This window comes from Nonomuraea recticatena (assembly GCF_039533245.1).
Taxonomy (GTDB): domain Bacteria; phylum Actinomycetota; class Actinomycetes; order Streptosporangiales; family Streptosporangiaceae; genus Nonomuraea; species Nonomuraea roseola.
Genome location: NZ_BAAATE010000012.1, coordinates 166,415 through 221,554 on the forward strand (window position 1 = coordinate 166,415; position 55,140 = coordinate 221,554).

Sequence of the window (55,140 nt, forward strand, 5' to 3'; positions counted from 1 at the left end):
GCTCCGCAAGTACGGCTACAAGGCACTGCCCGTGCATTTCCTCGGCAAGGCCGCCATGGCCAATCTGATGTACGCCTTCCCCCTCCTCTTCCTGGCCTCGCACACCGGAGCCTGGTATGCCGATATTGCAAGGATTATCGGATGGGCGTTCGCCATCTGGGGAACGGGCCTGTACTGGTGGGCAGGACTGCTGTATGTGGTACAGGTGCGCCAACTCGTAACCGCTGCGAAGAAGGAGTGATCGAGTGAAGGCGGTCGTCATGGCAGGCGGGGAGGGGACTCGGCTGCGGCCGATGACCGCGAACCAGCCCAAACCCCTGCTCCCCGTGGTCAACCGCCCGATCATGGAACACGTCCTCCGCCTGCTGAAACGCCACGGGTTGACCGAGACCGTCGTCACCGTCCAGTTCCTCGCCGCGCTGGTGCGCAGCTACTTCGGCGACGGCGACGAACTGGGCATGCGCCTGCACTACGCCACCGAAGACCTTCCCCTCGGCACGGCGGGCAGCGTCAAGAACGCGGCCGACAAACTCCGCGATGATCGTTTTCTCGTTATTTCCGGTGACGCCCTGACCGATATCGACTTATCGGACATGATCAGGTTTCACCGCGAGAATTCCGCCCTCGTCACGATCGGGCTGACCCGCGTCCCCAACCCACTCGAGTTCGGCATCATCATCGTTGACGACCAGGGCAGGGTGCAGCGCTTCCTGGAGAAGCCCACCTGGGGCCAGGTCTTCTCCGACACCGTCAACACCGGCATCTACGTGATGGAGCCCGAGGTCCTCGACGAGGTCGCCGCCGGCGAGGCCGTCGACTGGTCCTCCGACATCTTCCCCCGCCTGCTCAAGCGCGGCGCGCCCATCTACGGCTACGTCTCCGACTGCTACTGGGAGGACGTCGGCACCCACGAGAGCTACATGAAGGCCCAGGCCGACGCGCTGTCCGGACGCGTCGACCTCGACATCGGCGGCTTCGAGATGTCGCCGGGCATCTGGGTCGGCGAGGGCGCGGCGGTCGACCCCGACGCCGTGCTCAAGGGCCCCCTGCTGATCGGCGACTACGTCAAGATCGAGGCGGGCGCCGAGCTTCGTGAGTACACCGTGCTCGGCAGCAACGCCGTGGTGCGTGAGGGCGCCTTCCTGCACCGCGCCGTCGTCCACGACAACGTCTACATCGGCCCGGGGGTGAACCTGCGCGGCTGCGTCATCGGCAAGAACACCGACCTGATGACCGGCGCCAGGATCGAGGAGAACGCCGTCGTCGGCGACGAGTGCGTCATCGAGGCCGAGGCCTACGTCTCCAGCGGCGTCAAGGTCTACCCCTTCAAGACCGTCGAGGCGGGCGCGGTCGTCAACACCAGCGTCATCTGGGAGTCGCGCGGCCAGCGCAGCCTGTTCGGCCCGCGCGGCGTCAGCGGCCTGGTCAACGTCGAGATCACCCCGGAGCTGTGCGTACGGCTGGCCAGCGCCTACGCCACCACCCTGAAGAAGGGCGACACGGTCATCACCTCGCGCGACTCCTCCCGCGCGGCCAGAGCGCTCAAGCGCGCCGTCATCAGCGCGCTGACGGCGGGCGCCATCGACGTGCTCGACCTGGAGGCCATGCCGCTGCCCGTGGCCCGCTTCCACACCTCCCGAAGGCCCGCCAGCGGCGGCATCGCCCTGCGCACCACCTCGGGGGACCCGCAGAGCGTCGACATCGTCTTCATGGACTCCAGGGGCGCCGACCTGTCCCCGGCCAGCCAGCGCAAGCTGGAGCGCGTCTTCTCCCGTCAGGAGTTCCGCAGGGCCTTCCCCGGCGAGATCGGCGAGCTGAGCTTCCCCGCGAGGGCGGTCGAGGACTACGCCCAGGAACTTCTGCGATACGTGGACATGACCGGCGTCAACGACATGAAGGTGGTCGTCGACTGCGCGGGCGGCACCTCCTCGCTGGTCCTGCCCACCCTGCTGGGCCGCCTCGGCGTGGAGGTGCTGACCGTCAACGCCCGCCTCGACTCCGCCTCGCCCACCGAGACGCTCGCCGAGCGCCGCCGCGACCTGCAGCGCCTGTCCGAGCTCGTCGGCTCCTCGCGCGCCTCCTTCGGCGTGCGCTTCGACCCTGTGGGCGAGCGCATCGCCCTGGTCGACGAGATGGGCCAGCTCATCAGCGAGGAGCGGGCGCTGCTGGTGGTGCTCGACCTGGTCGCCGCCGAGCGACGCAGGGGCAGGGTGGCGCTGCCCGTCACGACCACCAGGGTGGCCGAACAGGTCTGCCGCTTCCACGGGGTCCAGGTGGAGTGGACCTCCACCTCCCTCGACGCGCTCACCACCGCCGCCGCCAGGCCGTACATGATCTTCGCGGGCGACGGCAGGGGCGGCTTCATCGTGCCGGAGTTCGGGCCCACGGTCGACGGCCTGGCCGTCTTCCTGCGCCTGCTCGGCCTCGTGGCCCGCACGCGGCTGACGCTCAGCCAGATCGACGCGAGGATCCCCGAGGCCAAGCTGCTCAAGCGGACGGTCCCGACGCCGTGGGCGACCAAGGGGGCGGTGATGCGCTCGGTGATCGAGGCCGCGGAGGGCTTCCGCCTCGACACCACCGACGGCGTGCGCGTGGTCGGCGAGGACGGGCGCTGGGCGCTGATCCTGCCGGCTGCCTCCGAGCCCGCCACCGACCTGTGGGCCGAGGCCCACGACTTCGACACCGCCCAGGCCTTTTTGGACAGGTGGGCGCGGATCGTGGAGAGGGCGGCGGGAACGTGACAACTCAGATGGCGCGGCGGCATGGACCTTGAGGGCGGCTCGGCGGTAACTTTGTCACCGTCCGAACCTGTCGTGCAGCCTCTCGCCTTGACCTTTGCCGCTGATCAGCGTAAGTTGCGGCATTCGCAAACGTGAACGAGCGAAGAGGCGAGGGGCGCCCTGATCAACCGTCGCCGCGTCTTCGCGGTAGGAGGCCGAGCCGATCGATGCCGAGCGTCTACTGTACGCAGTGCGGTCATGCCAACCCCGAGGATGCCCGTTTCTGCTCCCGGTGTGGGTCGCCGCTGACCAGACATGAGGTCGCCGGAGACACCACCTCGACGATCTCCGTCGCGGGAATCGAGGCGTATGAGGCGGAGACGGCAGACGCTCTCCTCGCCGAGCGGGCCGCGGTCGAGCAGCTGCCCCCTGGCGCGGCGCTGCTCGTCGTCACGAGGGGGCCCAACGCGGGCAGCCGCTTCCGCCTCGACCGTGACCTGACCACCACGGGCCGCCATCCCGAGAGCGACATCTTCCTCGACGACATCACCGTCTCCAGGCGGCACGTGGAGTTCTACCGCCACCCCGGCGGCGCCTTCACCGTCCGCGACGTCGGCAGCCTCAACGGCACCTACGTCAACAGGGAGCGCATCGAGGAGGTTCCCCTCCACAGCGGCGACGAGGTGCAGATCGGCAAGTTCCGCCTCGTCTTCCTCACGCGGGGCGCATGAGTCCCCAGGCGGCGCGCTCGCACATGAGCATCGGGGAGGTGCTCGCCCTGCTGCAGGGCGAGTTCCCCGACGTCACCGTCTCCAAGATCCGCTTCTTGGAGAGCGAGGGGCTGATCGAGCCCGAACGCAGCCCCTCGGGGTTTCGCAAGTTCACCTACATGCACGTCGAGCAGCTGCGCTTCATCCTCACCGAGCAGCGCGACCACTACCTGCCGCTGCGCGTCATCAAGGACAAGATGGCCGAGGAGCTCGGCCGTCCGCGCGCGGTGCCGGAGGTCAAGGAGGTGCGGCTCAGCCGCGCCGAGCTGCTCGAGGCCAGCGGCCTCGACGAGGAGGCGCTCACCGAGCTCGAGGACTACGGCCTGCTCGCGCCCGTCGCGCGTCGCTACGACGAGGACGCGCTGAAGATCGCGCGCAGCGTCGGCGCCCTGGCCAAGTACGGCCTGCACGCCAGGCACCTGCGCGCGGTCAAGGCCGCGGCCGAGCGCGAGGCCGGCCTGGTCGAGCAGAGCGTGGCCCCCATCCTCAAGCGCCGCGCCCCCGGCGCCATCGGCGAGGCCGACGAGGTGGCGCGCGAGCTCTCCGGCCGGCTGCTCGAGCTGCACGCGGCCCTGCTGCGCGGCTCGGTCCGCTCCGTCCTGGGCGGCTGACCTCCGCGCTTCCCGCCGGCCGGCCTGGGCGCCGCCTGGGGCCGGACCTCAGCGCTCGCCCGCTCGCCCTCGCCCCCTCGCACCGGCCGGGTGCCGGACGGAGCCCCCGATCCCGTGGAGCGGGCTGACCTGGCGAGGAAGGCGAGGTAGGTTGTCGGCGACGCCATGGGGCAGGGGACATTCCACGCCCTCCGGGTGTTACGTTGAATTGCGGAAGAGCGGCCAAACTATTGCGGAGCCCCCTGGGGTCACCGGTCAGTGAATTCGGAGCAGCCCGTGTTGCAGATGGAGGTAGTGGGCGTTCGTGTAGAAATGCCCACAAATCAGCCGATCGTTCTGCTCAAGGAGGCGCAAGGGGAGAGGTTTCTCCCGATCTGGATTGGTATGACCGAAGCCACGGCCATCGCGCTCGCGCAGGCGGAGGAGCCGCCGCCGAGGCCGTTGACGCACGACCTGTTCCGCGACGTGCTGAGCGCGCTCGGGGTCGGCCTGCGCGCGGTCAACATCGTCGCTCTGCGTGACGGCATCTTCTTCGCCGACCTGGTCTTCTCCAACGGCGTGGAGGTCTCGGCGCGTCCTTCCGACTCCATCGCCCTGGCGCTGCGCACGGGTGCGCGGATCTTCGCCAGCGAGGAGGTCGTCCAGGAGGCCGGGGTGATCATCCCTGATGACCAGGAGGATGAGGTGGAGAAGTTCAGGGAGTTCCTTGACACCATCACGCCCGAGGACTTCGGGCGGGCTGGGTAGGACTCCCTTTGTGAGCGCCCGAACCCTTGGCCAACACCTGGGGTCGGCATTTCACTGCATTTACGCTTCACGACGCGCCGAGCCGGATCGTTGACTGCGGATGGTCACGGTCCTACGGTGCAAGTGAAACCTGTGGTTGTTATTGACGAACCCCCAGATCAGACCACGGGATGAGAGAAAGCCGGAGGTCCGCGTGGCGGTCAGCAGCGGCGAGGGAAAGACGGCCGGCCAGGAAGACCCGGTGCGGCGCGAGAGTGCGCGCCAGCGTGCCGGGGAGCAGGGCCTGCTCTTCGACGAGCAGCCCGCGACTCTGCCTGGCGACATCGGCTATCGCGGCCCCACGGCCTGCGCGGCGGCCGGCATCACCTACAGGCAGTTGGACTATTGGGCCCGCACCGGACTGGTGGAGCCCACGATAAGAGCCGCGCAGGGCTCGGGCTCCCAACGCCTCTACAGTTTCCGCGACATCCTGGTGCTCAAGGTGGTCAAACGCCTCCTCGACACCGGTGTGTCGCTGCAGCAGATCCGCACCGCCGTCCAGCACCTGCGCGACAGGGGCGTCGGCGACCTGAGCAGGATCACGCTGATGAGCGATGGAGTGAGCGTCTACGAGTGCACGTCGCCCGACGAGGTCATCGACCTGCTGCAGGGCGGTCAGGGAGTGTTCGGGATCGCGCTCGGCAGGGTCTGGCGCGAGGTCGAGGGATCGCTCGCGGAGCTGCCGGGGGAACGGGCGGCGGTCGAGGACAACGTCCCGGCCGACCACCCCGCTGACGAGCTGGCCCAGCGCAGGAGGGCCCGGAGACTGGGCTGATGCGCCATCGCTGGTAGCCTGGAGATGCTGACGACCCCGTGCGGGAGAGTCCCCGGGAAAGCCGGGGCGCCGAAGGAGCAAACCTCCCCGGAATCTCTCAGGCACCCTGTACCGCTCGGGTGAGGCAACTCTGGAAAGCAGCGCGCCAGCCAGGCGTGTCTCACCGACGGTGCAAGTCCGCGTCCGCGCGGGCGAACCTCTCAGGTTGATGACAGAGGGGGAGATCCGGCATACGCCCGTGCTCTCCACCAGCCTTGGGAGGCAGTTCCATGACCGAGCCCCTCAGCGACCTCGCTGCGCCGCCTTTCGCGACCCGTCACATCGGGCCCTCCGACGCCGAGCAGGCCAGGATGCTGGAGGCGGTCGGCTTCGAATCGGTCGCCGACCTGGTGGCGGTGGCGGTGCCCGAGGCCATCAGGGCCAAGGATCAGCTCAGGTTGCCCGCCGCGGCGAGCGAGACCGAGGTGATCACCGAGCTGCGCGCGCTCGCCGACCGCAACCGGGTGCTGACCTCGATGATCGGCCTTGGCTACTACGACACGATCACGCCCGCCGTGATCCGCCGCAACCTGCTGGAGAACCCGGGCTGGTACACCGCCTACACGCCCTACCAGCCCGAGATCTCGCAGGGCCGCCTCGAGGCGCTGCTCAACTTCCAGACCGTCGTCTCCGACCTGACGGGCCTCGACGTGGCCGGCGCCTCCCTGCTGGACGAGGCCACCGCCGCCGCCGAGGCGATGACGCTGGCGCGTAGGGCCGGCAGGTCCAAGAGCGACGTCTTCGTCGTCGACGCCGACGCGCTGCCGCAGACCAAGGCGGTGCTGGCCACCCGCGCCGAGCCGCTGGGCATCTCGCTCGTCGAGAGCGACCTGGAGGGCGAGCTGCCCGAGTGCTTCGGTGTGCTGGTGCAGTACCCCGGCGCGTCTGGCCGCCTGCGCGACTTCCGCGCCGTGGCCGAGCGGGCGCACGCCGGCGGAGCCCTGGTGGTCGCCGCCGCCGACCTGCTGTCGCTGACCCTCGTCACCGCCCCTGGAGAGCTGGGCGCCGACATCGCGATCGGCTCCTCGCAGCGCTTCGGCGTGCCGTTCGGCTTCGGCGGGCCGCACGCCGCCTACATGTCGGTCCGCGAGGGCCTGCAGCGGCAGATGCCCGGCCGCCTGGTGGGCGTCTCTGTCGACGCCGACGGCGACCCCGCCTACCGGCTGGCCCTGCAGACCCGCGAGCAGCACATCCGCCGCGAGAAGGCCACCAGCAACATCTGCACCGCCCAGGTGCTGCTCGCGGTCATCGCGGGCATGTACGCCGTCTACCACGGCCCCGAGGGGCTGCGCCGCATCGCCAGGCGCACCCACCGCATGGCCGTCACGCTCGCGCAGACGCTGCGCGCCGGCCGGGTCGAGGTCGTCCACGACGACTTCTTCGACACCGTGCTCGCCCGCGTGCCCGGCAGGGCCGCCCAGGTCGTGGCCGCCGCCGCCGAGCGCGGCGTCAACCTCTGGCAGGCCGACGCCGACCACGTCTCGATCGCCTGCGACGAGAAGACCACGCTGGCCCACCTGGAGCAGGTCGCCGCCGCCTTCGGCGTGAGCGTCTCGCTGACCGACCTGGCCGCCGAGGACGGCCTGCCCGAGGCGCTGACGCGCGAGAGCGACTACCTCACCCACCCGGTCTTCCACACCCACCACTCCGAGACCTCGATGCTGCGCTACCTGCGCAGGCTCCAGGACAAGGACATCGCGCTCGACAGGTCGATGATCCCGCTCGGCTCCTGCACGATGAAGCTCAACGCCACCACCGAGATGGAGCCCATCACCTGGCCCGAGTTCGCGGGCATCCACCCCTACGCCCCGATCGAGCAGGCGGGCGGCTACGTCGAGCTGGTCGAGACCCTCGAGGGCTGGCTGGCCGAGGTGACCGGTTACGACGCCGTCTCCATCCAGCCCAACGCGGGCTCGCAGGGCGAGTTCGCCGGGCTGCTGGCCATCCGCGCCTACCACAGGGCCAACGGCGACACCCACCGCGACGTCTGCCTCATCCCCTCCTCCGCGCACGGCACCAACGCCGCCAGCGCCGTCATGGCGGGCATGCGGGTCGTGGTCGTGGCCTGCGACGACAACGGCAACGTCGACATGGACGACCTCGACGCCAAGATCGCCAAGCACGCCGAGCAGCTCGCCGCGATCATGGTGACCTACCCGTCCACGCACGGCGTGTACGAGGAGACGATCACCGAGGTCTGCGCCAAGGTCCACGCGGCGGGCGGCCAGGTCTACGTCGACGGCGCCAACCTCAACGCGCTGGTCGGCCTCGCCAAGCCGGGCGAGTTCGGCGCCGACGTCTCGCACCTCAACCTGCACAAGACCTTCTGCATCCCGCACGGCGGCGGCGGCCCCGGCGTGGGCCCCGTGGCGGTCCGCGGCCACCTGGCCGCCTTCCTGCCCGGTCACCCGCTGGCGCAGGGCTCGCCCGTGGGCCCCGTCTCGGCGGCGCCGTACGGCTCGGCGGGCATCCTGCCGATCTCCTGGGCCTACGTCAGGATGATGGGGGGCGAGGGCCTCAAGGCCGCCACCGAGCAGGCCATCCTGTCGGCCAACTACCTCGCGCGCCGCCTGGCCCCGCACTACCCGGTCCTCTACACCGGCCGCGGCGGCCTGGTCGCCCACGAGTGCATCATCGACCTGCGCCAGATCACCAAGGAGACCGGGGTCAGCGTCGACGACGTCGCCAAGCGGCTCATCGACTACGGCTTCCACGCGCCGACCATGTCCTTCCCCGTGGCGGGCACGCTCATGATCGAACCGACCGAGAGCGAGGACCTGGCCGAGCTCGACCGGTTCGTCGAGGCGATGGTCGCCATCCGCGGCGAGATCGCCAAGGTGGCCGACGGCTCGTACGACAAGAGCGACAACCCGCTGCGCAACGCCCCGCACACCGCGGAGTCGCTGGTGGCCGACGAGTGGGCGCACCCCTACACCAGGACCGAGGCGGCCTACCCCGTGCAGGACCTGAGGGATGGCAAGTACTTCTCGCCGGTGCGGCGGATCGACCAGGCCTACGGGGACCGCAACCTCGTGTGCTCCTGCCCGCCCCTGTCGGCCTACGAGGACTGACCACCCCTTCGGACGTGCGGTTTCCCCTACGGGAGGCCGCACGTTCGGCTTCGCAGGGTCGGGCGGTGGCCAACAGCCGCACTCAGGATGGTCATGTCAGGCGACGCGGCGGCGCGAAATCGTTAGGCTCGGCGTTGATCGCCGTCGAAGGAGCCTTCTTGACGTCCCCCGAACTCGACACCGAGCTGCACACCGGCCCGCTCGAACAGGCCCGTCGTCTCGCCGAGAGCGGCGATCTCGAGGCCGCCGCCGAGATCTTCGCCCAACTGGCCGCCGACCCCGAGGGGCACGACAGGGCGCAGGCGGCCGTGGGTCTCGCCGTGGTCCTGGAGGAGCGAGGCGATCTCGAGGGCGCCAGGTCGGCGGCGCGTACGGCCCTGGCCACCGGCCATCCCGAGTACGCCGCGCAGGCCGCCTGCCACCTGGCCAGAGGCTTCGAGCGCGACGGCCAGGACGAGCAGGCCCGAGGAGCCTGGCAGGCCGTCCTGGGCGTGGGCACGGCCGCCTACCTGCCGCTGGCGCACCTGGCGCTGGCCCGCCTCGCCGACGGCGAGGAGGAGGCCGAGCGGGAGCTGCGGGCGGCGATCTCGGTCGGCGACCCGGAGCTGAGCTGCACGGCGGCGCAGGAGCTGGCCGAGCTGCTGCTGGATCGCGGCGAGCCGGGGGAGGCGGCCGCGGTGCTCGTCGAGACGCTGCCGCTGGCCCAGGGCGCCCACGCGGGGCGGCTGCGGGTGCTGCTGGGCATCGCGCATCTGGAGCTGGCGTGCGCGGAGTTCGCGGGGGTGGTCGAGGACGCCGCCAGGGGCGAGCGCGCCGAGGCCGAGTCCACCTCGCTGGCCATCGAGCTGCTGGCCCGTACGCTGCCGCTGAGGGGCAGGGCCGACGACGCCGAGCGGGTCTGGGCCTACGGCCTCTCGCACGCCGACCAGGAGCTGGCCGAGCAGGTCAGGTTGCGCCTCGACAGGGACGAGCTCAGCTCCGGCGCATGACCGAGCCGGCCGCGGCGATGTTGATGATGACGATGCTGACCCACACCATGGCCAGGCCGATGAGGCCCGCCTGGCTTCCTGCGATCGCCGACAGGGGGATCGCCAGGACCAGTGAGCCGACGGTGATCGGCACCATCGCCCCGCTGCCGATGTCGTCGCTCTTGCCCTTCTTCTTGGCCTTGGCCGGCCGCTGGGCATCCACCTCGGCTTTGACGCGTTCGGCGATGGTGGCGTCCAGCCTGGCCACGAACGACTCGACGAGCGCGGCCTCATAGTCTGGTCCCAGGTGTTTGCGGGTCTCGAGGGTCGCCTGCAGATCGTCGTGGATGTCAGACATGCCGCCAATGTCCCACGCGCTGGGGTCTGCCGCCATCCTTCCTCGGGACGAGACCGGCCTTTCCCCGCATCGGGGTTTTCCCGGGGTAGGGGAAGGGAGATGCGAGGGTCGCTCCCGAGGCGTCGGCCGCGAGGCGGCGGATGCGGCGGGTAGCGGCCCCGCTACCGTGGACGGATGGAGATCATGACGCCGCGGGGGGCGGCGCTGGCCGAGGTCGACGAGGCCGAGCGGCCGAGGCTGTTGCTGGTGCTCACCCATGGCTCGGCCGGCGGGGTGGACGCGCCCGATCTGCTGGCCGTGCGCGAGGCGGCGCTCGCGATGGGCGCCACGGTGGCCAGGGTGACCCAGCCGTTCAGGAGGGCGGGGGCCAGGGCTCCAGGCTCGCCGGCGCGGCAGGACGAGGCATGGATCGCGGTGCTGCGGGAGCTGGTCGCGCGCCATCCGGGGCTCCCGATCGTCCAGGGAGGGCGGAGCAACGGGGCCAGGGTGGCCTGCCGTACCGCTGGGGCGGTGGGCGCCGACGCGGTGGTGGCGCTGGCCTTCCCGCTGCATCCGCCGGGCAGGCCCGACAAGTCACGGGCCGACGAGCTGCGGGCCGCGGGGGTGGACGTGCTGGTGGTGAACGGGGACAGGGATCCCTTCGGCGTGCCCGACGCCGCTGACGCCGCACGCCTGGTTGTGCTGCGGGGCGAGGGGCACGATCTCAAGAAGGACCCCGCGAAGGTCGGCGAGGTGGTCGCCGACTGGCTCGCGGGGCGTTACTGAGGGCTCAGGCTGCGCCGACCAGCGGGTGGGGCCGGTGCGGGGCGATCGCGTCACCGCTGGGCAGCAGCTCCCCGGTGTCCTCGAACAGGACCACACCGTTGCACAGAAGGCTCCACCCCTGCTCGGGGTGGGAGGCGAGGGTACGCGCCGCCTCGCGGTCGGGAGCCTCAGCAGCCGGACAGGCCGGGTCGTGCGGGCACATCGGCGTGCCTCCGATATCTCTTGGGTGGCTCCCCGCACTGGGCAAGCGGCGGGGGAGCAGCTCGGGCTGTTTCGTATTCTGCGCCAAGTGTGCGGCGTGCGTCACAGTTTCCGACATAGCCCGTTCGGACGATTCAAGGAGGATCCCCGGGTGGTCCAGATCGTGTGACCCACGACACAGGGTGCCTTACGCGAGATAACGGTCCAACGTCGACACGCTGACGTTGTGGTAAACCCTCGACTACCCGCCCAGCCCGCGCAGCATCGCGTCCATGCCGCGCTCGAAGTCGGCGTCGGCTCTGGCGTCGCGACGCGTCCAGGTGTCGCGCTCGGGATCGGCCCATCCCGACTGCTGCACCTCCACCGCGACACTGCCGAAGACGAAGGCCCGCAGCGTGCGCACCGCCTCGGCGGCGTCGCTGAGCCCCGCGTCGGTCAGTTGCTCGGTCTGCTCCATGATGGCGATGGCCGTGGCGCCCTTCGGGGGCTTGGTCAGCGCCAGCGCGAGCACCCCGGGATGCTCCCTGAGCGCCTCGCGCTGCGCCCTGCACCACTGCCTGGCGGTCTCCTGCCAGGTGGGGGCAGGGTCGACCTGGATCGCGGTGACGTGCTCGGCCAGGGCGTCCATGAGCGCCTCCTTGCCCCTCGGCAGGTGGTGGTAGATCGCCATGGCCTCCACCTGCAGCGCGTCACCGAGCCTGCGCATGGTGAGCCTGCGCAGGCCCTGACCGTCGGCGATGTGGAGTGCGGCGTCGATGATGCGCTCACGAGACAGCGGGACGGGTGGTCGCTTGGCGGGCATGGAGATCATCCTGCCATACTTTGTAAAGGCGGTCACTCGTTTCGCCCGGCGTGTACGTGGCCGGCCTCCTGGCGCGCGGGGGAGCGGGCCCCGAGTGGGTGTTCGGGCCGGGGACGGCGTACGCTACCGCTGGCAACGAGTGAAAGGGAGCTGTCCGATGGCGTTTTTCCGTCCGCGTGTGAGCCGTGAGGCCGAGGTGCGCTTCCACGCAGACCAGGAGATCTCCAAGAGCTTCCCCGAGCTGCTCGCCAAGGCCAGGCAGGCCGAGGCGGTGCTGCGCGAGCTGCGCGCCGCCGGCGCTCCCGAGCTCGAGCTGCGCGCCGCCGGCCTCCACTTCGACAAGGCGCTCACCGACGCGCTGCGCGCCGCCGAGGCGGGGCAGCGGGCGACGTTCGGCGTGAAGTCCTACGACGACAGGCTCGCCCGCCGCAAGGCCAAGGCCACGCCCAAGGGCGCCATGTGGACCGCCGAGGTCGACAGGCTGCGCACGCTGCGCGAGGCCAACCGCCTCACCGGGATCCCGCGCCTGCCCCGTCCTGTGCCAGCAGCTCGATGAGCCTGCCGATCGGCAGGGCGGGCGAGCGGTGCCCGTTCCTGCCGATCATCTCCTCCGCGCCCGTGAGGGCGTTGAGCACGGCCTCCTCCACCGCCTGCACCACGGCGGTGTAGAAGGGGTCCATCCGGCCCCACGGCACGAAACGCAGGCTCTGGTAGTCGTCGTCGACGGTGAACCCGCTGGTCAGGGCGCCCTCGTTGGCCGTGGAGAAGGCCAGGAAGATGTCACCCGAGAAGTGGCTGCCCGTGGTGCCCGTCCTGCCCAGGCCCAACGGCACCCTGCGCGCCAGCGCCTTGCACTGGCCAGGCAGCAGCGGCGCGTCCGTGGCCACGACCACGATCACTGAGCCCGCGCCCGAGGGGGCGAACCAGTCGGTGGTGGCCATCGGGTCGTCGTCGAGCAGCGAGGGGCCGACCCTGTGCCCGGCGACGGTCAGCTCGTGGCGGCTGCCGAAGTTGGCCTGCGCGAACACTCCCACGGTGTAGGTGTCGGGGCCGTGGCCGACCAGCCGTGAGGCCGTGCCCGAGCCGCCCTTGAAGGAGTAGCAGTTCATGCCGGTGCCGCCGCCGACGTTGCCCTCGGCGACGGGGCCCGTCGCCGCCGCCTCGATGGCCTGGGCGGCGTGCTCGGGCCGTACGTGGGGGCCGTTGATGTCGTTGAGGTAGCCGTCCCAGGTCTCGGCGACCACGGGCAGCAGCCACTGCGCGGCCAGCCCCGGGTGGCGGGCGGCCACCCAGTCGATGACGCCCCGGTGGACGGTGCCGACGGCGTGCGTGTTGGTGATCATGACAGGCAGGCTCAGCGCGCCGCTCTCCTCGATCCAGGTGACGCCGGTCATCTCGCCGTTGCCGTTCAGCGAGTGGGTGCCCGCGGCGCACGGCAGGCCGACCTTCCGCCTTCCCCTCGGCAGGATCGCGGTCACGCCGGTGCGCGCGTCCGCCTCGGTCAGCGTCACGTAGCCGACCTCGACGCCGGGCACGTCGGTGATGGCGTTGTGGCGGCCGTGGCGACCATCAAGGGTGAGCGGCAGGTCGCGGGCTCTCATGCTGATCTCCTCAGGTCGTCGCACCGGGTGGCGAGGCGGCTCGAGGGCGCTGCCGCAGCCGAGGGGGTGCGGCCGACGAAGGGTTCGCCCGCCTGCCGCTGGACGCCGCATGTCGCGCCGTCCGGTGTCTCGGCAGGACCACCTCATTGTTCGGCACTCAGGCCGGCGACGGCAAGGTGCCCGGCGGGCGTCACCCGCACCGCCTCGCTCGCCTCCCGTGATTCGCGCCGCTGAGCTGCTCAGGCCTGGTGGACGTCAGCCGGGGTCGGCCTCCGCGGGCCGGCCCGTGCGAGCGACGCGGCGCGGCGGGAACGACTGATCGTCAGCCGGCCTGGCTGGAGCGGGTTTTCAGGTGTCGTGCGATGGGGAGGTGCCTGCGTACGGCCGTCGGGGGTTGGGGTGTGCGGCGCCGCGCCGTCACAGGCGCGCCGGAAGGAGCGAGCATGGGGTTCGAAGAGCTCAAGAAGCGGCAGAGCGTCATCTGGGGTACCGGCCCTTACGAACGGCTGCCGGAGCACTACCAGCCGCTGCTCGACCACGTGGCGCGAGCGCTCGACGTTCGCCCCGGAGAGCGAGTGCTCGACGTCGCGACGGGGACCGGGGCGCTGGCGACGCTGCTGGCGCGCGCCGGGGGCCAGGTCACCGGGGTCGATCTCGCGCCCGCGCTGATCACGACCGCGAAGCGGCTGGCCGCCGACGACGGCCTCGACATCAGCTACGAGGTCGGCGACGCGGAGAGCCTGCCGTACCCGGAGGCGAGCTTCGACGCCGTCGGGTCCAGCGTCGGTTCGATGTTCGCGCCCGACCACGAGGCCGTCGCCCGGGAGCTGGCGCGGGTCTGCAGGCCGGGAGGCCGGCTGGCGCTCGGGCACTGGAGCGACGAGCGCGGTGTCGTGGACATGTTCAAGGTGATGAAGCCCTTCATGCCTCCACCGCCGCAGGGGGCCGGCTCGCCCTTCCAGTGGGGGAATCGCGAGTACGTCGAGCAACGCCTGGGCGAGGACTTCGAGCTCCGGTTCGAGGAGGGTGACGCGCCCCAGGTCAGCGAGTCGGGCGAGGAGGTCTGGGAGCTCTTCTCCACGGTCTACGGGCCGACGAGGACGCTCGCCGAGTCGCTCGACCCCGACCGGCGCGAGGAGCTGCACCGCGCGTTCGCCGAGTTCTTCGAGGGCTACAGGGACGAGCGGGGCGTTCGCCAGCCCCGGCCGTTCCTCGTCGTCATCGGGACCAGACGCGGTTGAACGGGGTAGGACGGCCCCGCCTGGACCGCCCGGTGACGGAGAGGCTCAGCCGTTGATCCGGTTCAGCGGCCGGCCTCGCCAGGCGGACGTGGTGGCGGGGCCTGTTCACCAGCGCGGGCAGCAGGCCCCGCCTTCGCCTCCGTGCGCCAGGCGGCCGGCGACGCCTACACCCGCGCGGGTGTAGACGTCGGCGACCTGGACGTGATCGGGCGGCTACACCGTCCCGCTCCCGCCCTGAGCGACGGGAAGGACGACGAAGGCGAAGTTCGTGGTCGTGGTGCGGTTGAGGCGGACCTCGGGCTTGATCCGGCGTTCGATCTCGCTCCGGCTGATGCCGAGGCCGTGGGCGATCAGCCGCTCAGGGCGGATGGGCACGGGGTCGAGGAACTCGACCTCCACCCGGATCGGCCAGCTCGGGTCGGCCGGCTGATGCGGTGGCGGCGTGTCCAGACGCCATGCGTCCTTCCAGTCGAGGCTGAACCGGTTGCGCCGGGCGATCAACGGGTCCAGGAGCGTCTGGATGACCAGCGCAGGATCGTTGGTCTCGAACGCGTGGAGCTGGACGGGATCCATGGAGCGAACCGGGACTCGCTCGCGTACGGTGATCTTCGAGGTCTGGTCGCAGGAGACGCAGTGGACGAGCAGCCACACGTCGAGCAGCTTGCCGTTGGCGTTCACCCGGAACTTGCCCTCCGCGGCGGTGGCCACCTCTGATCGGCATTCCAGGCAGTGGAAGCGCAGCAGGGGCAGGCGGGTCCGCCGTACGGTCCAGGACAGCACGGAATGATCTCTATGGGGTTGTGAAGACATGCTCTCTCTCGGGCCTGACAAAGGCCGTCGTCACACGGCCTGAAAACGCTGAAGAGCCGAGCCGTCCCGGCGGAGCCGCCAGCTGCGGCACATGGGAACAGGACAGCCCGGTAGTGCCGACGGGGTCGGCGACGAAGCGCTGGGGAAAGGTGTCAGGCGGAGAGAGCGGGCGGGGTCACGCGGTGTCCTCACGACGGATTCGACGATGCCGACGGCAAGTTATGGGATCACCCGCCGAGCCCGCAATCGATTTATCCACCCGACGACAGGCCCACGGGCAGCAGGTCAGCAGGTCAGCAGGGGCGGAGCGGCCAGGCGGAGGGAACGGCGGGGAGCGGTCGGGGTGGGGCCGCTGGCGTCGGGGGTGGGAGCGGAAAGCGAAGAGCCCCGGCCGGTGGCCGGGGCTCTTCTCAGCTCGCCCAGTCGAGCAGCGGGCGGGTGTTGCTCGGGTGGCGGAGCTTGGAGAGTGACTCCTTCTCCAGCTGGCGGATCCGCTCGCGGGTGAGACCGAGGTGCTTGCCGATCTCGTCGAGGGTGTGTGGCTTGCCGTCCACCAGGCCGAAGCGCAGCGCCATGATCCGCGCCTCGCGCGGCGACAGGTTGTCGAGCACGCCTCGCAGCTGGTCGCCCAGCAGCTGCCTGTCGACGATCTCCGACGCCTCGGGGGAGTCGACGTCCTCGATCAGGTCGCCGATCGTGGTCTCGCCGTCCTCGCCGATGGTGGCGTTGAGCGAGATGGGCTGCCTGCTGGTGCGCAGCAGCTCCTCGATCTGGTCGGGCGTCTTGTCGAGCTCGACGGCCAGCTCCTCAGGCGTGGGCTCACGGCCGAGGCGCTGGTGCATGTCGCGCTCGATGCGCGACAGCTTCGACAGCATCTCCAGCACGTGGACGGGCAGCCTGATCGTGCGGGCGGAGTCGGCGAAGCCGCGCTGGATGGCCTGCCTGATCCACCACATGGCGTACGTCGAGAACTTGAAGCCCTTGGTGTAGTCGAACTTCTCCACCGCGCGGATGAGACCGAGGTTGCCCTCCTGCACGACGTCGAGCAGGGCCATGCCGCGGTCGGTGTACTTCTTGGCCACCGAGACGACCAGGCGCAGGTTGGCCTCGAGCATGTGGTCCTTGGCCCGCCTGCCGTCCTCGACCACCATCTCCAGATCGGCGCGCCTGGCAGGGGTGAGATCCTGCTCGCTGTCGAGCTTGTACTCCGCGTACAGGCCGGCCTCGATCCGCCTGGCCAGGTCGACCTCCTGAGCGGCCGTCAGCAGCGTGCGGCGGCCGATCGACTTCAGGTAGGTGTGGACGGAGTCGCCCATGACCGACTGGTTGTCGTCGAGGTCGAGCTGCTCCTGCTCCTGCTCGGGCTCGAGCTCGACGTCCTCGGCGCTCAGCTGGAGGTCGTCGGGGGCCTCGACCTCGTCGACGGCCAGCGGGTCGGCGGCCTGCTCCACGAGCTCGGGCTGCTTGACGGGAGACTCGGCCGTCGCCTTGGCGGCGCTCTTGGCGGCACCCGTCTTGGGGGTGCCGGTCTTCGTGGCGCCGGTCTTGTCCGTGGCGCTCTTGGTGGTGGCGGTCTTCTTGCGCGTGGTGGTCGCCTTCTTCGGTGCGGGAACCTTCTTGCCGAGCGAGGGCTCGTTCTCGGCGGCCAGGCTCACCCCGGCCTCGGTGAGTTCGCGCAGTATCGAACGTCCCTCGGTGGGGCTGATCCCCGCTAGGGCGAAAGCCTCCCGGAGCTCCGCGAGGGAAAGGTGACCCTGAGCTCGTCCTCGGTCAAGGAGCTGGTCGAGGGTGGCAGGCGAGGTCGCCACGGCGGTTCGGGGCATGAGGACACCTCCTCCAAACGGAGTCGCAGTCAGTCAAAAGTTTGTGGTGGGGCGGATCCGGCCGCTCGGCGCACCAGTATCAATAACGTCATCTGCCGCATTTTGTTCCCGCGCCGGATGAAAAAGGGGCGGTCCGCCGGACCCGGCGGCCGCCCCTGAGAGTGGACGCCCTAGTTGTCCACGTCGTTGAGCTGGCCGTTCACCTCCGGCATGGGCATCGGTTCGGCCTCCTCCATGCGCTGGTCGGTCCAGTAGTCGACCGCGTCCTGCGGGTCCTGGTTGACCTCATGGGAGACGACCTCGCCCGGATCCTGCCCTTCGGCGGGGGGATCCTGGCTTTCGGCGGGCTGGCTGGACGGTGTCGGGGCGATCACGACCTTCGTCTCCTGACTCACCTTCTCGAGCCTGCCCGCCGAGGCGGCCGCCGCGACAGAGACGCCGCCGACGACGATGACGCCGACAGCCGCCGCGGACACCCACATCTTGCGGGTTGGGTTCATGAAGGGCTCCTATCTTCCAGCTGCTCCTATAAGACGCATCCGGCGGGCCTCAGGTTCCGGTCCGAAGGGCGGCGAGATCGGTTTTACCATTCGGCAGCAGCGGAAGTGCGGACATCAGCCGCAGTTCGCGCGGGGCGGCGTAGGCGGGCAGCCGGTCGCGGCAGTAGGCCCTGAGCTGGCCGAGCGTGGGGGTGGCCGCGGGGTCCTTGGGGACGACCACGGCGACGACAGCCTGGCCCCATTCGGGGTCGGGGCGGCCGACGACGGCCACGTCGGCGATCTCGGGATGCCGGGCGAGCACCTCGGTGACCGAGGCGGCGACGACCTTCTCGCCGCCCGTGTTGATGACGTCGTCGGCACGGCCGAGCACCCTCAGCCTGCCGTTCTCGATCGAGCCCAGGTCGGAGGTGGCGAACCAGCCGTCCTCCAGGACGGCTCCCGCCTCGCCCGAGCGGTAACCGGAGAACAGCACGGGCCCTGAGACGAGGATCCTGCCGTCGTCGCGGATCTTGAGATCCACCTGGTCGAGGGGGCTGCCGTCGTAGACGCAGCCGCCGCTGGTCTCGCTGCTGCCGTAGGTGGTGACGATCCTGGCCCCCGCCTGCCTCGCGGCCTCCAGCAGCCCCGGTCTTGGGGCGGCGCCGCCGAGCAGGATGGTGCGGAAGGCGCTCAGGTCGGCGCCCGACTCCATGAGGCGGTGCAACTGGGTGGGGACCAGGGAGACGTGCTCGGCGCCTGAGCCCGCGACCGCCGCGGGGTCGAAGCGCTCGTGGATGATCGGCTCGGCGCGGCTGAGGAGCGACCTGACCAGCACCTGCAGGCCGGAGACGTGGGAGGGCGGCAGGCAGCACAGCCAGCGTTCGCCTGGGGCGGCGCCCAGGCGGCGCAGGGAGGAGGCGGCCGAGGCGCTGAGCGCGGAGGCGGTCAGCATGACGCCCTTGGGCGCCCCCGTGCTGCCCGAGGTGGCGATGACGACGGCGATGTCGGCGCCGACGCCGGCGCCGCCTGCCTGCCGTACGCCCTCGGTGGTCTCGATCTCCGTCGGGCGCAGCGTCGCCAGCGCCGCCTCGGGGCGGTCGGGGGACAGGGGGAGGACGGCGGGACCCTCGCCGGACAGCGCCGCCTCGATCGCCTCGAACAGCCGCGGCCCCGGGGGCAGGACGAGCGCCCGCAACGGACGGTCCGGATGCGACGGGTTCCTCCACATGCTCGTAAGGTTAGTGGCGACAGCGGGTGGTCATGGGAAAGGTGCGTTGATGGGTTCTGGGCCGCGGGTCTTCCGGATCCCGATGCGCACCCGTTTCCGCGGCCAGACGGCTCGCGAGGGCGTGCTGATCGAGGGGCCCGCCGGGTGGGGTGAGTTCTCCCCCTTTCCCGAGTACGGCCCGCGCGAGAGCGCCCGCTGGCTGGCCTGCGCCCGCGAGGCCGCCTTCGACGGCTGGCCCGAGCCGGTGCGCTCGCGCGTGCCCGTCAACGCGACGGTTCCCGCGGTCGGGCCCGAGCAGGCCCACGAGATCGTCAGGCGATCGGGCTGCGGCACCGCGAAGGTCAAGGTCGCCGAGCGGGGCCAGAGTTTCGCCGACGACCTGGCCAGGGTCGAGGCGGTCCGCGACGCGCTCGGCCCCTCGGGGAGGCTGCGCGTGGACGCCAACGGCGCGTGGGAGGTCTCCGCGGCCGTACGGCACCTGAAGGAGCTCGACGCCTTCGACCTGGAGTACGCCGAGCAGCCGTGCGCCACGCTCGAGGAGCTGGCCGCGGTGCGGCGGGCGGTCGAGGTGCCGATCGCGGCCGACGAGTCGATCAGGCGCGCCGAGGATCCGCTGAAGGTCAGGGCGGCCGAGGCGGCCGACATCGCGGTGGTGAAGGTGCAGCCGCTCGGCGGGGTGCGGGCCGCGCTGCGGGTGGTGGAGGCCTGCGGGCTGCCCGCGGTGGTCTCCAGCGCCGTGGAGACGTCGGTGGGTCTGGCCGCGGGGGTGGCGCTGGCGGCGTGCCTGCCGTCGCTGCCCTACGCCTGCGGTCTGGGGACCATGTCGCTGCTGTCAGGCGATGTCGCGAGTCCCTCGCTGGCCCCCGTGGATGGTTTCTTGCCAGTATTGCGTCCTGCAGTGGATTTTTCGCTTTTGTCGGAGTTTGAGATCGAGTCGCCGTCGTGGCTGCGGCGGATGCGGGAGGCGGACCTGTGAACCCGGCTACGGCGCTCGCCACGGTTCTGGTCGACGAGCTGGTCCGGTGCGGCCTGACCGACGTGGTGATGGCGCCGGGCTCCCGCTCGGCCCCGCTGGCGCTCGCCCTGCACGCCGAGTCCAGGGTGCGGCTGCACGTGCGCATCGACGAGCGCTCGGCCTCCTATCTGGCGCTCGGCCTGGCCCGCCGCTCCGAGCGTCCCGTGGCGCTGATCTGCTCCTCCGGCACGGCCGTGGCCAACTTCCACCCCGCCGTGATCGAGGCGAGCGAGTCGGGGGTGCCGCTGCTGGTGCTGACCGCCGACCGCCCGCCCGAGCTACGCGGCACCGGTGCCAACCAGACCATCGACCAGCTGAAGGTCTTCGGCTCTTCGGCCAGGTGGTTCGCCGAGGTCGGAGTGCCTGAGGAGCGGCCTGGGCAGGTCGCCTACTGGCGGTCGCTGGCCTGCCGCGCCTACCAGCGGGCCGTCGGGCCCTCCGACCCCGGGCCCGTCCATCTCAACCTGGCCTTCCGCGAGCCGCTCATCCCCGACGGCGACAGCTCGTGGGTGGAGTCGCTCGACGGCGACGCCTCGGGGCCGTGGGTGCGCACCCGCGTCGCCCCTCCGCCCGTCGCCCTGCACCTGCCGCCGACCAGGCGAGGGGTGCTGGTGGTCGGCGACGGCGCGGCGAACGTGCGCCGTTACGTCGCCGCGGCGGGCATGGCGGGCTGGCCGGTGCTGTCGGAGCCCAACGGCGGCGGCAGGTACGGCGACCACGCCATCTCCACCTACCACTTCCTGCTCGGCACGCCCTCCTTCGCCGAGGCCCACCAGCCCGACGTCGTCGTCACGCTCGGCCGTCCGGGGCTGTCGCGCTCGCTGCTGTCGTGGCTGCGCGGGGCGCAGGAGCACATCGTGGTCGCCACCGACCTGTCGCGCTGGCCCGACCCGACGCGCTCGGCCACCCAGGTGGCGCAGGCGGTGGAGATCCCCGTCGCGGCGGGCGACGACGCCTGGCTGCACTCGTGGCGGCGCGCCGACGCGGCGGCGAGGGCGGCGATCGACGAGCTGCTCGACTCCAGCGGGATGAGCGAGCCGCGCATCGCCCGCGACCTGGCCGACTCGCTGCCCAACGGGGCGCTGCTGTTCTGCGGGTCCTCGATGCCGATCAGGGACCTCGACCAGGCGATGCGGCCAAGGCGAGGGCTGCGGCTGCTGGCCAACAGGGGTGTGTCGGGCATCGACGGGCTGGTCTCGACCGCGATGGGGGCGGCGCTGGCGCACAACGGCCCCTCCTACGCGCTGCTGGGCGACCTCACCTTCCTGCACGACCAGAACGGGCTGATCCTCGGGCCGAGAGAGCCTCGGCCCGACCTGTGCCTCGTGGTGGTCAACAACGACGGCGGCGGGATCTTCTCGCTGCTGCCGCAGGCGGCGATCCGTGATCCGTTCGAACGGGTCTTCGGCACGCCGCACGGGGTGGACCTCGGCTACGTGGCGGCCGCGACGGGCACGCCGTACCGGCTGGTGGAGGACATCTCCGACCTGCCCAAGGCGGTCAGGGGGGAGGGGCTGCGGATCGTGGAGGTCAGGACCGACAGGGAGCCGAACGCGGCCCTGCACGGCCAGCTGAGGGACGCCGCCCAGGCGGCGATCAGGGAGCTCTAGCCGCCGGACGGCCGCCTGTGCAGCAGGCCGAACTTCGACCACATGCCCTCGGCCGCCTCGATGGAGGCGCTCGTGCGCGCGGGGTCGACGGCGGCCAGCTGAGTGACGAGCGCCTGCGCGACGGCCATGCCCGCGGCCAGCGAGGGGAAGATGCGCTCGGTCGAGCACGGCAACCTCATCGACGACAGCAGCGTGGAGCTGTTCCTGCGCAAGGACGCCTTCCTCGTGCCGACCCTGGTGACGTACTGGGCGCTCAAGGAGGAGGGCATGGCCTTCGGGCTGCCCGAGGCGAGCTGGTAGGCATGGCGGGAAGCATCGGGACGCTGGCGGTGGGAGCGCACGCCGACCTGCTGGTGCTGGAGGGCGACCCGACGCGTGACATCGGCGCGCTCGCCGAGCCGAAGAACCTGAGGTACGTGGTGCAGGGCGACGAGGTGGTCTCGACCTCGGCGTAGGCGGCCGTCGCCGGATGAGCACCCACTACGTATGTACCTACGTGTAGCTAATAGGTACGTATACGGGGGTTTATCCCGTCTCGCTCGTACCGTCCGCGGGGCAGGCTGAGTGCTTAGACATGAGCTCAGCAGAACCACGGACAAACAGAAGGGTACGAGCCATGTGCCAGCATCAACCACAGTGCCCGTCGGCGGACGCCTCGGACCACGATTCGGCCCGGATGCTCGCCTTCCACCCAGAACAGGGGTGGGGGCTGCTCTGCAACGGTGTCGTCATCTTCGATGACGCCGGTGAACTACTGCCGGACGGCCGGAGCATCTTCGTCGGACTGGTGCGCACTGGGAATGCGGCATGAAACTCATGACGCCCAATCGGCTCCTGGCCTTCGCCGACGGCCTGCTCGCTCGCGTCTGGCCGGCCGGCGGCGACCGGACGGCCTGCTGGGTGCTCTCGTGCGAGCCCTCCGCCGAGCCCAGCGCGCGGCGCATCACCCGCAACCGCCTGGTGCAGTGGGGACTTCAGCACCAGGCCGCGGTCGCGGACCTTCTTGTCAGCGAGCTGATGACCAACGCCCTGCGTCACAGCGGCGACAAGATCCGGTTCATGCTCGCCGCCGAGGACGGGTTGCTGCGCTGCGAGGTCGAGCACGCCGATTCCTCGCGGACCAGGGACCGGGTGGGCCGTGAGCACCTGCTGCTCGCCGACCTGGCCTGCTGCTGGGGGACCGCCCATACCTGCGAAGGGAAGGTCGTCTGGTTCGAGCTTCCCGCCCCCGGACTCGTCTGAAGGGAGGTGGTGACGTGCGAAGGATCCGGACCCGCAAGGGCGGCAGACCGACCGTCCGCCCGGCCCAGGACCTGCGGACGCCGTCCGGGCGGCTGTTGCCCTACTGAACGCCGGTGTCAGGCGGGGACCCGTCGTCGGCCGTGCGGGCCTGCTCGCCGACCCAGACGGCGATCTGGGCGCGTGAGTGGTAGCCGAGCTTGCTCAAGATGTGTTCGATGTGCCCCTCGGCGGTTCTCTGAGAGATCACCAGGGAGGCGGCGATCTCCCTGTTGGACAGGCCCTGGGCGACGAGAGCGGCGATCTCCGTCTCCCGCGGGGTCAGCCGCGCCCCCTTCGTCTCGGCGGGCTGCTCCTCAACGCGTTTGTCCTCACCGAGCGCGTAGGCGAGCGCCTGGTCATAGGTGAGCCGGGCGCCCCGCTTGAACGCGAGGTCGAAGGCCGAATCGCCGAGCGCCTGGCGAGTGTGTTGCCCACATTCGTGGTGATAGTGCGAAAGATGGCCAAATCCCGACAGCGGCGCTCCGATCCTCTGCCAGACCGTTTCCACGATGCCCAGCAGCTGGGCCGCTCGCCGGTACTGCTTCTCGGTGGCGGCGATCCAGGCCAGCACCTCCAGATTGACCCCGGCTCCCAGCGGGTCGTCGAGCGCGCGGTTGAAGGTCAGGCTCTTCGTCTCGAGCTCGGTCGCGCGCGCGGCGTCGCCCTGCCGCCAGACCTCCACACCGAGCGCCATCATCATGTACGCCCTGTGCCAGCCTTCTCCGTGGGCGTCGGACAGGGCAAGGCAGTCATCGCCGAGCGAGATGGCCCGCGCCGAGTCGCCGCAGAAGGAGTACGCGAGGGACAGCCGGATGAGGGCCAGAGCCGTGCCCACGGGGTCGTCGCCGGCCCGGTGCCGGGCCAGCGCCTCCTGGTAGAGCGCGATGGCGGGCTCGGCATCGCCCTCACACATGGCGATCATCCCGGAGTAGAGCGCGACGTAGGCGAGGACCGGCTCCAGCTCCAGCCGCTCGCCGATGGACCGGCTCTCCTTCAGCATCGCCGTGGCGGAGGCGAGGTCGGCCTGGATGATGGCCAGCCAGCTGTCGGCCCACAGCGCCCGGGCGCGTATCTCGTCCGGTTCGGTGTAAGCGGCGAGTCCCCGGTCCAGCCAGTGGCGGCCCTCCCCCAGGTAGTAGCAGCTGATCCAGTGGTAGAGCAGGTCGGCGGCCATGTCGAGGCCGCCGGCGACCTCTGACGAATCACCGAAGCAGTGCTCCAGCGCGGTGTGCAGGTTGGCGTGCTCGAGTCGCAGCCTGGCGAACCAGGCGATCTGCGACGGCCCGAACAGCTGCGCTCGTGCCCGCGCCGACAGCGCGCGGTAGTAGTCACGGTGCCGCCGTCGCAGAGTGGCCTCCTCACCCGCGGCGACGAGCTTCTCCATGCCGTACTGGCGGATGATCTCCAGCAACCGGTAGCGCGCCTGTGACCCGTGCTCCTCCCGGATCAGGATCGACTTGTCCACCAGGCCGGACACCAGGTCGAGGATCTCCTCACGGGCGATTCCGTTGCCGGAGCAGACAGCCTCGGCCGCCTCCAGATCCAGGCTGCCGGCGAACACCGACACGCGTGCCCACAGCGCCTGCTCCTTCTCGGAGCAGAGGGCATGGCTCCAGTCGATCAGCGCGCGGAGCGTCTGGTGACGTGGCAGTACGGCCCGCGAGCCGGCGGTCAGCAGCCGGAACCGGTCGTCCAGGCGCTCGTGCAGCTGCTGGACGGACAGCGCGCGCAACCTGACGGCGGCGAGCTCGATCCCGAGCGGCAGGCCGTCCAGCTGCCGGCAGATTCCGACGACGACGTCCTTGTTGTCCTCGGTGAGGGCGAACGAGGGGAGGACGGCCCTGGCCCGCTCGGTGAACAGGCAGACGGCATCGCACTTGGCGAGCGACTTGACGGGCAGCTGCGCGCCGTCGAGGTCAGGCAACGGGAGCGTGGGCACAGTCAGCGTCTGTTCACCCGCGAAGCCGAGGGCCTCCCGGCTGGTGGCGAGGATGCGCAGCTCGGGGGCCGAGCGCAGCAGCACGTCGACCAGGACGGCGCACTCGTGCACCAGATGCTCGCAGTTGTCGAGGATCACCAGTGCCTGCTCGTCCCGCAGATGATCGGTGAGCACCTCCACGGGCGAGTTGAGTCTGTTGTCACGGATCTCCAGAGCCTCGACCACGATCTGGGCGAGCATGTCCGGATCCTCCACCGCGGCCAGTTCCACGAACCACACCCCGTCGCGGAAGTCCCTCGCGACGTCGAGCGCGACCCGGAGGGCCAGCCGTGTCTTACCGACGCCGCCCACACCGGTCAAGGTCACCGCACGTGAGACGGACAGGCATCGTTTGACCTCGGCCACTTCGTGCCTGCGGCCTACGAAGCTGGTCGCCTCGGCCGGCAGTCGCGCCTTCTGCTGCCGGTTGGAGGCGCTGGTCCTCGGCGCTGTCATCGATTACCTCGCCAGGCTTGGTCGACGATGGAACGACCCTTCCGCCGTTGTTCAGGTTGTGCGCAGGTCTCCACACGTCTGCAACCTCAGGATCCTTGTGGCGATTCCGTACAAAACGGTAAAAACCGTCAGTAGGGTCCAGGCGTACCCTGGATTTCATCGGCTGAGTTCCGATGGAACAGGTGTCGCGCGGGTGGAGCGCTCATGGGGGTGGCGTCGAAGGGGTCGGAGATCCGTGGGCTGTCGGCCGAGCTGACCAGCTTCGTGGGCCGTCGGTGTGAGATGACCGAGGTCAAGCGGCTGCTGGCCGGCTCCAGGCTGGTGACCCTCGTCGGCGTGGGCGGCGTCGGCAAGACCCGGCTGGCCCTCAGGGTCGCGGCCGACGTGCGGCGCGCCTTCCCCGACGGCGTGTACCTGGTCGAGCTCGCGGCGCTGGAATGCCCGGATCTGCTCGTCCAGGCGGTGACCGAGGCCCTGGAGATCCCGGACCTGTCCACCAGGCCCCTGCTCGAGGTGGTCGCCGACCACCTGCGCGACAGGCAGACCCTGGTGGTCCTGGACAACTGCGAGCACCTGCTGCATGACTGCGCCGTCATGGCCGAGACGCTGGTGCGCTCCGCGCCCGGCCTGCGGATCCTCGCGACCAGCCGGCAGGTGCTCGGCGTCGCGGGCGAGCAGACGATGGTCGTGCCGCCCTTGCCGCTGCTGGACGGCGACATGTCGCAGCCGCCAGGCAGGTCGTCGGAGCAGTCCGACGCGGTGCGGTTGTTCGCCGAGCGGGCCGGGGCCGTGCTGCCCGGTTTCGCGGTCACCGACGACAACCGGGAAGCCGTGGTACGGATCTGCCGAAGCCTGGACGGCATCCCACTGGCGATCGAGCTGGCGGCCGTCCGGCTGCGAGCCATCTCCGTCGAACAGCTGCTGGCCCGGCTGGAGGACCGGTTCCGGGTGCTCACGTTGGGATCGAAGGTGGTGCTGCCCCGCCAGCGGACGTTGCGGGCGTTGATCGACTGGAGCTACCTCCTGTGCACCGCGCAGGAGCAACTGCTCTGGGCACGCCTTTCGGTGTTCTCCGGCAGCCTCGACCTCGAAGGGGCCGAGCACGTGTGCTCCGGCGACGGCATCGCCACCGAGGAGATCCTCGACCTGGTGATCGGCCTCGTGGACAAGTCCATCCTCGTCAGGGAGGAGCACCGGTCGAAGGTGCGGTTCCGGTTGCTGGAGACCATCCGCCAGTACGGCCGGGACCGGCTGCGCGAGTCCGGCCAGGAGGAGAGGCTGCGGCGCCGGCATCGCGACTGGTATCTGGACCTGGTGCTCCGCGCCCAGCATGACTGGTTCACGCCGGAGCAGGTGACCTGGTACGCGCGGCTGCGCACCGAGCACGGCAATCTCCGCACCGCCCTCGACTTCTGCCTCGCGGCGGCGGGAGAGGCCGAGTCCGGCCTGATCATGGCCTCGGCGCTGCGGTACTACTGGATCGCGGCTGACTCCCCGCACGAGGGCAGGAACTGGTTCGACCGCCTGCTCGCCGCCGATGAGCGGCCGACTCCCGCCCGCGCCTGGGCTCTCTGCGTCAAGGCGCGGCTCGCGGTCCTGCAGAGCGACTTCACGGCGGCCGCGACCCTGCTGGAGGAGTGCGGAGAGCTGGCCCGCCGGTTCGACGACCTGACGATCACGGGGAGCGCCACGTACGTCGCCGGCCTCGCCGCCCTGCTCCAGCAGGACCTCCCCAGGGCGCAGACCCTCCTCGGCAAGGCGCTGGACTGCAGCCGCAGGACGGACGACCAGATCGGCGTCGTGAACTCGTTGATCTATCTCGCCACCACGCGGTCGCTTCTCGGCCAGTCCGACCAGGCCGTCGAGCAGTTCGAGGAGTGCCTGGCGATCTGCGGGCCGCGCCACGAGAACTGGTTCCGGTCATACACGCTGTGGACGTACGGGATCGAGGTGTGGAAGCGGGGGGACACCCGGCGGGCGGTCGAGATGGAACGCGAGGCCGTACGGCTGAAGGAGCCCTTCGACGACCACCTGGGCATCGCCCTGTGCATCGAGGCCCTGGCATGGATGAGCTGCGGCGACGGTGACGGCGAGCGCGCGGCCCTGCTCCTCGGCGCGCTGCGGGAGATCTGGCGCTCCTTCGGCGGCCCCCTGTTCGGCTACCTCGCCGAACACCATGACACCTGCGAGCGGGCGGCCAGGGGAAACCTCGGCGCCAGGGGGTTCGAGGCCGCCTTCCGCAAGGGCACGGGGCTCACCCTCGGCGAGGCGCTGGAGTACGCGATGCGGGAGGACCCGCCGGAGGGCGAGCCACAGCGGAGACCTTCACCGTTGACCCGCAGGGAGATGGAGATCGCCCGGCTGGTCGCCCAGGGCATGAGCAACAAGGCGATCGCGGCCGCGCTGGTGATCGCGCAGCGCACCGCCGAGGGACACGTCGAGCACATCCTCGTCAAGCTCGGGTTCACCTCGCGCGTCCAGATCGCCGCCTGGGTCAGCCGGCAGGAGCGGGGGGATGACCCGGGCCTTTCCGGAGATGCGCCGTGAGCCGGACCGAGCGCCGTCCTGCGGTCGGGACCGGCCCGCCGATGGAGGCGCCCAGGTTCGTCGGGCGCAGACGCGAGGTGTCGCAGGCCAGGCAGATGCTGTCCCACGCGCGGCTGCTGACCTTGACCGGAGTGGGCGGTGTCGGCAAGACGCGGCTGGCGGCCCGGGTCGCCGAGACGCTCGGGCGCACGTACAGGGACGGCGTGGAGACGGTCGAGCTGGCCACCTTGGAAGCCGGTGACCTGCTGGCGCCGACCGTCGCCGCGGCGCTGGGCCTGCCGGAGGCGGGACCCGACCCCGCGACCATGCTGGTGGACCACCTGGCGGACAAGCGGATGCTGCTCGTGCTGGACAACTGCGAGCACCTGCTCGACGACTGCGCCCGCCTCGTGGAGCAGCTGTTGCGGGGTGCCGCCCGGCTGCGGATCCTGGTGACCAGCAGGCAGACCTTGAGGGTGAGCGGCGAGCAGGTGCTGGTGGTGCCGTCACTGTCGGTGCCGGACCACGGCCGCCGGCCGAGCGACATCGCCCGGCACGATGCGGTACGGCTGTTCGTGGATCGCGCGGCGAGCGTGTGGCCTGGCTTCTCCCTTGACGCAGGGAACGCGGCGTATCTGGCGAGGCTGGCCCAGCGCCTGGAGGGAATCCCGCTGGCGATCGAGCTGGCCGCGGCGCGGCTGCGCGCAGTGCCGTTGAAGCAGCTCACCCACGAGGTGGAGGAACGCTTCGACGTGCTGGCGCGCGGGAGCCCCACCGGCCTGCCCCGCCATCGGACGCTGCGCGCGACCATGGACTGGAGCTTCGATCTCTGCTCTCCGGCGGAACAGCGGCTGTGGGCCCGGCTGTCGGTGTTCCCCGGTGGGGCCGACCTCGACACCGCCGAGGCGGTGTGCGCGGGCGGCGAGATCCACCTCGCCGACGTCATCGATCTGCTCGCGGGGCTGGTGGACAAGTCGGTCCTGGTGGGCGAGCAGGGGCAGGCCGGAGTCAGGTACCGCATGCTGGAGAGCATCCGCGCGTACGGGTACGAGCGGCTGGATCCTTCGGAGGCGCGAGCGCTGCGCGGGCGGTACATCGACCACTACCGGGATGTGGTGGAGGCGCACCGGATCGACCGGATCGTCCCGGACCAGCTCGAGCGCTACCGGCTCCTGCGACGGGAGCTGCCCAACGTGCGCGCGGCGCTGGAGATGTGCCTGAGCGAGCCGAGCACGGCTGTCGAGGGGCTGGAGACCGCGACGGCGATGTGGCTCTACTGGCTCCTCGCCGGCTCCCTCACCGAAGGCCGGTACTGGCTGGAGCGCGGCCTGGACCTGGTGCCCGGCGCGGTCGGCGCCCGTGCGATGGCCCTCTGGGTGGACAGCATGCTCGCCCTCCGCCAGGGCGACCTGGCCGTGGCGATGCCCAGACTGGAGGAATGTCACACCATGGCACGGCAGGCGGGCAACGAGGATGTCCTGCCGCTCGCCATCCGGACCTCCGGTCTCGCCGCCTTCTCCACCGGCGACGCGCCACGCGGCCTCGCGCTCCTGGAGGAGTCGCTCGCCCTCCACCGCGCCACCGGCGACCTCGACAGCATCGCCTTCAACCTCTACTACGCGGCCGTCTACGGCTCGATGGAGGACCCCGCGCGAGCCGCCAGGTTCGGTGAGGAACTACTGGCGCTGTGCGAGATCCGTCACGCTTCGATGTCACGCAGTCACGCCCAGCTGGCGCTCGGCATCGCCATGTGGAACCTGGGTGACTGCCGTCGTGCCGGGGAGCTGGTGAGCGAGGCGGCCGAGTTCGCCCAGGAGATCAACGACCGGTGGACCCTCACGCAGTGCCTGGAGGTGCTGGCGTGGACGGCCGGTGCCAGGGGGGACCACGAACGGGCCGCCAGGACGCTGGGCGCGGCCCACGCGTTGTGGCAGGTGGTGGGGACCGCACCGGCCCGCATTGGATACCACGCGAGGTGGCACGAACGGTGCGCGGAGCAGTCCCGCCGGAAGCTGGGAGAACGGGCTTTCACGGCGGCCTTCCGCGACGGGGCGAGGCACGGCCTGGAGCCCGGCGTCATCTCCGCGATCGGCGCATGATCGGGCGCGTCCAGGCTGGGTCCGAGGAGGACGCCAGGGCACGCTCTCCGCTCAATAGGCATTCTTGCAATCGGTTGTTGCAGAAATAGCGACGCAACCAGGCGAAACACGTAACGGTGTTTGCAGTTTTATCGGGATGTATTGACTGTGCTTGTCATGTAACGGCACTGTTTCTGCAACCGGTTGGCGTCGAACGCGCAGAGCACGACCCGGTGCGACGACCTGAAGGTCCACGGCCGCGGTCCCCTCCGGCCCGCAGCTCTGACAGCCATGCCTGAACAAACCCCCCACCGCAGGAATGGAGCTGGACGTGCACAAGAAGCGATCCATGGGAAGGAAACTGACGGTCGCGCTGACCGCCGGGCTCCTCACCACCGCCGGCCTGGTGGCCGCGCTCACCACACCGGCCTGGGCAGCCCCCGCCAACGGCGACTACACCCTGGTCAACGCCCACAGCGGCCTGTGCGCCGCCGTACCGGGGCAGAGCACCGGCGAGGGCGTGCAGCTCGCGCAGAACGCGTGCGCCGAGACCTCAGGACCGGTCTTCACGCTCACCGCCTCCGGCGGCGCCTACCAGATCAAGGCCAGGCACAGCGGCAGGTGCGTCGGCGTCCGTGACGCCTCCACCAGCGCAGGCAAGGCCGTCCAGCAGGAGACGTGCACCGGCGCCGCCTCGCAGAGCTGGCAGCTGGTCGCCGCCGGTTCGAACTACCGGGTGGTCAACGCCAACGGCGGCAAGTGCCTCAACGTCAAGGACAGCTCCACCGTGGTCGGCGCCGTCCTGCAGCAGAACTCCTGCGACTCGGTCACCTCCAAACAGTGGACCCTGCGCCCCGCGGGTGGCGGCCCCACGCCGACCCCGACCGTCACGCCGACGCCGAGCCCCACGCCCACCCCGACCGTCACCCCGACGACCCCGCCGGGCGGCGCGCTGTACGTGTCGCCCAGCGGCAGGGACGGCGCGACCGGCACGCAGTCGGACCCGACGACGCTCACCTCGGCGATCACGCGCGTCGCCGCCGGTGGGACGATCTACCTGCGCGGCGGGACGTACGCCTTCGCACAGACCGTCACCATCGCGGACGGGAACGACGGCACCCCCAGCGCCCGCAAGAAGCTGACCGCCTACCCCGGCGAGACGCCGATCCTGAACTTCTCGGCCCAGGCCGAGGACCCGGCCAACCGCGGTCTCGCAGTGAACGGGTCGTACTGGCACGTCAACGGCATCACCGTCGAGCGCGCCGGTGACAACGGGATCTTCGTGGGCGGCAGCGACAACATCATCGAGCGCACGGTGACGAGGTTCAACCGCGACACCGGCCTGCAGCTCTCGCGGATGCTCTCCACCACCCCCCGCGACCGGTGGCCCGCCGACAACCTCATGCTGAGCGTCCTCTCCCATGACAACGCCGACTCCGACGGCGAGGACGCCGACGGTTTCGCCGCCAAGCTCACCGTCGGCTCCGGCAACGTCTTCCGCTACGCCGTGGCGCGCAACAACATCGACGACGGCTGGGACCTCTACACCAAGACCGACACCGGGGCCATCGGGGCGGTGACCATCGAGGACTCCCTGTCGTACGACAACGGCACCCTCAGCGACGGCGGCCAGGCCGGCAACGGTGACCGCAACGGCTACAAGCTCGGCGGCGAGGACATCGGGGTCAACCACGTCATCCGGCGAAACATCGCGTACAACAACGGCAAGCACGGCTTCACCTACAACCGCAACCCCGGCGCCATGACGGTCTCCGACAACATCAGCATCGACAACACCGAACGCAACTACACCTTCGAGGCGGGCAGCTCGGTGTTCCGCAACAACGTCTCCTGCCGCGCCGGCAGCGGCAGCAACGACAAGATCGTCGGCAACGCCGACAGTTCCAACCAGTTCTGGTCCGGCACGAACGGCTCCCGCTGCGCCTCCTACTCCGGCGCCCTGAACTGGTCCTTCGCCGCAGACGGCCGCCTCGTCGTCACCTTCGGCGGCACCCGGGTCACGCGGTAGCCCCTTCTGGTCCGAGCGCCCCGGCCCCGTCCATACGACGGCCGGGGCGCTACGACATCGAACCCGTCACACACCCTGACGGCCGGCGCGCCACGCTCGCGATCCCGGTCGCCATGGGGAGAGCACGCAGCGATTTCTGCCGGCGCTCTTTCCGCAGGTTGCCGACGCTAAGGTGTCCGGATGCATATCGACGAATGGCTGCAGGCCATCCCGCCGCTGTGGATCTGCGCTCTGGTGGGACTGGTCATCGGGCTGGAGAGCCTGGGCATCCCGCTGCCGGGCGAGATCGTCCTGGTCAGCTCGGCCCTGCTGTCGGCCAAGGGTGTGGTGAGCCCCGTCTGGGTGGGCGTGTGCGCCAGCGTGGGGGCTATCGTCGGCGACTCGATCGGCTACGCCATCGGCAGGAGGGGCGGCAAGCCCCTCTTCGACCGTCTGGGCAGAAGGTTCCCCAAGCACTTCGGGCCGCACCACATCGCCAAGGCCGAGCACTACTTCCACCGCTACGGCATGTGGACGGTGTTCTTCGGGCGCTTCGTCGCACTGCTGCGCATCCTGGCCGGGCCGCTGGCGGGGGCGTTGCGCATGCCGTACTGGAAGTTCCTGGTCGCCAACGTACTCGGCGGCATCGTCTGGGCGGGCGGCACCACGGCGGTGATCTACTACCTGGGCATCGTCGCCGAGAAGTGGCTGAAGGGCTTCTCGTGGGTGGGGCTGGCGGCGGCCGTGCTGTTCGGGCTCGGCACCACCTGGTACCTCAAGAGGAAGGCGAGCAGGGCCTCATCGCTCGATGAGAGTGACCTCGAGGGAGTAGTGCGAAGCCCGGTAGACGTGTGAGCCGTGCTCGACGGCCCTGCCCTGGTCGTCGTAGGTGGTGCGGATCATGGTGAGCAGCGGCGCGCCCCTGCGCTCGTCGAGCAGCTTGGCCTCGGTCGCGGAGGCGGCGCGGGCGCCGATGCGCTGGTTGGCCACCCGCATCCGCACCCCGGCGGCGCGCAGCAGTTCGTACAGCCCCCTGCCCTGCAGGCCCTCGGGGGTCAGCGGCGCCAGGGCGAGGGGCAGCCAGTTGTGCAGCAGCGCCAGCGGCTCGCCCGAGGCGAAGCGCAGCCGCTCCAGGTAGAGGGCCTCGTCGCCGGGCGAGAGGCCGAGCACCTGGGCGACCTGCTCGTCGACCGGGCGCGGCTCGAGCGCCAGCACCTTCGTGGCCGGCTCCTGCCCCGCGCGGCGCAGGTCGTCGTAGAGGCTGGTGAGCTCGACCGAGCGCTTGACCTGGCCGTGCACGACCTGGGTGCCAACGCCGCGCTTGCGCACCAGCAGGCCCTTGTCGACGAGATACTGGATCGCCTGGCGGATGGTCGGCCTCGAGAGCCCGAGCCGGTCGGCGAGCAGGATCTCGTTGTCGAGCCTGGATCCGGGGGCGAGGTCGCCTCGCCTGATCGCTTCGGCGATCTGCTCGGCCACCTGGAAGTACAGCGGGACGGGACTGGAGCGGTCCAGGTCGATCGCCAGGTTCGCGGTCATGTGATCAGGCTACCGAGGTCAGAATGTCCTGACAAATATTTCCTGCACGTTGCAGGGACGGCAGGGGCACCCGAGGGGGCACAGGACCGGGGACGCGCCGCGGAGGGGTGGCACGCGCCCCCGGCCCTGGGAAGTCCCTGAGCCGAGGGCTCGGGGCTAGGCGAGGGGCAGGGGCCGGTAGTCGCAGTCGTAGCCGAAGTACCTCGGCCCCGCCAGCTCGAGCCCCGCGGGGGAGGTCCACCGCGGGTCGCAGGGCACCCCGATGACGGTGACGCGCAGGCCGTAGCGCATGGCCTCGGTGGTCACCGGCTCGCCGGTGTCGGTGTCGAGCACGCAGATGAGGTCGGGGGTGGTCGCGACGATCCCGCCGTCCCTGCGGGCCAGCAGGTGCTCGTTCTGGAAGCTGAGCTCGAAGGAGCCCGCCCCCGCCAGCAGCGCCTTGCCTCGCGCGAACCCGCCGGTGGTGCGGCGCTCGACGTCCACGACCTTGCCCGCGAACAGCTTCACGCCGCCGAGCACGGAGGTCGCCGCGGCCACGGGGTCGGCGTGGGCGGCCCGCGCCAGCCGTACGGCCCTGCCGAGGTCCTCGGCCAGCGTCAGGGTGGCGGGGACCAGGCCGTCGGCCAGCTGGTCGCCGCGCAGCACGGTGTCGGCGCAGGAGACCTGGCAGCCCATCTGCACGCAGGCCGCCCTGCCCAGCCGTTCGGCCCAGTGGTTGGAGATCGCGTCGACGACCAGGGTGTTGCCCTTGTCGTCGGCCAGGGCCATGGGCGTGTTGGACACCCCGATCAGGGTGGGGAGCACCATCTGCGCCTCCGGGAAGGCGCGGCCCATGGCGTCGCCGTCCACGAGGGGCAGTCCTGCCTGGGCGGCGGCCGCGATGGGGATCATCGAGTTCACGCCGCCGACCTCGATCGGGACGATGTGCGTGGCCTTGCGGCCGAGCACCGCCTCCAGCGCCCGCAGCGCGGCCAGCTCCTCGGTGCCGGCGGGCAGCTTCTCCAGCAGCACGGTGGGGGCGCCCATGCCCGAGATCGGCACCACGGTGGCGTCGGCCGGCACCTCGGCGATGTCGTAGAGGGCCACCGGGCCGTGACGGCGGATGGCCTCCCTGGCCAGCAGCTTGCCGACGTAGGGGTCGCCGCCTCCGCCGGTGCCGAGGATGCCGGCGCCCCTGGCCATGTCGTCCAGCTGGTCGATGCCGATCTCACGCATTGATCTTCTCCAAGTCCAGGTCGCCGACCGCCTTCACCCTGATGCGGGTCGCGTCGCCGGGCAGGTAGGCCAGCGGGACCTCCTCCACGTCGGCGATGCGCACGCTGCCCTCGCGCGCGCCCGCCCGCTCGGCGCGGGCCACGGCCTCCGCCTTGGCCTCGGCCAGCACGGTGTCGCGCGGGCCTGAGAAGACCCTGTCCACCTCGCCGCCGACCTGGGCGATGGCCGCTCCCACCGCGTTGGCCACGGCGTAGTGGTCGGGCCTGCGCACGTCCTCGAAGCCGGGCAGCTCCCTGATGAGGATGCTGCCGCCGCCCACCAGCACGACGGGCAGCGGGTCGGAGGAGGTGCGCATGCGGTCCACGGCGTCGGCCACCCGCTCGGCGATGAGCTTCAGCGGCCTGGCCGGGTCGAGCCCCGCGACCAGGGAGGGGTCGCCGATGTCGGCGTGGCCCGCGGCCACGGCCAGGTCGGTGGCTGTCAGCGTGCCGCCGCCGAACACCAGCGCCTCCTCGGGCAGCCGGTAGCCCACGCTGCGCGGCCCCACCGAGCCGTCCTCGGCGACCAGCGAGCCGCCGCCGATGCCGATCGACAGCACGTCGGGGATGCGGAAGTTGGTGCGGACCTCGGCGACCATCGCCTCGCCCGAGGCCTCGCGGGGGAAGCCGCCCACCAGGATGCCGACGTCGGAGGTGGTGCCGCCGATGTCGACGACCGCGCAGTCGGTCAGCCCCGACAGGTAGGCGGCGCCCCGCATGGAGTTGGTCGGCCCCGAGGCGAACGTGGCCACCGGGTAGCGCGTGGCCCGCGAGAGGTCCATGAGCGTGCCGTCGTTCTGCGACAGGAACAGCGGCGCGTCGATGCCGGCCACCTTGAGCGCCTGGCTGAAGGCGGCCACCGCGCGCTCGGCGAGCGGGCGCAGCGCCGCGTTCACGATCGTGGCGTTCTCCCTGGCCAGCAGGCCGACGCGGCCGATCTCGCAGGAGAGGGAGAGGTGCGCCTCCTGGCCCAGCTCGGCGGCGAGGATCTCGGCGGCGCGCCGCTCGGAGGAGTCGCTGACGGGGGAGAAGACCGAGGAGATCGCCACCGAGCGCAGCCCGCGCGCCCTGATGTCGGCGGCGACCCTGCGCAGCTCCTCGGGGTCGAGCTCGGAGATGGGGGTGCCGTCGTACTCGTGGCCGCCGTGACACAGGTAGGACGCGCCCTCGACGACCTTCCTGAGCCGTTCGGGCCAGTCGACCATGGGCGGCAGGGCCGCCGTGGCGGGCAGGCCCAGCCGTACGGCGGCGACGGGCTCCAGGCGGGCCGCCTCGACCAGGGCGTTGACGAAGTGCGTGGTGCCGATCATGACCGCGGACACCTGGGTGGCGCCGAGGCCCGCCAGCGCCGCGGCGACGCCGCCGGTGACGTCCTCGGTCGTGGGGGACTTGACGGTGGCGAGAACCTCGCCGCCGTCGCCGATGAGGGCGGCGTCGGTGTTGGTGCCGCCCACGTCGATGCCGATGCGCATAAGGGGGAGATCCTTCAGACGGTGACGAGTTCGCGGGAGCCGCGGACCAGGCCGAGCTTGCCCGCGACGATGTAGGCCAGGCCTGCGAGCAGCAGGGAGTTGAGCGCGGGGATGCCGATCCACTGGTGGTGCTCGCTCAGCCAGCCGACCAGCGCCGCGCAGGCCCAGATGACGAGCGTCGCGGGCACCCAGCCGGGCTCGGTCGCGGGGAGCTCGCCCCGCTCGCGGGAGGCGTCGAGGACCGGCCGCCAGCGTTTGACCACGAAGTACTCGGCCACCATGATCCCCGCGATCGGCGGGGTGATGACGCCGAGGATGAGCAGGAAGTCGGTGAACCGCTCGAGGATGCCCATCGCGGCCAGAATGCTACCGAAGATCCCGATGCCGATGGTCACCGCGACCCTGTTGAGCTTGAGGCCGGTCGTGGACTCGATGGCGTTCAGCAGGCCGAGCGAGGCGGAGTACAGGTTCCAGTTGTTGATCTTGACGGTGGCCGAGATCAGCACGATGACGCCGACCACGCCGGAGGAGGCGGTGATGATGGCGATGACGTCGGAGGACTTCACGGCGTAGGCCAGCAGCACGCCGGCCAGGCCGAGCACGTACTCGCCGAGGGAGATGCCCACCAGCGTCTGCTTGACCACGTCGCCCGCGTTGCGGTTGAAGCGGGTCATGTCGGGCGTGGTGACCGCGCCGACGATGTAGGAGCCCGCCACGATCGTGGCGCCCGTCGCGATCGAGATCGGCTCGCCGAACGGCGGCGAGGCGACCAGCCCGCCCAGATCGTGGCGGGAGATCTCCACCCACATCGCCCATCCGGCCAGGCCGAGGAAGGCAGGCACGGTGATGAAGGCCGTCATGCCCATCGCCTTGAACCCGCGGATGACCAGCGCGGTCACACCGAGACCCGCGATCAGGGACCAGGCCCAGAGGGGCAGCCAGTTCATGATCGAGTGCAGGCCGGCGGCGAAGACCGCGGTCTGCACGCCGAACCAGCCGAAGAGGCTGAGCGTGATGATGACGCCGATCAGGGTGGAGCCGTAGCGGCCGAACCCCGTCCACCTGGCCAGGACCGAGGTGGACAGGCCCTCGCGCATGCCGGCGATGCCGACGAAGATGCAGACGATCTCCAGGATCACCGAGCCGAGCGTGAACGCCCAGAACGCGCCCCAGAACGACAGGCCCGCGCCCAGGGTGGCGCCGAGCAGGAACTGGGTGAGGTCGGACAGCTGGCCGAAGCGCTGCACGGCCACGTTGAACCAGGGGTAGCGGGCGCTTTGCGGCACCCGCTCCAGTGGGTAGTCCTCGTCGGTGGTGGTTGTGCTCATGGAAGGTGTGCCTTTCGTGGGGGTCTCACAGCTGGGCGGGCGGGCCCGCGGCCCTGGCGCGCAGCCGTACGAAGGGGCCTGGCAGGTAGGCGAGCGGCGTGTCGGCGGCCTCGAGGATGCGCACGTGCCTGGGATCGGCGCCGGCCCTGACGGCGCTGGCCCTGGCCTCCTCGATCACCGCCTCGAGCGCCGCTGGCAGGTCGGAGCGGTCGGGCAGGCGCACGACGCGTTCGTACTGACCGCCGACCGGGCTGGTGGCCGCGCCGATGGCGCCCGCCGCCGTGCCGTGGGCCGGGTGCAGCCCGCCCGGCACGGCCCGCTCGCCTCCCCCGACGACCACGAGCGGCAGGCGGTCCGCGCCCGGCTGCATCCTGTCGACGGCCTCGGCCAGCTCGGCGGGCTCGAAGGGGCGGGGGACCCTGATCAGCTCGGGGATGCGCAGGCCGACGGGCACGCCGCCGATGCGGGCGCCGCCGGGTGCCTCCTCAGGGAAGCCGCCGGCGAGGGCGCCCACCCTGACGCGGCGCGCGCCGACGTCGGCCACCACGGCGTCCTCGAGGCCGGTCAGCACGCCCGCGCCGCGCAGCATGCTGGCGGGGCCGCTGCCCAGGCTGAGTCCCGGATGCCGCGCCAGGTGCTCCAGGCTCATCAGCGTGCCGTCGCCGCGGGTGACGTGGACGGCGGTGACCGGCGACAGCGCGGCCGCCAGGCGGGCGGCGACGTCGGTGGCGAAGCCGGACAGGGCGGCGTCGAGGACCGTGGCGTTCTCACGCTCGATCAGGCCGAGTGAGCCGAGGTCGGCCGACAGTGCGACGGGCAGGTCGCCCAGCTCGGCCCTGACGATGTCGGCGGCCTCGAGCTCCTGCTCGGCGTCGAGGGGCGAGAACAGGCCGGTGATCGCGACCGCCTGCGCCCTGCCCGCGACGCCGGCGGCGAAGCGGGCGACCGCGACGGTGTCCAGGGGCGTCCAGTCCTCGCGGTCCAGGCCGCCGCCGCCGTCCACGATCGCGGTCGCGGCGCAGACGGCCCGCAGCAGGTCCTCCGGCCAGCCGAACAGCGGCCGTACGGCCTGCGCCTCGTGCCCGCCGATGCGCAGGACGGCGACCTTGTACAGGCCGCGCCTGTCGTCCACGGCCGAGGCGGCGCCGCGCAGCCCGACCGCGACCTGCGCGAGGGGCGGCGCGCCGAGCCTTCCGAGCGCGGCGGCGACGCTGGCCACCGGGTCGCCGGGGACCGAGGCGACCTTGACGGTGGACAGGATCGCGTCGGCGTGACCGAGCAGGGCGGCGTCGGTGTTGGTCGGCCCGACGTCGACTCCGGCCTTCACGACGTCACCGGCCGGTGCGGCGGGGACGGGGCCGCGGCCGGGGGGTCCTCCCGGAGGGCGGAGGCGGCCGCGGGCGGGGGTCCCCCGGGGGGAGCGGAGGAGGTCGCGGGCACCGGCAGGGCGAACAGGCCGAACGCCTCAGGTCCTGCCAGCCTCAGTCCTTCGGGGGTGTGCCACACGGGGTCGCAGGGGACGCGCACGATGCTGACCCGCAGGCCGTACCTGACGTGCTCGGCGTCGACGGCCTCGCCGGTGCGGGAGTCGAGCATCGCGATCACGTCGGGGACGGCGGCGAGCGGCGCGCCGTCCTCCATGACGGCGAGGAACTCGGTGCCCGCCTCTACCCTGACCAGGCGGCCGAGGTCGGGCCCGAGGCCTTCGACGAGGATGGAGCCGGTCTCGGCGACCTTCCCCGAGATGAGGGGCGCGGGCAGCGTGGTGCCGAGGCGCAGCGCCCTGGTCACCGAGCCGAGCGCGGTGGAGGAGGCGACCTGGTGGCCGCGCAGCACGTACTCGCTGGTGGCCACCTGGCCGCCGAAGGGTTCGAGGGCGGCGCGGACCAGGCGCTCCAGCCAGCGGCCCGACACGTGGTCGATGACGACGGTCCTGCCGCGCCCGTCGCAGACCACGGCCGGGGTGGGGGAGATGCCGCGCAGCTGCATGACGGTCTGGTCCATGCGGGGGAAGGCGCGGCCCATGCCGTCGGCGTCGACCAGGGGCAGGCCCAGGCGGGCCGCCCACGCGACGGCCAGGCAGCCGTTCGCGCCGCCGATCTCGCTGGCCATGAGGGCGGCGACGGGCGTGCCGTACAGCTCCTCTATCTTCTGGCGCAGGTACAGGGGCTCGTCGGTGCCGCCGACCCGCTCGGACATCACCGCAGAGGAGCCCGCGGTCCCGACCGGCATGACCAGCAGATCGGGGTCGAGGTCGGCGGGCTGGACCACGCGGACGGGACCGTGGTCGTGCAGCGCCTGGAGGGCGGCGGCCCTGGCGATCGTCACGGGACCGCCGCCGCCCGAACCGAGGACGGCGCATCCCCTGGCGTAGGCGGGGAGCGACCCCGTGTCGATGTCCATGACTCCCACAGTAGGAAAGCCGCAGGTCACCTGGGGTGTGCTGACAGACCCTCTTTGGGGGATCGGTGTGCTGGTGGCACACTGAACGCATGTACACGGGCGATGACCTGCGCCGACTGGCCGGGCCCGCGCAGCCGCGGCCCGCCACGGGGGTGCGGCTGCTGGAAGACCTGCGCACGGTCGTGGACCAGCCGCCGGGCGCCGTGCTCGTGCTCACGGGCGAGGCGTCGCTGCGGGCCACCGGCTACCGCCTGGAGGTGGTGCTGCGCGACGCGGGCTCGGCGGGCGAGGCGGCGCTGCTGCTGACCGCGCCGGTGGAGGTGGCGCGCTCGGCCGGCGCCCTCGCCGAGCGGGCAGGGGTGGCGCTCCTGGCGGCGCCCGACGGGACGGAGCTGGCCTGGCTCGTCGTCGTCGGCGCCCCCGCCATCGCCGGTGAGGCCGCCGACGCGCTGGTGAGAGCGGAGAAGGCGGTGCGCGGCGTGCTCGCCGCAGCCGGAGCGCCTGAGCGGCTGGCCGCCGAGGCGGGCGCGGCGCTCGGCGTCGAGGTGGCGGCGGACTTCTCCGCGCAGGAGCGCGACGACCACCTGGGCAGGGCGACGCGGATCGTGCTCAAGCTGGCCGAGCTCGCGGCGGCGGCGGGCCCCTCGGAGGAGGCGCCGGCCCGCTCGCGCGCCCAGGTGCTGACCGAGCTGCTGGTCGCGCCGGAGAAGCAGGCCCAGGAGCTGGCCCCGAGGGCGCGCACGCTCGGGCTGCCCGTCGACGGGTGGCACGTGGTGCTGCGGATGGAGGGCCCCGAGCCCTACGCGCTGCTCGACACTCTCGCGACGCGGGCCGCGCGGCTGGTGCGGGAGCTGGTGGGGCCCGAGTGGAGCGTCACCATGGCCGACGGGGCGCTGATCGTGGTGCGCACCTCGGCGCACGATCCGGGGCGCGCGGGCCTGCGCGCGGCCGCCAGGGACGCGGCGCTGCTGCTCGAGCGCGTACGGCCGGCCGGCGCCGACCTGCGATGCGGTGTCAGCACCGCCCACCAGGGGCTGCTGGGGTTGCGCACCTCGGCCTCCGAGGCCCGTACGGCCGTGCGCAGGGGCTCCTCGGCCCTGACCACCTACGACCTGGCCGGCCTGGACCGGATGCTGGAGGAGTGGTACTCCTCCGACGCGGCGCAGCAGGCGGTGAGAGAGCTGCTGCAGCCGATCATGGAGCAGAAGAAGGCCGGGCTGCTGCTGGAGATCCTGCGGGCCTACCTCGACCACCACGGCTCGCCCGCCAGGGCCGCCGAGGAGGTGCGCATGCACCGCAACGCCGTCAGCAGGAACGTCAGGCGCATCGAGGAACTGCTCCAGGCCGACCTGGACGACCCCCAGCAACGCCTGGCCCTCCAGCTCGCCTGCAGGGCCGCGCGGGTCTGAGGCGCGGGGGCCGCGACGCTGGGCCGGAGCCGGGGCTCAGACCGGCGGCGCGCCGTGCTCGCGCCGGTGGACGGCGCCCGCCTCGACGTGCTCGATCATGACGCGCTCGGCGGTGGCCCCGTCGCCCTCCTCCAGCGCCCGCAGGATCCGCTCGTGCGCCTCCAGCTGCCGCGCCGCCACCTTGGGGTCGAGCCACAGCGAGGCCGTGGCGGGCACGGGGAAGCTGGCCCGCACCGCTCTGGCGTGCTGGCCGAGGAAGGCGGGCCCGCCGATGTCGGCGATCCGCAGGTGGAAGCGTTCCGAGCCCGCGCCCAGCCCTTCCAGCCGCCCTGCCGCGGCGGCCTCGACCATCGAGCGGTGCAGCTCGCGCAGGTCGGCCAGCTCGACGGCCGTGACGCGGGAGGCGGCCAGCCTCGCCCCCAGGCCCTCCACCACCGCGCGCACGCCGTAGAACTCCGCCAGCGCCTCGTCCCCGAGATCGACGACCGTCGCGCCGTGGTGCGTCTCGTAGCTGATCAGCCGGTCCTTCTCCAGGCGGCGCAGGGCCTCTCTCACCGGGGTGACCGACACCCCGAGCCTGGCGGCGACGGCCGCGGCGCGCAGCGCGGTGCCGCCGGGGATCTGGCCCGTCCTGATCTCCTCCAGCAGCACCTCGTACGCGTAGTCCGCTTTGCTCATGGGCGCTCGCATAACTTATAAGATATAGGACTATGACCAGTCTTGCCGATATCCGAGTGATTGACGCGGCGACGTTGTTCGCCGGGCCGTCCGCCGCGATGATGCTGGGCGACTTCGGCGCCGACGTCATCAAGATCGAGCACCCCAGTCGCGGAGACCCCTCGCGCGGGCACGGGGCCGCCAAGGACGGGGTCGGCCTGTGGTGGAAGTCGCTCTCGCGCAACAAGAGGGCCGCGGCCGTCGACCTGTCCAAGCCCGAGGGGCAGGAGATCCTGCGCCGCCTGGTGCGGGAGTCGGACGTGCTGGTGGAGAACTTCAGGCCTGGCACGCTGGAGCGCTGGGGCCTCGCGCCTGAGGACCTGCTGGCGCTCAACCCCCGCCTGATCGTGGCGAGGATGACCGGGTTCGGCCAGTTCGGGCCGATGGCGAGCCGGCCGGGGTTCGGCACGCTGGCCGAGGCGATGAGCGGCTTCGCCTCGATGACGGGCGAGCCCGAGGGGCCGCCGACGCTGCCGCCGCTCGCGCTGGCCGACGGCATCGCGGGACTGGCGATGGCCTACGCCGTCATGGTGGCGCTGCACGCCCGCGAGCGGACCGGACGCGGCCAGGTCGTCGACATGGCCATCATCGAGCCGATCATGGGCCTGCTCGGACCGCAGATGACGGCCTACAAGGCGCTCGGAGTCGTGCCGCGGCGCACGGGCAACCGTTCGAGCAGCAACGCTCCCCGCAACACCTACCGCACCAGGGACGGCCGCTGGCTGGCCGTCTCCACCAGCGCGCAGACCATCGCCGAGCGCGTGGTCACGCTGGTGGGCAGGCCCGACCTGGTCGCGCAGCCGTGGTTCTCCAGCGGGGCGGGCCGGGTAGAGCACGTGGAGGAGCTGGATGAGGCGGTCGGCTCGTGGATCGCCGCACGTGACGCGGAGGAGGTCGTGGCCCGCTTCGAGGAGGCGCAGGCGGCGATCGCTCCGATCTACAACGTAAAGGACATTGCCGAGGATCCGCAGTACGAGGCGCTGAACACCTTCGTCGAGCTGCCCGACGAGGAGCTGGGTTCGGTGACCGTGCAGAACGTGCTGTTCAGGCTGTCGGAGACCCCCGGCGAGGTGCGCTGGACCGGACGACCACTCGGCCGCGACACCGACGAGGTGCTGGGCGATCTCGACTACACGCCCGAGCAGATCAAGCAACTGCGGGAGAACGGGGTGATCGCATGAACCTCACGTGGCTCTATGTTCCGGCTGACAGGCCCGAGCGGTTCGACAAGGCCGTGACGTCGGGCGCCGACGTGGTGATCATCGACCTGGAAGACTCCGTCGCCCCCTCCCGCAAGGAGGAGGCCAGGCGCAACGCGGTCGCCTACCTGCGCGGCGGGGCGCCCGCCGTCCATGTGCGGATCAACGACCCGGCCACCGACGAGGGCCAGCTCGACCTGCGGGCGCTGGAGGGGCTCCCGATGGCGGGGGTGCGCGTGCCGAAGGTGGAGTCGCCCGCGGCGGTGGACCTGGTCGATCTGGACGCTCCGATCCACGCGCTGCTGGAGTCGGCGGCCGGTGTGGTCAACGCGGTGGCGATCGCGGCGCACCCGAGGGTGGCCGGCGTGGCGCTGGGCGAGCAGGACCTGATCGCCCAGCTGTCTCTCACCGACGAGGCGGCGCTCGACCAGCTGCGTATCAGGGCGGTGCTGGCCGCGGCCGCGGTGGGACTGCCGCCGGTGCCGATGTCGGTGTACGCCAACGTCGCCGACGACAAGGGGCTGCTGGCCTCGACCAGGCGTGGGCGGGGATTCGGGCTGTTCGGCCGCACCGCGATCCATCCGCGGCAGCTGCCGGTGATCCGCGAGGCGTTCAGGCCGTCGGGGGAGGAGGTGGCCGCCGCGCGGGAGATCGTGGAGGCCGCCGAAAGCGCCGTCGACGTGGGCGCGGTCGCGCTGCCCGACGGCCGCCTCGTGGACGCGCCGATCATCACGAGGGCGCGCCGCACGCTCGCGCTGGCCGAGCGGCTCGCCCTCTGAGCCTACGGCGGGGCGCGCCGTCAGGAGGGCGGCGCCCAGCGCTGCTCGAGCTCCTCGTCCGTGGGCGGAGGGCCGGGCAGCGGCTGGTGGGCGGGGGGGTTGCGCAGGGAGTCGAGCACCAGCGTCAGGTAGCGGTGCCGCAGCTCGGTGGTGCGCTGCCCGTCGCCGAGCTTGATGGAGGCGATCTGCTCGAACAGCAGCGCGATGTCGGCGGCGGTCACGTCGGGGCGCAGCGCGCCGGCCTTCACCGCGCGGTCGTGGACCTCGATGGCCAGCTGGGAGGCGCGCGCGGAGGCGTGGTAGAGCTCCTCGGTGGGCTGGAAGGTGCCGGCCAGCGCGATGGTGAGAGAGCTGGAGTCGGCGTCGACGATGTCGCGCATGTACGTCGTGAACGCCTCCCACGGGTCCCCCCGCATCGCCAGTGACTTCTCCGAGGCGGCGATGTAGAGCTCGAGGCCGTCGCCGCAGAGCTTCTGCAGCAGCCCCTCCTTGCTGCCGTAGCGGCGGTAGAGCGCGCTGATGCCGACCCCCGCCCGCTCGGACACCGCCGAGATGGGCGCGCTCGGATCGGTGGTGAAGACGGCTCTCGCCGCCTGGAGGATGGCTTCGTCGTTGCGGGCGGCCTGAGCACGGCGGCCGCTCATCGGTGTGGCGGTCATGACACGACCATACTACGGAACGAACGATTCCGTTCTGTATCCAGTTCATTAGTCCTAATGTCACGACAAATTGTTGACGAAGGGGTGACCGCGCGTTTACATCAAGGACGAGCCCGATGGTCTTGGAGGTATCGCATGAAACGAACCCCGATCGTGCTGGTCCTGGCAGGCGCGCTGGCCCTCGCGGGCTGCTCGGGCGGTGGCGCGGCACAGTCCGCCGCCCCCGCCACGGCGCCCGTCGGCTCGCCGGTTCCCACCGCGGCCCCCGCCGGAGGGGGCGGCACCTACGCCGTCATCACCCACGCGGCACCCGGCGACTCCTTCTGGGACGTGGTCAAGAACGGGGCGGAGGCCGCGGGCAAGCAGTACGGTGCGAGCGTCACCTACCAGGGCGACGGCGACGCGGCCAAGCAGTCGCAGCTCATCGACCAGGCGGTCACGCAGAAGGTCGACGGGATCGTGGTCTCGATGGCCAACCCCGACGCGCTGAAGGAGTCGATCGGCAAGGCCGTCGCCGCCAAAATCCCGGTGATCACCGTCAACTCCGGCCTCGACCGCTCCAAGGAGTTCGGCGCCCTCACGCACGTCGGCCAGTCGGAGGACGTGGCGGGGCGCGGCGCGGGCGAACAGCTCAAGGCGGCGGGCGTCACCAAGCTGCTGTGCGTCATCCACGAGGCCGGCAACGTCGGCCTCGACCAGCGGTGCAAGGGCGCCGAGCAGACGCTCGGCGGATCGGTCGAGCGCCTGCAGGTGGATGTCAGCAACCTGGCCGACGTCAGCTCCAAGGTGACCGCGAAGATCCAGTCGGACCAGGCGATCAACGGCGTGCTGGCGCTCAACCCCGCCGTGGCCATCGCGGCGAGGGACGCGCTCAAGGACGCGGGCTCGCAGGCCAAGCTGGGCACCTTCGACCTGTCGGGCGACGTGGTGACCGCCATCAAGGACGGCGAGGTCCTGTTCGCCGTCGACCAGCAGCAGTACCTGCAGGGCTGGCTGCCGATCACCTTCCTGCACCTGTACAAGTCCAACCTCAACACCGTCGGCGGCGGGCTGCCGGTCAACACCGGCCCGGGATTCGTGACCAAGGACAACGCCGAGCAGGTCGCCAAGCTCGCAGAGAGCGGAACCAGGTGAGCTCCGCGGCCGCCGACGAGCGCCTGGCCGACGTCGGCCGCCTGCGCCGCCTGCTGATCAGGCCGGAGCTCGGCGCGGTCGTCGGCGCGGTGGTGGTCTTCTCCTTCTTCGCGGGGCAGTCGGAGGTCTTCCGCTCGGTCGCGGGCATCGCCAACTGGCTCGACCCCGCGGCCACCCTCGGCATCATGGCGGTCGCGATCGCGCTGCTGATGATCGGCGGCGAGTTCGACCTGTCGGCGGGCGTGCTGACCGGCACCACGGGGCTGGTGCTGGTCACGCTCGCGACCAGGTTCGGGTTCAACGTGTGGCTGGCGATGCTCGCGGGCCTGGCGGTGGCGCTGGCCGTGGGCTTCGCCAACGGCCTCATCGTCACCAGGACGAGACTGCCCAGCTTCATCGTCACGCTGGGCACCTTCCTGATGCTGCAGGGGCTCAACCTGGGCGTCACCAAGGCGCTGACCGGCACCGTCCAGGTCGCGGGCCTGCGCAGGGCCGAGGGCTACGAGTCGGCAAGGGCCGTCTTCGGCGGCACCGTCGGCGACAGCGGGTTCAGGGTGGCCATCCTGTGGTGGGTGCTGGCGACCGTGGTGGCCACCTGGGTGCTGATGCGCTCCAGGGCGGGCAACTGGATCTTCGCGGTCGGCGGTAACGAGCAGGCCGCGCGCGCGGTCGGCGTGCCGGCCGCCCGCACCAAGATCGCCCTTTTCATGACCACGGCCTTCGCGGCATGGCTGGTCGGCTCGATCCTGGCGCTGCGCTACACCTCGGTGCAGGCCAGCTCGGGCATCGGCCAGGAGTTCATCTACATCATCGCCGCCGTCATCGGCGGCTGCCTGCTCACCGGCGGGTACGGCTCGGCCATCGGCGCCTCCATCGGCGCCGTCATCTTCGGCATGGCCGACAAGGGCATCGTCTTCCTCGGCTGGGACGCCGACTGGTTCAAGTTCTTCCTCGGGGCGATGCTGCTGCTGGCCACGCTCGCCAACCGTCTGGTCCGCCGCTACGCCGAAGAGGTGAAACGTTGATCCTCCAGACCAGGGACGTCGGCAAGTCCTTCGGCAGCGTGCTGGCGCTGCGCGGGGTGTCCATGAGCGTGGCCGCGGGCCAGGTGACCTGCGTGCTGGGCGACAACGGCGCGGGCAAGTCGACGCTGATCAAGATCCTGGCGGGGGTGCACCAGCACGACTCGGGCGAGCTGCTCGTCGACGGCGCGCCCGTGCGCCTGTCGAGCCCGCGAGACGCGCTGGACAGGGGCATCGCCACCGTCTACCAGGACCTGGCGATGATCCCGCTCATGTCGGTGTGGCGCAACTTCTTCCTCGGCTCGGAGCCGGTCAAGTCCATGGGGCGCTTCGACGTGGCACGCGCCCGCCGCGTCGCCCGCGAGGAGCTGCGCGCGATGGGCATCGACATCCGCGACGTCGACCAGCCCGTCGGCACGCTGTCGGGCGGAGAGCGCCAGTCGGTGGCGATCGCCAGGGCGGTGCACTTCGGGGCGAGGGCGCTCATCCTCGACGAGCCCACCTCCGCCCTCGGCGTCAAGCAGGCGGGGGTGGTGCTGCGCTACATCGCCAAGGCTCGCGACCGCGGCCTCGGGGTGGTGTTCATCACCCACAACCCGCACCACGCCTACCCGGTCGGCGACCGGTTCCTGCTGCTCAACAGGGGGACGAGCATCGGCGAGTACGGCAAGGCCGACATCACCCGCGAGGAGCTGACCACGCTCATGGCCGGGGGCTCGGAGCTGGAGCAGCTGGAGCACGAGCTCAGAAGGGAGTGAGCGATCTCCGCGTACAGCAAGATAGATCCCGACATTTCATGATGTGTGCTCCCGTAATGGTGGCTCCCGTGACGTGAGCTCTCGTGATCCGAGCTCGTGAGGGGGCTCGCATGAGGGGCGATGTCATGAGGGCGATCTTGTGACGGGGGTTCTCGTGAGGGGGGATCTCGTGGCGTGGGGACGAGGGGGAGCGATGGTTCGCTGGCGCGCTGTGGTGCCGGTCGTGGCCGCTGTCATGGTGGCGGGTCTGGGGGCGGCGCCGGCCGCTCACGCGCGGCCGGCGGAGAAGGTCGTCTACCTGACCTTCGACGACGGGCCGTCCGAGTACACGTCGAAGGTGCTCGCCATCCTCGGCGAGCACGGCGTGCGGGCCACGTTCTTCCAGCTCGGCGTCAACATCAAGGAGAACAGGGCGCTGACGAGGAAGGTGTTCGAGCAGGGCCACAGCGTCCAGAACCACACCTGGTCGCACCCCGACGTGCGCGGCCTGTCGTGGCCGGCGTTCAGGCGGCAGGTGCTCCACACCGACGCCGAGATCAGGAAGCAGACGGGGTACACGCCGCAGTGCCTGCGCCCGCCGTACGGGGCGGTGGACAAGCGGGCGCGCAAGCGCGCGGCGGCGCTCGGCAAGCAGGTCCGGCTCTGGACGGTGGACCCGCGCGACTGGGCCAGGCCCGGCTCGAAGGCGATCGCCAAGCGGGTGCTGGCGAACGTCAGGCCGGGCGGCATCGTGCTGCTGCACGACGGCGGCGGCGACAGGAGGCAGACGGTCGCCGCCCTCCCCAAGATCATCAAGACGTTGAAGGCGCGCGGTTACTCCTTCCACCGCCTGTGGTGCGGCTGATCCGAGCGTGACGGCCCCTGCCGCTCCTGGCCGCGGAAGCAGGGGGTGTCCGGCGATGCCGACAAAGCACCCTAAAGTGGCTGATCGGCCATCGCCAAGGGTCGATGGGACAAAGACGCGAACGAGAGGGCAACGATGACGCGCCAGGCAGTGTGGGCGGTTGTGACCGGCATGTACGACGCCTACACCAGGGGGGACAGGGCGGGCATCGACCGCCTGCTGCACCCGGAGGCCACGATCTTCGACTCGGCGGCCCCCGACCTGATCACCAGCAGGGCGCAGCTGGACAAGGTGCGGGACGCCAGGCCGACCGACGGCCCCGCCGAGACCGGTCTGCACGCCTACGACGAGGTCGTGGACGTGTGGGGGGACACCGCGCTGGCCCGCTACCTGCTGCGCGTCGACTACGCCGCGGGGGAGCCCGAGATCGTGCGCACCACCACCGTGCTGCGTCACCTCGACGGGGAGTGGCTCATCGTGCACGTGCACGAGAACAGCCTCTGACCTGCGGGTATTCTGAGGCCTCAAGGCAAGGCGCACAGCGCGGCCCGCCGGGCCGGTGCGTCGTGCACAGCGGAGGAGGGAGGGGGCGGCCCTATGGTGCGCCATATCCCCACAGCGCCCCCCTCCTCCGAGGAGTCTCCATGACCGCCACCGACGCCCGCACGCTGCCCATCGGGGCGGCCTTCGATCGGATGCTGTTCACCAGACGGCACGTGCTCATCGCCCTCGCCCTGTTCATCGCCTTCGTCATCGAGTCGTGGGAGCAGCTCGCCCTCATCTACGTCTCGGGCGACCTCGGCGAGTCCTTCGGCATCGACGAGGCGGGCATCGGGATCGTGCTGTCGGCCGTGGCCTTCGGCATGATCCCGGGGGCGCTCATCTGGGGGCCCGTCTCCGACAGGATCGGCCGCAAGCCCGCCGCCTTCTGGTCGCTGCTTGCCTACGGAGCGATCGCCTTCGCCTCGGCCTTCGCCCCGAACATGGCCACGCTGGTCACCCTGCGGGTCGCCTCGGGGCTGGCGCTGGCGGGCGTCTACACCATCACCTTCCCCTACTTCCTCGAACTGCTGCCCACCAGGAGCAGGGGCAGGGCGGCGGTCTACCTGTCCATCGGCTGGCCGATCGGCATGCTGGCCGCCATCGGCGCGTCGGTGGCGCTGGGCGACCTCGGCTGGCACGTGGTCGTCATCGCCAGCGCGGCGGCGGGGCTGTGGGCGTTCGCGATCAGGGCGTGGGTGCCGGAGTCGCCGTACTGGCTGGCCGCGCGCGGACGGCAGGAGGAGGCCCGCCAGGTCCTGCGCGAGCTGGGCAGCCCCGACCACGACGCGACCTTCACCGTGGCGACCGAGCGTGTGGGCCGCCCCCTCGACCTGCTGCGCGGCAGGCTGACGAAGATCACCGTGGCGATGCTGCTGCTGAACTTCGCCTTCAACTGGGGCTACTGGGGCCTGCAGACCTGGCTGCCGACGCTGCTGCAGGACAAGGGCCTGACCTTCGACGCCTCGCTGGGATTCGCGGCGCTGAGCGCGCTGATGATGATCCCCGGCTACGTCAGCGCCTCCCTGCTGACCGGGCGCTTCGGACGCAAGAAGGTGTTCCTGGTCTACGTGGTGGCCGCGGCGCTGGGCGGGCTGTGGTTCGCGCTGGCCGACTCCACCTTCGAGCTCTACGCGGGCAACTTCGTGCTGTCGTTCTTCAGCCTGGGCGCGTGGGGCGTCTGGAACACCTGGAACGGCGAGTTCTACCCGACGGCCCTGCGCGGCACCGGCTACTCCTGGGCCACGGCCTCGCAGCTGGTGGCCACGACGGTGGCCCCGTCGGCGGTGGGCGCGCTGCTGGCGGGCGCCACGGGATTCACCGCGACCATGCTGGTCATCAACGCGTTCATGGTGGTCACGGCGCTGCTGGCGGTGCCGCTGCCCGAGACCGAGGGGCGCGGCCTGGAATGATCCTCGGCGTCGCTCCCGGACGGTCCTCGACCACGGTCGCGGTCGTCCGCGACGGTGTCCTTGCCTGGTGGCGCGCCTATGACGGCGCCCTGCTCCCAGCCGGCGACGGCGAGGGCCTCCCCGCCTCCGCTCGTGCCTCTGCCGGCTCGGTGGGGAACGGGCCCGCCGAGGCGGGTCTCGGCGAGGTGAGGGCGGCCTGTGTCGCGGTCGACCTCGACGACGTGCGCGCCGCGCCCGTCGCCGCGATCAGGGTGGGCGGCCCGTGCCCGCCGGCGCTGGGCCCGCAGGTGACGCACCCGCGCGGGCTGGCCACGATCGTGCGCGGCGGCCACAGCCTCACCCGGCGCCCCCTCGCCCCTCTCGACGCCGCCGCCGTGCGCGCCTTCGCCGCCGGGTGCGGGCTGGCGGACTTCGCGGTGACGGCGACGGGCTCGCCGGTGCTGGCCGACCACGAGCTCGCGGTGGCCGAGCTGATCGCCGCCGAGGTGCCGGGCGCGCGCATCACGCTGTCCTACGAGTTCGGACGGCCTGGGCTGCGCGAGCGTGAGCGGCAGGCGATGCTCAACGCGGCGTTGCGGCCCGAGGCCGAGCGCCTGGCGGACGCGGCGGCCTCGTGGCTCGAGGGCATCCCGCTGTACTTCGCCAGGAGCGGCGAGGGCCTGGTCTCGGCGCACTACTTCCGCCGCTACCCCCTGATCTGTCGCGAAGGCGCCACCGCCGCCGCCCTGCACGGAGCCCACGCCCTGCCCGGCCCACACTCCGGACGCGCCGTCTCTCCTGGGCCCACGGGGAAGACCGAGGCCGCGCCGCCATGCCCGGCGGACCGCGGGCGAGGGAGTGCGGCCGTCTCGCCGGGCTCGGTGGCCGGTGCGGGGGAGGGCGGAGGCTTCCCGCCGGATGTGGCGGCCGCCTTCGGGGCCGCGCTGGCGGGACCGCTGGCGGAGGTGGAGCGGATCGTCCAGGCCAGGGGAAGGGCCGAGCTCGACAGGGCGCTGGCCGACGCCCGCGACGAGGCGCTGACCAGGGTGGTGAGCGCGGGAGCCGCTCCCGGCTCGGCGCGCATCGGCGAGGTGACGGTCAACCCGCTGTCCTACCTGCCCGACGGCCTCTACCGGGTCCGGGTCACCGCCGCGGGGACCACCCCATGATCGGGCGTGAGGAGTTGCCCGTGCTGGCGGCGGGGTCGAGGCTGTTCGCGACGGGCGCCGCCGAGTCCTCCTTCCAGCTGGCGGTGGACTGGGCGGACGCGGTGCTCGACACGCCCGTGGACCTCGTCGCGGCCGGAGACCTGCCGCCCGGCACCCTGTGCGTGGCCGTCAGCCTGGTCGGGTCGACGACCGCCCTGGGCGAGCAGCTGCCGGTAGGGCAGGAGCCCGCTCGTGCCGTACGGGCGCTGGAACGCAGGCTGGGCAGGCGCGCGGGCGCGGTCGTCGCGCTGAACCTGGCGGCGGAGAACGCGCTGCTTCCGCTGATCGCCGCCGCCTCGCTGGGGCTGCCCCTGGTGGACGGCGACGGCTCAGGGCGCGTGTTCCCGCTGGTGGAGCAGACCACCTACACGCTGGGCGGGGTCAGCTCCACCCCGCTGGCGCTGGCGGGGCCCTCGGGCGAGCTGGTGCTGCTGGAGACCGCGCCCGACAGGGTGGAGGAGACGCTGCGGCCGGTGGTGCTGTCGTTCGGCGGGTGGGGGCTGGCCGCCTGTTACCCGATGGAGGCCGCCGAGCTGGCGCGGGTAGTGGTGCCGGGCACGGTGTCGCTGCTGCTGGAGGCGGGCAGACCCGGTGCGCCGCGTTCGGTGGCCGCGCCGTACGGCGTGCGCAGGTTGTGCGAGGGCCGCATCGTCGCGGTGGAGGGCAGCAGCGGGCACGGCGCGGACGTGACGCTGCCGTCGGCGCCGTCGAGCATCGCGGTGGAGGAGAGCGAGGGGCTGGGACGGCTGGTGCGGCTGGAGGCGCACAACGAGATCGTGCTGGCCCTGGCCGACGGGGCGGCGGTGGCGATGGCGCCCGACCAGATCTGCATGATCTCGTCGGCGGACGGGGTGGTGGTGGACGTCGACAAGGCGAGCCCGGGGATGCGTGTCGAGGTGCTGGTGCTGCGCGCGGCCCCGGCGTGGCACACCGAGCAGGGCAGAGCCCTCGGCGGCCTGCGCGCCTTCGGGGTGCCGCTGTGAACGGGCCTGGTGAGCGAACAGGGAGCTGGGCGGAGGCGGGTGTGGTGGGTTGAGTCGTCGTCGCGAACCGAGGGGGAGTGGCGGTCACACGGATCGGCGCACGGAGCCGGGCGTGGTGGGCGGAGCGGGGGAGGCGTGAGTGGAGTGGTGGAGTTGTGAGCGGGCCACGTGGTGCGGTGGGCGGGGCGGCGGAGTGGGAGGCGCCCGTCACGGTGGCCGAACTGGTCAACGGCGGGCCGCTGGCGGGCGCGCGGATGTACGGCGTGGGGGAGAGCCCCGTCCATCAGGTGCGCATCGTCGACGAGCTGGCCGTCTTCTCCTCGGTGGCGCCGCACACGGCCGTGGTGCTGATCGGCGCGGCGGCCAGCGGCGGCTGGGCGGTGGAGATGGCGATGCGGCGGGCCTGGGAGCAGGCGGCGGCCTGCGTGATCGCCCCTGTCGGCGCGGTGGGGGCGGGCTCAAGCGCGGTGCTGTCCGAGCGGCTCGGCATCACGCTGGTGTTCGTGACGGCCGATCCGCTGGTGACGGCGGTGGAGGTGGCCTCCGCGGCGGCTCGTCCCGCGGCGGCGCGCACCCAGCTGGTGGCGCGCTGCGCGACCAGGCTGGCGGAGGCCGGAGCCTCGGCGCGGCGGGTGCTCGGGGTGCTGAACGCGGAGCTGCCTGGCACGTCGGTCGCCTTCGTCGACGAGTACGGCACCCGCCTGGCGGGCCGGGCGGCGGCGCTGTCGTCCGGGCTCGTGGGGGCGTGGCCGGCCGAGGTGGTCGTGCGGGGGCCCGCCGGTGAGGTGCTCGGCAGGCTGGTGGCCGGGGGTCCCGCGAGGTCGGCGGGCTGGCCTTCGGTGGTGCGCACGGTGCTGGAGCTGGCCGTCGCTCCGCTGGCGGCGTGGGCGGCGAGCGAACGGCTGGCGGCCGCAGGCGACTTCGCCCTCCAGTCCGCCCTGGCCGAGCGCCTGCTGTCGGAGGTCGCGAGCGGCCCGGAAAATTTGGAGGACACAGCCGGCCCCGACGTTCCCGGCAGCCTCGGCGGCTTTGAGGATACTGACGCCTCCGACGTTCCCGGCGACCTTGGCGGACGGTCAGGCCGGCGCGCTGATGACCGTAGGGCTGGTGAAGGGGTCTGGGCCAGGGCGGTGGCGTTGGGGTGGGCCGTGCGCGGGCCCGTGTCCGCCTTCATGGTCAGACCGTCCGGATGGACGGCGGGCAGGCAGGACGCCCCCAGGGCCGGCGAGGTGATCGCGGCCACGCTGGGTGGGGCTCCGGTAGTCAGGCGGGGTGACGGCTGGGCGGGCTGGTCCGCGCTCGAACCCGGCGAACTGGCCGAGCGGCTCGGCGCGTGCCTGCGAGCCCTGCCATGGCCGTGCGCCGCGGGAGTGGGCACCCCCGTGACGGGACTGCGCGCCGTGGGGGAGTCGCTGCTGGGCGCGGAGGCGGCGGCGTTCCTGGCAGGGAGCGGGCGTGTGGCCCGTTCGGACCGGCTGGGGCCCGCCGAGTTGCTGGCCGCCATTCCGGGGGGAGTTCTCAGGGCGCCGGCCACGGTCGTCCTGCGGCCGCTGATGGCCGCCGACAGGGAGGGCACGCTGCTGGAGACGCTGGGGGCGGTGCTGAGCGAGGGCGGCGCCGTCCGGGCGGCCGAACGGCTGGGCGTGCACCGCAACACGGTCACCGCGCGGCTGGAGCGGATCAAGGAGGTGGGCTACGACCTGGACGACCCGGCGACCAGACTGGCCCTGCACCTGGCCTGGCACGTGATCAGACAAGGCGGATCTACGTTGTAAAGGACGCCGGTGGTGTCATATCCCTGCCCGGCCCCGAACCGACGGATGCTCGTTGGCCAGGATCGTCCCAGGGCAACCGCATCCGGTACGTCGGCGCTACCACCCGACTACCACTGCGCTTGGATTCGTGTTGTCGGCTTGATCGGCTTCTGACTTCTGGCGGGCGAGGGTCAGATGTGAGCCCTGATCTGGCGCACGGGGTGCCCGAGCGCCTCCGCGAGCGCAGCCAGCTCTTCGTTGGTGAACCAGCTACGGTCGGGATTCCAGACGGCGATCTCGAAGCGGGCGAATCCACACGGCCAGTCGTAGTCCAGCGCGTCCAGGGCCGATTCGACGCCGCAGCAGGGGAGCTCGACCGCCAGGGTGGCGAAGCCGTCCTCGCAGTTCGCTTCCAGAAGAGCTGACCACCACTCGGTGCCGATCGACATCCCGCAGTGCGGACAGCCGATCCTCTCCAGGTTCTGGCCGCAGTCGACGGCGGTGAGCCTGTCGTGCCACGTGACGTCGATCTCGGCGTCGACGCCGCCGGGCGTGCCGGGTGCCAGGTCCGCGACCATCGCGGCGGCGCGGTCAGCGGCGGCCTTGCTCTTCGAAACGGGCGCCACCTGGTGGAAGCGCACGCCGGGTAGCGCCCGCGGATGCCGGCCAGGCGGCGCTCTCATGGCTACGCGTGGGGCCGGGGCCTGTGCGTCTCGTTGAGCTGGATGATCTGAAGGTAGTTTCCATC

53 protein-coding genes and 1 riboswitch (2 of these 54 only partly in view) are annotated in these 55,140 nt (G+C 71.5%); of the genes, 33 read left to right on the forward strand and 20 right to left on the reverse strand.

Annotated elements, in window-relative coordinates; all coding sequences use genetic code 11:
• The 8 genes from clsA to ABFX50_RS23850 form a co-directional block, all read left to right on the forward strand.
• Positions 1-241, forward strand: the 3' end of a protein-coding gene (gene clsA / locus ABFX50_RS23815; RefSeq protein WP_183661387.1) for a cardiolipin synthase ClsA. Its footprint begins 344 nt before the window's first position; the window shows 241 of its 585 coding nt (coding positions 345-585); the start codon falls outside the window, past its left edge; it ends in the stop codon at positions 239-241.
• Positions 242-245: 4 nt separating this feature from the next.
• Complete coding sequence (locus ABFX50_RS23820; RefSeq protein WP_183661385.1) at positions 246-2,741, forward strand: mannose-1-phosphate guanyltransferase; 2,496 nt, start codon at positions 246-248, stop codon at positions 2,739-2,741.
• Positions 2,742-2,947: 206 nt separating this feature from the next.
• Entirely contained in the window at positions 2,948-3,451 is a 504-nt protein-coding gene (locus ABFX50_RS23825) for a double zinc ribbon and FHA domain-containing protein (protein WP_183661383.1), read from the forward strand.
• 23 nt (positions 3,452-3,474) lie between these two features.
• On the forward strand, positions 3,475-4,101 hold the full coding sequence (gene ftsR, locus ABFX50_RS23830) for a transcriptional regulator FtsR (protein WP_246453709.1): 627 nt from the start codon (positions 3,475-3,477) through the stop codon (positions 4,099-4,101).
• A 276-nt stretch (positions 4,102-4,377) separates the two neighbouring features.
• Positions 4,378-4,848, forward strand: coding sequence for a bifunctional nuclease family protein (locus ABFX50_RS23835; protein WP_183661379.1), 471 nt, complete (start codon positions 4,378-4,380; stop codon positions 4,846-4,848).
• A 193-nt stretch (positions 4,849-5,041) separates the two neighbouring features.
• A complete protein-coding gene (locus ABFX50_RS23840) occupies positions 5,042-5,662 on the forward strand; it encodes a MerR family transcriptional regulator (protein WP_183661376.1) in 621 nt (206 codons plus the stop codon).
• A gap of 31 nt (positions 5,663-5,693) precedes the next feature.
• Positions 5,694-5,786: riboswitch (glycine riboswitch) on the forward strand.
• A 145-nt stretch (positions 5,787-5,931) separates the two neighbouring features.
• Positions 5,932-8,772 carry an aminomethyl-transferring glycine dehydrogenase gene (gene gcvP, locus ABFX50_RS23845; protein ID WP_346149555.1) on the forward strand — a complete coding sequence of 947 codons (2,841 nt, stop codon included), beginning with the start codon at positions 5,932-5,934 and terminating at the stop codon, positions 8,770-8,772.
• A 158-nt stretch (positions 8,773-8,930) separates the two neighbouring features.
• The gene (locus tag ABFX50_RS23850) at positions 8,931-9,761 is read left to right on the forward strand and encodes a hypothetical protein (RefSeq protein ID WP_346149556.1); all 831 of its coding nucleotides are present in this window, start codon (positions 8,931-8,933) and stop codon (positions 9,759-9,761) included.
• Here the strand turns inward: ABFX50_RS23850 and ABFX50_RS23855 are convergent.
• The gene (locus tag ABFX50_RS23855) at positions 9,745-10,098 is read right to left on the reverse strand and encodes a hypothetical protein (RefSeq protein WP_346149557.1); all 354 of its coding nucleotides are present in this window, start codon (positions 10,096-10,098) and stop codon (positions 9,745-9,747) included. The two genes, ABFX50_RS23850 and ABFX50_RS23855, sit on opposite strands and share 17 nt — an antisense overlap.
• Positions 10,099-10,272: 174 nt before the next feature.
• On the opposite strand from ABFX50_RS23855, the gene ABFX50_RS23860 reads away from it, so the two are divergent.
• Positions 10,273-10,863 (forward strand): alpha/beta hydrolase family protein, encoded by a 591-nt coding sequence (locus tag ABFX50_RS23860; protein WP_183661368.1) that lies wholly within the window; start codon positions 10,273-10,275, stop codon positions 10,861-10,863.
• 4 nt (positions 10,864-10,867) lie between these two features.
• Here the strand turns inward: ABFX50_RS23860 and ABFX50_RS23865 are convergent, their stop codons facing one another.
• Together ABFX50_RS23865 and ABFX50_RS23870 are read right to left on the reverse strand one after the other, a co-directional pair.
• The gene (locus ABFX50_RS23865; protein ID WP_183661366.1) at positions 10,868-11,065 is read right to left on the reverse strand and encodes a DUF5999 family protein; all 198 of its coding nucleotides are present in this window, start codon (positions 11,063-11,065) and stop codon (positions 10,868-10,870) included.
• A 240-nt stretch (positions 11,066-11,305) separates the two neighbouring features.
• On the reverse strand, positions 11,306-11,866 hold the full coding sequence (locus ABFX50_RS23870; protein WP_346149558.1) for a TetR/AcrR family transcriptional regulator C-terminal domain-containing protein: 561 nt from the start codon (positions 11,864-11,866) through the stop codon (positions 11,306-11,308).
• A gap of 157 nt (positions 11,867-12,023) precedes the next feature.
• On the opposite strand from ABFX50_RS23870, the gene ABFX50_RS23875 reads away from it, so the two are divergent.
• Entirely contained in the window at positions 12,024-12,422 is a 399-nt protein-coding gene (locus ABFX50_RS23875) for a hypothetical protein (protein ID WP_183661364.1), read from the forward strand.
• Here ABFX50_RS23875 and ABFX50_RS23880 read toward each other — a convergent pair.
• Positions 12,376-13,467 carry a DmpA family aminopeptidase gene (locus tag ABFX50_RS23880; protein ID WP_346149559.1) on the reverse strand — a complete coding sequence of 364 codons (1,092 nt, stop codon included), beginning with the start codon at positions 13,465-13,467 and terminating at the stop codon, positions 12,376-12,378. The two genes, ABFX50_RS23875 and ABFX50_RS23880, sit on opposite strands and share 47 nt — an antisense overlap.
• A gap of 443 nt (positions 13,468-13,910) precedes the next feature.
• Between ABFX50_RS23880 and ABFX50_RS23885 the strand changes: the two genes are divergently transcribed.
• Positions 13,911-14,708, forward strand: a complete 798-nt coding sequence (locus ABFX50_RS23885; RefSeq protein ID WP_346149560.1) for a class I SAM-dependent methyltransferase — start codon at positions 13,911-13,913, stop codon at positions 14,706-14,708.
• Between the two features lie 213 nt (positions 14,709-14,921).
• Here the strand turns inward: ABFX50_RS23885 and ABFX50_RS23890 are convergent, their stop codons facing one another.
• The 4 genes from ABFX50_RS23890 to ABFX50_RS23905 all read right to left on the reverse strand — a co-directional run bounded on the left by ABFX50_RS23890 (position 14,922) and on the right by ABFX50_RS23905 (position 19,048).
• Positions 14,922-15,488 carry a DUF1062 domain-containing protein gene (locus ABFX50_RS23890; RefSeq protein ID WP_346149561.1) on the reverse strand — a complete coding sequence of 189 codons (567 nt, stop codon included), beginning with the start codon at positions 15,486-15,488 and terminating at the stop codon, positions 14,922-14,924.
• Positions 15,489-15,928: 440 nt separating this feature from the next.
• Positions 15,929-17,341, reverse strand: coding sequence for an RNA polymerase sigma factor (locus ABFX50_RS23895; protein WP_346149562.1), 1,413 nt, complete (start codon positions 17,339-17,341; stop codon positions 15,929-15,931).
• Positions 17,342-17,511: 170 nt separating this feature from the next.
• Positions 17,512-17,841, reverse strand: coding sequence for a hypothetical protein (locus tag ABFX50_RS23900; protein WP_346149563.1), 330 nt, complete (start codon positions 17,839-17,841; stop codon positions 17,512-17,514).
• Positions 17,842-17,890: 49 nt separating this feature from the next.
• Positions 17,891-19,048: an AMP-binding protein gene (locus tag ABFX50_RS23905; protein WP_346149564.1), complete on the reverse strand. Its 1,158-nt coding sequence runs from the start codon at positions 19,046-19,048 to the stop codon at positions 17,891-17,893.
• Between the two features lie 49 nt (positions 19,049-19,097).
• Here ABFX50_RS23905 and ABFX50_RS23910 point away from each other — a divergent pair, with 49 nt between their 5' ends.
• Positions 19,098-20,024, forward strand: coding sequence for an o-succinylbenzoate synthase (locus ABFX50_RS23910; RefSeq protein ID WP_346149565.1), 927 nt, complete (start codon positions 19,098-19,100; stop codon positions 20,022-20,024).
• On the forward strand, positions 20,021-21,673 hold the full coding sequence (gene menD / locus ABFX50_RS23915) for a 2-succinyl-5-enolpyruvyl-6-hydroxy-3-cyclohexene-1-carboxylic-acid synthase (RefSeq protein WP_346149566.1): 1,653 nt from the start codon (positions 20,021-20,023) through the stop codon (positions 21,671-21,673). The genes ABFX50_RS23910 and menD overlap by 4 nt, the downstream gene beginning before the upstream one ends.
• On the opposite strand, the gene ABFX50_RS23920 is transcribed toward menD, so the two are convergent.
• Entirely contained in the window at positions 21,670-21,852 is a 183-nt protein-coding gene (locus ABFX50_RS23920) for a hypothetical protein (RefSeq protein ID WP_346149567.1), read from the reverse strand. The genes menD and ABFX50_RS23920 overlap by 4 nt on opposite strands.
• Between ABFX50_RS23920 and ABFX50_RS23925 the strand changes: the two genes are divergently transcribed.
• The 4 genes from ABFX50_RS23925 (at position 21,824) to ABFX50_RS23940 (ending at position 22,915) form a co-directional block, all read left to right on the forward strand.
• Positions 21,824-21,973 (forward strand): hypothetical protein, encoded by a 150-nt coding sequence (locus ABFX50_RS23925; protein WP_346149568.1) that lies wholly within the window; start codon positions 21,824-21,826, stop codon positions 21,971-21,973. The two genes, ABFX50_RS23920 and ABFX50_RS23925, sit on opposite strands and share 29 nt — an antisense overlap.
• Positions 21,974-21,975: 2 nt before the next feature.
• Positions 21,976-22,128 carry a hypothetical protein gene (locus tag ABFX50_RS23930; protein ID WP_346149569.1) on the forward strand — a complete coding sequence of 51 codons (153 nt, stop codon included), beginning with the start codon at positions 21,976-21,978 and terminating at the stop codon, positions 22,126-22,128.
• Between the two features lie 161 nt (positions 22,129-22,289).
• The gene (locus ABFX50_RS23935) at positions 22,290-22,484 is read left to right on the forward strand and encodes a DUF5999 family protein (protein ID WP_221242549.1); all 195 of its coding nucleotides are present in this window, start codon (positions 22,290-22,292) and stop codon (positions 22,482-22,484) included.
• Positions 22,481-22,915: an ATP-binding protein gene (locus ABFX50_RS23940; RefSeq protein WP_346149570.1), complete on the forward strand. Its 435-nt coding sequence runs from the start codon at positions 22,481-22,483 to the stop codon at positions 22,913-22,915. The genes ABFX50_RS23935 and ABFX50_RS23940 overlap by 4 nt, the downstream gene beginning before the upstream one ends.
• A gap of 100 nt (positions 22,916-23,015) precedes the next feature.
• Here ABFX50_RS23940 and ABFX50_RS23945 read toward each other — a convergent pair whose 3' ends face one another.
• Positions 23,016-25,388 (reverse strand): ATP-binding protein, encoded by a 2,373-nt coding sequence (locus ABFX50_RS23945; RefSeq protein WP_346149571.1) that lies wholly within the window; start codon positions 25,386-25,388, stop codon positions 23,016-23,018.
• 204 nt (positions 25,389-25,592) lie between these two features.
• Between ABFX50_RS23945 and ABFX50_RS23950 the strand changes: the two genes are divergently transcribed.
• From ABFX50_RS23950 to ABFX50_RS23965, 4 genes are all read left to right on the forward strand, one after another.
• The gene (locus ABFX50_RS23950; protein WP_346149572.1) at positions 25,593-27,935 is read left to right on the forward strand and encodes an ATP-binding protein; all 2,343 of its coding nucleotides are present in this window, start codon (positions 25,593-25,595) and stop codon (positions 27,933-27,935) included.
• Positions 27,932-30,013 (forward strand): ATP-binding protein, encoded by a 2,082-nt coding sequence (locus tag ABFX50_RS23955; RefSeq protein ID WP_346149573.1) that lies wholly within the window; start codon positions 27,932-27,934, stop codon positions 30,011-30,013. Before ABFX50_RS23950 ends, ABFX50_RS23955 begins: the two co-directional genes overlap by 4 nt.
• Before the next feature lie 328 nt (positions 30,014-30,341).
• The gene (locus ABFX50_RS23960) at positions 30,342-32,021 is read left to right on the forward strand and encodes an RICIN domain-containing protein (RefSeq protein ID WP_346149574.1); all 1,680 of its coding nucleotides are present in this window, start codon (positions 30,342-30,344) and stop codon (positions 32,019-32,021) included.
• Between the two features lie 180 nt (positions 32,022-32,201).
• Positions 32,202-32,855 (forward strand): DedA family protein, encoded by a 654-nt coding sequence (locus tag ABFX50_RS23965; RefSeq protein WP_346149575.1) that lies wholly within the window; start codon positions 32,202-32,204, stop codon positions 32,853-32,855.
• Here ABFX50_RS23965 and ABFX50_RS23970 read toward each other — a convergent pair.
• The 6 genes from ABFX50_RS23970 to ABFX50_RS23995 all read right to left on the reverse strand — a co-directional run bounded on the left by ABFX50_RS23970 (position 32,799) and on the right by ABFX50_RS23995 (position 39,995).
• Positions 32,799-33,539: a GntR family transcriptional regulator gene (locus ABFX50_RS23970; protein ID WP_346149576.1), complete on the reverse strand. Its 741-nt coding sequence runs from the start codon at positions 33,537-33,539 to the stop codon at positions 32,799-32,801. The genes ABFX50_RS23965 and ABFX50_RS23970 overlap by 57 nt on opposite strands.
• 156 nt (positions 33,540-33,695) lie before the next feature.
• Positions 33,696-34,754 (reverse strand): S-methyl thiohydantoin desulfurase family protein, encoded by a 1,059-nt coding sequence (locus tag ABFX50_RS23975; RefSeq protein ID WP_346149577.1) that lies wholly within the window; start codon positions 34,752-34,754, stop codon positions 33,696-33,698.
• Positions 34,747-36,264 carry a hydantoinase/oxoprolinase N-terminal domain-containing protein gene (locus ABFX50_RS23980; RefSeq protein WP_346149578.1) on the reverse strand — a complete coding sequence of 506 codons (1,518 nt, stop codon included), beginning with the start codon at positions 36,262-36,264 and terminating at the stop codon, positions 34,747-34,749. The genes ABFX50_RS23975 and ABFX50_RS23980 overlap by 8 nt, the downstream gene beginning before the upstream one ends.
• Positions 36,265-36,278: 14 nt before the next feature.
• Positions 36,279-37,592, reverse strand: a complete 1,314-nt coding sequence (locus tag ABFX50_RS23985) for a purine-cytosine permease family protein (protein WP_183661320.1) — start codon at positions 37,590-37,592, stop codon at positions 36,279-36,281.
• A 25-nt stretch (positions 37,593-37,617) separates the two neighbouring features.
• Complete coding sequence (locus tag ABFX50_RS23990) at positions 37,618-38,919, reverse strand: hydantoinase/oxoprolinase N-terminal domain-containing protein (protein WP_346149579.1); 1,302 nt, start codon at positions 38,917-38,919, stop codon at positions 37,618-37,620.
• Positions 38,916-39,995: an S-methyl thiohydantoin desulfurase family protein gene (locus tag ABFX50_RS23995; protein WP_346149580.1), complete on the reverse strand. Its 1,080-nt coding sequence runs from the start codon at positions 39,993-39,995 to the stop codon at positions 38,916-38,918. Before ABFX50_RS23995 ends, ABFX50_RS23990 begins: the two co-directional genes overlap by 4 nt.
• Positions 39,996-40,084: 89 nt before the next feature.
• Here ABFX50_RS23995 and ABFX50_RS24000 point away from each other — a divergent pair, with 89 nt between their 5' ends.
• Positions 40,085-41,404 (forward strand): helix-turn-helix domain-containing protein, encoded by a 1,320-nt coding sequence (locus ABFX50_RS24000; protein ID WP_346149581.1) that lies wholly within the window; start codon positions 40,085-40,087, stop codon positions 41,402-41,404.
• A gap of 36 nt (positions 41,405-41,440) precedes the next feature.
• Here ABFX50_RS24000 and ABFX50_RS24005 read toward each other — a convergent pair whose 3' ends face one another.
• Entirely contained in the window at positions 41,441-42,082 is a 642-nt protein-coding gene (locus tag ABFX50_RS24005) for a GntR family transcriptional regulator (RefSeq protein WP_346149582.1), read from the reverse strand.
• Positions 42,083-42,114: 32 nt separating this feature from the next.
• On the opposite strand from ABFX50_RS24005, the gene ABFX50_RS24010 reads away from it, so the two are divergent.
• Both ABFX50_RS24010 and ABFX50_RS24015 read left to right on the forward strand, forming a co-directional pair.
• Complete coding sequence (locus ABFX50_RS24010; protein WP_346149583.1) at positions 42,115-43,302, forward strand: CaiB/BaiF CoA transferase family protein; 1,188 nt, start codon at positions 42,115-42,117, stop codon at positions 43,300-43,302.
• The gene (locus ABFX50_RS24015; RefSeq protein WP_346149584.1) at positions 43,299-44,099 is read left to right on the forward strand and encodes an HpcH/HpaI aldolase/citrate lyase family protein; all 801 of its coding nucleotides are present in this window, start codon (positions 43,299-43,301) and stop codon (positions 44,097-44,099) included. Before ABFX50_RS24010 ends, ABFX50_RS24015 begins: the two co-directional genes overlap by 4 nt.
• 20 nt (positions 44,100-44,119) lie before the next feature.
• On the opposite strand, the gene ABFX50_RS24020 is transcribed toward ABFX50_RS24015, so the two are convergent.
• Positions 44,120-44,758, reverse strand: a complete 639-nt coding sequence (locus ABFX50_RS24020; RefSeq protein ID WP_246453705.1) for a TetR/AcrR family transcriptional regulator — start codon at positions 44,756-44,758, stop codon at positions 44,120-44,122.
• Between the two features lie 135 nt (positions 44,759-44,893).
• Here ABFX50_RS24020 and ABFX50_RS24025 point away from each other — a divergent pair, with 135 nt between their 5' ends.
• From ABFX50_RS24025 to ABFX50_RS24065, 9 genes are all read left to right on the forward strand, one after another.
• Positions 44,894-45,892 carry a sugar ABC transporter substrate-binding protein gene (locus ABFX50_RS24025; RefSeq protein ID WP_346149585.1) on the forward strand — a complete coding sequence of 333 codons (999 nt, stop codon included), beginning with the start codon at positions 44,894-44,896 and terminating at the stop codon, positions 45,890-45,892.
• Positions 45,889-46,917, forward strand: coding sequence for an ABC transporter permease (locus ABFX50_RS24030; protein ID WP_346149586.1), 1,029 nt, complete (start codon positions 45,889-45,891; stop codon positions 46,915-46,917). Before ABFX50_RS24025 ends, ABFX50_RS24030 begins: the two co-directional genes overlap by 4 nt.
• The gene (locus tag ABFX50_RS24035; protein ID WP_183661294.1) at positions 46,914-47,672 is read left to right on the forward strand and encodes an ATP-binding cassette domain-containing protein; all 759 of its coding nucleotides are present in this window, start codon (positions 46,914-46,916) and stop codon (positions 47,670-47,672) included. Before ABFX50_RS24030 ends, ABFX50_RS24035 begins: the two co-directional genes overlap by 4 nt.
• A 193-nt stretch (positions 47,673-47,865) precedes the next feature.
• Positions 47,866-48,516, forward strand: a complete 651-nt coding sequence (locus ABFX50_RS24040) for a polysaccharide deacetylase family protein (RefSeq protein WP_346149587.1) — start codon at positions 47,866-47,868, stop codon at positions 48,514-48,516.
• Positions 48,517-48,651: 135 nt separating this feature from the next.
• Positions 48,652-49,020: a nuclear transport factor 2 family protein gene (locus ABFX50_RS24045; RefSeq protein ID WP_346149588.1), complete on the forward strand. Its 369-nt coding sequence runs from the start codon at positions 48,652-48,654 to the stop codon at positions 49,018-49,020.
• 140 nt (positions 49,021-49,160) lie between these two features.
• The gene (locus tag ABFX50_RS24050; protein WP_346149589.1) at positions 49,161-50,468 is read left to right on the forward strand and encodes an MFS transporter; all 1,308 of its coding nucleotides are present in this window, start codon (positions 49,161-49,163) and stop codon (positions 50,466-50,468) included.
• The gene (locus ABFX50_RS24055; protein WP_346149590.1) at positions 50,465-51,616 is read left to right on the forward strand and encodes a hypothetical protein; all 1,152 of its coding nucleotides are present in this window, start codon (positions 50,465-50,467) and stop codon (positions 51,614-51,616) included. Before ABFX50_RS24050 ends, ABFX50_RS24055 begins: the two co-directional genes overlap by 4 nt.
• Positions 51,613-52,638, forward strand: coding sequence for a DUF917 domain-containing protein (locus ABFX50_RS24060; protein ID WP_346149591.1), 1,026 nt, complete (start codon positions 51,613-51,615; stop codon positions 52,636-52,638). The genes ABFX50_RS24055 and ABFX50_RS24060 overlap by 4 nt, the downstream gene beginning before the upstream one ends.
• A gap of 155 nt (positions 52,639-52,793) precedes the next feature.
• The gene (locus ABFX50_RS24065; protein WP_346149592.1) at positions 52,794-54,413 is read left to right on the forward strand and encodes a PucR family transcriptional regulator; all 1,620 of its coding nucleotides are present in this window, start codon (positions 52,794-52,796) and stop codon (positions 54,411-54,413) included.
• A 170-nt stretch (positions 54,414-54,583) separates the two neighbouring features.
• Here the strand turns inward: ABFX50_RS24065 and ABFX50_RS24070 are convergent, their stop codons facing one another.
• Complete coding sequence (locus ABFX50_RS24070; protein ID WP_346149593.1) at positions 54,584-55,075, reverse strand: hypothetical protein; 492 nt, start codon at positions 55,073-55,075, stop codon at positions 54,584-54,586.
• A 2-nt stretch (positions 55,076-55,077) separates the two neighbouring features.
• A protein-coding gene (locus tag ABFX50_RS24075) for a VOC family protein (protein WP_346149594.1) crosses the window boundary here: on the reverse strand, positions 55,078-55,140 show its final stretch. Its footprint extends 309 nt past the window's final position; the window shows 63 of its 372 coding nt (coding positions 310-372); its start codon lies beyond the right edge, outside the window; its stop codon occupies positions 55,078-55,080.

What these genes read in the sequence shown, in the direction of transcription:
- ABFX50_RS23825 (WP_183661383.1), top strand. Translation starts at nt 2,948, where the DNA reads ATGCCGAGCGTCTACTGTACGCAGTGCGGTCATGCCAACCCCGAGGAT.
- ftsR (WP_246453709.1), top strand. Translation starts at nt 3,475, where the DNA reads ATGAGCATCGGGGAGGTGCTCGCCCTGCTGCAGGGCGAGTTCCCCGAC.
- gcvP (WP_346149555.1), top strand. Translation starts at nt 5,932, where the DNA reads ATGACCGAGCCCCTCAGCGACCTCGCTGCGCCGCCTTTCGCGACCCGT.
- ABFX50_RS23855 (WP_346149557.1), bottom strand. Translation starts at nt 10,098, where the DNA reads ATGTCTGACATCCACGACGATCTGCAGGCGACCCTCGAGACCCGCAAA.
- ABFX50_RS23860 (WP_183661368.1), top strand. Translation starts at nt 10,273, where the DNA reads ATGGAGATCATGACGCCGCGGGGGGCGGCGCTGGCCGAGGTCGACGAG.
- ABFX50_RS23865 (WP_183661366.1), bottom strand. Translation starts at nt 11,065, where the DNA reads ATGTGCCCGCACGACCCGGCCTGTCCGGCTGCTGAGGCTCCCGACCGC.
- ABFX50_RS23870 (WP_346149558.1), bottom strand. Translation starts at nt 11,866, where the DNA reads ATGCCCGCCAAGCGACCACCCGTCCCGCTGTCTCGTGAGCGCATCATC.
- ABFX50_RS23875 (WP_183661364.1), top strand. Translation starts at nt 12,024, where the DNA reads ATGGCGTTTTTCCGTCCGCGTGTGAGCCGTGAGGCCGAGGTGCGCTTC.
- ABFX50_RS23880 (WP_346149559.1), bottom strand. Translation starts at nt 13,467, where the DNA reads ATGAGAGCCCGCGACCTGCCGCTCACCCTTGATGGTCGCCACGGCCGC.
- ABFX50_RS23885 (WP_346149560.1), top strand. Translation starts at nt 13,911, where the DNA reads ATGGGGTTCGAAGAGCTCAAGAAGCGGCAGAGCGTCATCTGGGGTACC.
- ABFX50_RS23895 (WP_346149562.1), bottom strand. Translation starts at nt 17,341, where the DNA reads ATGCCCCGAACCGCCGTGGCGACCTCGCCTGCCACCCTCGACCAGCTC.
- ABFX50_RS23900 (WP_346149563.1), bottom strand. Translation starts at nt 17,841, where the DNA reads ATGAACCCAACCCGCAAGATGTGGGTGTCCGCGGCGGCTGTCGGCGTC.
- ABFX50_RS23905 (WP_346149564.1), bottom strand. Translation starts at nt 19,048, where the DNA reads ATGTGGAGGAACCCGTCGCATCCGGACCGTCCGTTGCGGGCGCTCGTC.
- ABFX50_RS23910 (WP_346149565.1), top strand. Translation starts at nt 19,098, where the DNA reads ATGGGTTCTGGGCCGCGGGTCTTCCGGATCCCGATGCGCACCCGTTTC.
- ABFX50_RS23925 (WP_346149568.1), top strand. Translation starts at nt 21,824, where the DNA reads ATGCGCTCGGTCGAGCACGGCAACCTCATCGACGACAGCAGCGTGGAG.
- ABFX50_RS23920 (WP_346149567.1), bottom strand. Translation starts at nt 21,852, where the DNA reads ATGAGGTTGCCGTGCTCGACCGAGCGCATCTTCCCCTCGCTGGCCGCG.
- ABFX50_RS23930 (WP_346149569.1), top strand. Translation starts at nt 21,976, where the DNA reads ATGGCGGGAAGCATCGGGACGCTGGCGGTGGGAGCGCACGCCGACCTG.
- ABFX50_RS23935 (WP_221242549.1), top strand. Translation starts at nt 22,290, where the DNA reads ATGTGCCAGCATCAACCACAGTGCCCGTCGGCGGACGCCTCGGACCAC.
- ABFX50_RS23940 (WP_346149570.1), top strand. Translation starts at nt 22,481, where the DNA reads ATGAAACTCATGACGCCCAATCGGCTCCTGGCCTTCGCCGACGGCCTG.
- ABFX50_RS23945 (WP_346149571.1), bottom strand. Translation starts at nt 25,388, where the DNA reads ATGACAGCGCCGAGGACCAGCGCCTCCAACCGGCAGCAGAAGGCGCGA.
- ABFX50_RS23950 (WP_346149572.1), top strand. Translation starts at nt 25,593, where the DNA reads ATGGGGGTGGCGTCGAAGGGGTCGGAGATCCGTGGGCTGTCGGCCGAG.
- ABFX50_RS23960 (WP_346149574.1), top strand. Translation starts at nt 30,342, where the DNA reads ATGGGAAGGAAACTGACGGTCGCGCTGACCGCCGGGCTCCTCACCACC.
- ABFX50_RS23965 (WP_346149575.1), top strand. Translation starts at nt 32,202, where the DNA reads ATGCATATCGACGAATGGCTGCAGGCCATCCCGCCGCTGTGGATCTGC.
- ABFX50_RS23970 (WP_346149576.1), bottom strand. Translation starts at nt 33,539, where the DNA reads ATGACCGCGAACCTGGCGATCGACCTGGACCGCTCCAGTCCCGTCCCG.
- ABFX50_RS23975 (WP_346149577.1), bottom strand. Translation starts at nt 34,754, where the DNA reads ATGCGTGAGATCGGCATCGACCAGCTGGACGACATGGCCAGGGGCGCC.
- ABFX50_RS23980 (WP_346149578.1), bottom strand. Translation starts at nt 36,264, where the DNA reads ATGCGCATCGGCATCGACGTGGGCGGCACCAACACCGACGCCGCCCTC.
- ABFX50_RS23985 (WP_183661320.1), bottom strand. Translation starts at nt 37,592, where the DNA reads ATGAGCACAACCACCACCGACGAGGACTACCCACTGGAGCGGGTGCCG.
- ABFX50_RS23995 (WP_346149580.1), bottom strand. Translation starts at nt 39,995, where the DNA reads ATGGACATCGACACGGGGTCGCTCCCCGCCTACGCCAGGGGATGCGCC.
- ABFX50_RS24000 (WP_346149581.1), top strand. Translation starts at nt 40,085, where the DNA reads ATGTACACGGGCGATGACCTGCGCCGACTGGCCGGGCCCGCGCAGCCG.
- ABFX50_RS24005 (WP_346149582.1), bottom strand. Translation starts at nt 42,082, where the DNA reads ATGAGCAAAGCGGACTACGCGTACGAGGTGCTGCTGGAGGAGATCAGG.
- ABFX50_RS24010 (WP_346149583.1), top strand. Translation starts at nt 42,115, where the DNA reads ATGACCAGTCTTGCCGATATCCGAGTGATTGACGCGGCGACGTTGTTC.
- ABFX50_RS24015 (WP_346149584.1), top strand. Translation starts at nt 43,299, where the DNA reads ATGAACCTCACGTGGCTCTATGTTCCGGCTGACAGGCCCGAGCGGTTC.
- ABFX50_RS24020 (WP_246453705.1), bottom strand. Translation starts at nt 44,758, where the DNA reads ATGACCGCCACACCGATGAGCGGCCGCCGTGCTCAGGCCGCCCGCAAC.
- ABFX50_RS24025 (WP_346149585.1), top strand. Translation starts at nt 44,894, where the DNA reads ATGAAACGAACCCCGATCGTGCTGGTCCTGGCAGGCGCGCTGGCCCTC.
- ABFX50_RS24040 (WP_346149587.1), top strand. Translation starts at nt 47,866, where the DNA reads ATGGTTCGCTGGCGCGCTGTGGTGCCGGTCGTGGCCGCTGTCATGGTG.
- ABFX50_RS24045 (WP_346149588.1), top strand. Translation starts at nt 48,652, where the DNA reads ATGACGCGCCAGGCAGTGTGGGCGGTTGTGACCGGCATGTACGACGCC.
- ABFX50_RS24050 (WP_346149589.1), top strand. Translation starts at nt 49,161, where the DNA reads ATGACCGCCACCGACGCCCGCACGCTGCCCATCGGGGCGGCCTTCGAT.
- ABFX50_RS24055 (WP_346149590.1), top strand. Translation starts at nt 50,465, where the DNA reads ATGATCCTCGGCGTCGCTCCCGGACGGTCCTCGACCACGGTCGCGGTC.
- ABFX50_RS24060 (WP_346149591.1), top strand. Translation starts at nt 51,613, where the DNA reads ATGATCGGGCGTGAGGAGTTGCCCGTGCTGGCGGCGGGGTCGAGGCTG.
- ABFX50_RS24070 (WP_346149593.1), bottom strand. Translation starts at nt 55,075, where the DNA reads ATGAGAGCGCCGCCTGGCCGGCATCCGCGGGCGCTACCCGGCGTGCGC.